The following is a 55,829-nucleotide window of genomic DNA, read 5'->3' on the forward strand; positions in this document are numbered from 1 at the left end:
ACTCCTGCCCTTGAGCGAGCCCAGCACTTCGTACAGTTCGCCCCGCTCAAGGTGCGGGAGCGCCAGCCAGGTTGGCAACCAGGCGAGGCCAAAGCCCGCGATGGCCGCCTGGGTGATGGCGTGCAGATCGTCGAGCTGCAGGCGCCCCGTCGGCCGCACCGATTGCCACTGGCCATCCAGCTGCCATTGCCACGCCAGCACCCGCCCCTGCCGCAGATAGGCGATGCCTTCGTGCTCGGCCAGATCCGCCAGCGTCATCGGTTCGCCCCGCTCGGCCAGATAGCTGGGCGCGGCGCAGAGCGTCATGCCGTGCTCGCCGAGCCGGCGCGCCGCCAGATCCAGGCTGTCAGGCGGCTCCCCGTTGCGGATCACCAGATCGAGCCCCTCCTCCACCAGATCCACCTTGCGATCGCTGAACGACAGCGACAGCGCCAGCCCGGGATGGGCCTGTGCCAGCTCGAGCAGCAGGGGCGCCACGCACAGCTGGCCGAACAGCACCGGCATGGAGACCTTGAGGCTGCCGTTGAGGGTGAGCTTGTTGCTGGCCAGCGCCGCCTCACCAAGGCGCACCTCCTCCAATGCCCGCAGGCAGTGGCGATGGAACAGCGCCCCCTCCTCGGTCAGGCTCTGGCTGCGGGTGGTGCGGTGAAACAGCTGGACGCCGAGACGCTGCTCGAGCCGGGCAATCCCCTTGCCCACCGCCGAGCGGGTAAGGTGGAGCCGCTCGGCGGCCTGGGCGAAACTGCCCGCCTCCACCACGCTGGCGAACAGATCGAGGCCATTGAGGCTGTTTGCCATCTATTGCATACCTTTGGGAACCAATATGGCGAAATAGTATCAGCACTGCGGAAAAAAATGACTGATAAGCTCCCTCCATCCCCACATTTGTCAGATGGAGTTCACCTCATGAGCCAGATCCTGCTGCTGCAATCCAGCCTCAACGGCCCCGCGTCCCGCACCAACCAGTTGATGGAGCACTTTCTGCAAGCGCGCCGGGAGCAGGGCCACCAGGACCAGGTGGTGGTACGCGACCTGCCGGCCCTCGCCCTGCCGCCACTGGACAGCGCACTGTTTCACGCCCTGCGGGGGGCCGAGCCGGCCAGCGAGGCCATCCGCCAAGGGGTGGCGCTGTCGGATCAACTGATTGCCGAACTCAAAGCCGCCGACCTGCTGCTGATCGGCGCCCCCATGTACAACCTCAACGTGCCGACTCCGCTCAAGAACTGGTTCGATCTGGTGGCGCGGGCCAGGATCACCTTTCGCTACACCGACAGCTACCCCATGGGGCTGGTGGAGGGGGTAAAAGCCCTGGTGTTCAGCAGCCGCGGCGGCGTGCATCAAGGCCAGACAACGGATGCGGTCACCCCCTACCTCGAGTCCGTGCTCGGCCTGATGGGCATCGCGCAGGTGGAGTTCGTCTACGCGGAGGGGATGGACCTGCGCCCCCACGGGGCGGAGCAGGGCATGCGCCAGGCCCATGAGCGGATCGCCACCCTCAGCCGGTGAGCCCCTCGCCCGCCTCTTGCCACCCCAACCGGCAGCTGCGCGGGAGACGCGCAAATAAAAAAGCCCCGTCACGGGGCTTTTAGCATGCCGGCCAACCTCACGTTTTGCCCGGGAGATCCCGCCAGAGCGCCAGAATGAGCAGCGCCAGCAGGGCGAAAGGTGGGGCCAGGCTGAGCAGCATGCACAGCACGGTGATCAGCGCCGGATGCTTGCTCTTGCGGCGGGCCAGTCGCCAGGCCACGACGCCGACGATGATCATCAGCAACAGGATGAACTGCCCCATCAGGGTGGCGTTGATATTCATATGCATGAAAGCTCCTTTTTCATGGCAAAGGCTCACTCTAGCGCCGCTGTGGCCCCAGGCAACTCCCAATCCGGTGAGGGCGTTCTCACTTGATAGGCTCTCCCTATCCAATCATTAGATGAGAATAGTTTTCATTTGATGGGGTTTCGGGGGATACTCTGCTCATCACCAGAGGGAACCGCCATCATGAAAAAGACCATCAGCTTTGCCGTTTTGCACTTCACCGTGGCCTTCACCGTGGCTTACCTGCTGACCGGTGAACTGCTCACCGCCAGCCTGATCGCCCTGATCGAACCCGCCGTCAACACGGTCGCCTTCTACTTCCACGATCTCGGCTGGCACAAGCTCAAGCCCCACCACAGCCTGCAGGCCAAGACCAGCAGCTTCGCCCTGGTGCACTTCTCGGTGGCCTTCGGCGTCGCCTACCTGCTGAGCGGCGAGCTGCTCACCGGTGGCGTGATGGCGATGATCGAGCCTGCCATCAACACCGTGGTGTTCTTCTTCCACGAGCGGCTGTGGCGCGCCCGTCAGTCGCTGGCACTGGCCTGAGGGAGGGGCTACGGCCCCTCCCCACACCTGAACAAGCTTCTCTCCCCCGGCAAGGGCACTACTCCCTGCCGTACTGACCAATTTGTTGATCCCGCCCCAACATTTATCACCCCGCCCTTCCCCTGCGCCTCTCTCTCGCTACCATACCCGAATGGCAATCAAAGCCTCGTCGGAGTCATCCATGAGCCCTCTCCGCCATTCCCGTTGGTTACAAAGCAGCAGACTGGAAGCTGAAATTCAGGGGCGGTAGCCATGCCATCGGCTTGCCAACCCCTGCCGATCACAGCAAGGAGTCGGCCAGCAACTCATCCACAACATGCAAAGCAAGGTGGTGTATGGAAACACAAACATTGCATCGCGGTCGGCTGATCGACCATCTCCAGCTGGTGGTGAAAGACCTGGCCGCCAGCCAGCGCTTTTATACGGCCGCACTGGCCGCACTCGACATTCCCATAGGCGGCACCGGTGAGGGCTACTTCTGGGCAGACGAACTGTTTGTCACCGCCATCGACAGCCCGGCGGCGCTGGGGACATTGACCGGCCGCCATCACCTTGCCTTTCAGGCGCAAGACAGAGCCATGGTGGATCGCTTCTATCAGGCAGCGCTGGCCAATGGGGGCCAGGACAACGGCGCCCCCGGTGAGCGCAATTATCACCCCGGCTATTACGCCACCTTTGTGCTCGATCCGGACGGAAATAATATTGAAGCGGTATATCACGGCGAGGCAACGCGTAGTGCGGAGTCGGTGGTTATTAGGTTTTAGCAATAAGGCTGAACACCCGTGACTTGGACGCCTATCGTAGGGCAGCAAGTGAGTACGTCCTGTTCGAAAGGGTCAGTGCCTTAATATTCGCCTAATTACAATTAACAATTTAGATACCCACTGAGTTATTTAAGAAATATAAGAGTTAATTGTTATGTGTGGATGTCTCCATGATGTACATTTTTACATGAAGGAATTTTGCAATGATAATTACTTGGGCCGATTACAAAAAGTGGGTCGCTGATTTAGTCAAAAACAACCATACCTATTTTTTCAGAGGGCAACAGGATCTTACTTGGAAATTAGAGACGACTTTTCAGCGATATGCAGCAAAAAATGGAATTACCTGGAGAGACTATTTCGATAAAATATTGCCTGATGTTGACTATAGCTCTGCTGCATTTGGATATAGGATCGATAACCATAATAATGAAAGAGATCTTGGTGGTTTTCTTGCCAAGTTGCAACATCATGGGTTTCCAACCCCCTTGCTAGATTGGACAATGTCCCCATATATAGCTGCATATTTTGCTCTTAAAGATATTGACCCTCGCAAGGTGGATGCGAATGGAAATGTAAAAATATATATTTTCGATTTCCAGTTATGGCGAACTTCTTACATGCAAGTATCTTTTTTAAAAGCTGAAAATTATCCCTTCCTTTCCGAATTTAAGCCTGCTTATGTAGATAATCAACGTCTAGTGTCACAAATGGCTGTCACTACAGTAACTAACGTTCCAGATGTAGAGTTATATCTAGATAACATTAAGAACACAACAGGAAAAACATTCCTTTATTATGCATTATTACCTATCAAAGAGCGTAGGGTCATAATGAATGAATTAAATCTTATGGGTATAAATTCAGCTACTATGTTTCCTGACTTTGATGGTATGTGCATGTCATTAAAAGAGAAACACTTCAACAATATAGACCCCATAACTAACTTCACCCCAAATATTGCGCCGCCGCCACCGCCAACACTCTCAGGAACTATGCGGCTTGGCTAAATGCCTAACATAGTCTCGTAACTTGTAACAATTAGTTCATAAGTTTGAATAGTGAAGCGTATTCTGACAATCGCGAATAACCCGACCACAAAAATTCTGGGACACCCACCATCTCGATAGCAGACTTGCCTGACAGGGTGGGTGTCCTCTGTCAGCCGTCCCCCGTCAATTCCTACCAATCCAACTCACCCCTCCCCGGTGTGGATGCATTCCCCCCTGCCACTGGCCTATAGTGAGCCCCTACTCGAACAACCTTTGCGAGCAGCACCATGTATATCGGCGAATTTGCCAAGCTGGCGGGCACCACTCCCAAGGCGATCCGCCTCTACGAACAGATGGGGCTGCTGCCCGAGCCCAGGCGGCGCGGCAGTTATCGCGTCTACCGGGCCGAGGATCTGGAGTGGGTCGGCTTTATCCGCGAGGCCCAGCGGCTTGGCTGCAGGCTCGGGGATCTGGTTCCCCTGCTCGCGGGCGTCACCAGCCTCGACCACTTCCCCTGGCAGAAGGTGGAGCAGCTCATCGCGGACAAGCTGGCGCAGATCGAAGCGGAGGTCGCCAAGCTGCAACGCCAGCATCAAGGGCTGAGCCAGTGCGCCATGCTGCTGGCGCAGCACCCCTGCCGCTATGGCGCTCCGGTCCGGCACGACCCCGACGAGCAGGGTCATCCCGCAGCAACGGATCGGGGGCACAAGGTGGCTTGACTCTGTCCCATGGGACAAGGGGTGTAATGGGGGCTCACTTCAAGGAGCCATACCATGACCCCCAACCTGCTTGTTCTCAACGGCAATCCCAAACCCGACAGTTTCTGCCATGCCCTGGCCCGCGAGTATGCTCGCAGCGCCGAGGAGGCTGGCGCAGAGGTCACTCTGCTGCACGTGGGCGAGCTGGCTTTCGAGCCGGACTTGCGCCATGGCTATGACCTTATGCCACCGCTGGAGCCGGATCTGCTGGCGTTGCAGCAGAGCCTGACTGCCGCTCATCATCTGGTGATAGTCTCCCCCCTTTGGTGGGGTGGCATGCCGGCCCGTCTCAAGGGCCTGCTGGATCGCACCCTGCTCTCCGGCTTCGCCTTTCAATATGTCAAGGGCAAGGCCCAGCCACTGCGCCTGCTCGCAGGCAAAACGGCGCGGCTGCTGCTCACCATGGACAGCCCAGTCTGGTACTACCGCTGGTGGCTGGGGGATCCTGCCTCCCGCATCCTCGACAAGCAGGTACTGGGGTTGTGCGGCATCCGGCTGACCCACCGCCAGCATCTGGGGCCCATGCATACAGCCAACAATCAGGACAGGGCCCGCTGGCTGACTCGCACCGGTGCGACGGCCCGCGCCGATGTACACCGGCTAAATCGTCATCCATAAAAAAGCCCCGCGATGCGGGGCTTTTTGTTATGTAAACCATCCAACTCAGTTGACCGTAACCGGCTGACCCAGCGCATCCGGCGGGGTCTGGAACTCGCGCTCGGCGTCGTCGAAGCGCTCCAGCATGGCCTTGGAGGGGGCCTTGTCCAGCAGGCTGAACACGACAATGGCGAGTCCGGAGAAGAGGAAGCCCGGGATGATTTCATAGAGCCCCAGCCAGCCGAACTGCTTCCAGACGATAACGGTCAGGGCACCCACCAGCATGCCCGCCAGGGCGCCGTTGCGGGTTATCCGCGACCAGAGCACGGAGAGCAGTACCACGGGGCCGAAGGCGGCGCCAAAGCCGGCCCAGGCGTAGCTCACCAGCCCCAGCACCCGGTTCTCCGGGTTCATGGCAACGGCGATGGCGATGAGCGCGATCACCAGCACCATGGCACGACCGACCCACACCAGCTCCTGCTGGGAGGCGTTCTTGCGCAGGAACGGCTTGTAGAGATCCTCGGTGATGGCGCTGGAGCAGACCAGCAGCTGGCAACTAAGGGTACTCATCACGGCCGCCAGGATGGCGGAGAGCAGCACGCCGGCAATCCAGGGGTTGAACAGGATCTTGGAGAGCTCGATGAAGACCCGCTCCGGGTTGCCGGTGACGCCGGCCGCCTGTTCGGTGAAGGTGGAGAAGTAGGCCAGGCCGAAGAAGCCGATGGCCACGGCACCGCCGAGGCACAGCACCATCCAGGTCATGCTGATGCGGCGGGCATTGGCCATGGAGTGATGGGAATCCGCCGCCATGAAGCGCGCCAGGATGTGGGGCTGACCGAAGTAGCCCAGGCCCCAGGCCATCAGCGAGATGATGGCGATGAAGTCCAGGTTCTTGAACATGTCGAGGTTGCTGGCGTTCTGCGCCGCCACCTGCACCATGGCGGTGTCGATGCCGCCCACCGCGATGATGACGAACACCGGGGTGAGGATCAGGGCGAAGATCATCAGGGTGGCCTGCACCGTATCGGTCCAGCTCACCGCGAGGAAGCCGCCGAAGAAGGTGTAGGTGATGGTGGCCGCGGCACCGACCCAGAGGGCGGTGTCATAGCTCATACCGAAGGTGCTCTCGAACAGGCGGGCACCGGCCACCACGCCGGAGGCACAGTAGATGGTGAAGAACAGCAGGATCACCAGGGCAGAGAGGATGCGCAACACCCGGCTCTTGTCCTCGAAGCGGTAGGTGAAGTAGTCCGGCAGGGTCAGGGCGTTGCGGTTCTTCTCGGTATGCACCCGCAGCCGGCCGGCGACCCAGCGCCAGTTGAGATAGGCGCCCAGGGTGAGGCCGATGGCGATCCAGCTCTCCGAGATGCCGCCGATGAAGACGGCGCCCGGCAAGCCCATCAGGAGCCAGCCGCTCATGTCGGAGGCACCGGCGGAGAGGGCGGTCACCCAGCTCCCCATCCGGCGGCCGCCGAGAATGTAGTCGTCAAAGTTGCGGGTGGCGCGATAGGCGATAAAGCCGATCAGGACCATCCCGAGGATGTACACCAGAAAGGTGATGAGCATGGGTGTGCTGGCTGTCATTCAAAACTCCGTTATGTGACGTGTGTACCCGTTCTGACGACGGGCTCTTCCTTAAAAAAACCGCCCTAGCTTAATCAGCAGATCCCATGACCTCAACCTTTTTTAACAAACAGAAAACACAACATAAACGTTTCATCTTTAACCAACAGACCAGCTTTGCCCCGTTCCGCCAGATTTTATCCTGACGCAGCAACTGCTTATCCACCGGGCACGATCCGCGGCACAACCCCGCCACGGCCGCAAAAAAAAAGCCCCGACCAGAGGTCGGGGCCATCTCGGCAAGCACCAATCAGCGATTGATCGCGATCGGCATGCCGCTGCGCTGCTCCAGTGCCTGCTTGACCAGCTGGGAGTCGCTGTCGGCGTGGGCGATGAAGCGGGTCACCGCCGGGGTCATCGGCAGCGGCGCAGGCAGGCTGGAGTTGAACTCCTCCTGATTGCGGGAGAGCGGCTGATGCACTTCCAGGTAGCGGCGGCCATCCGGCTCGACACTGGCCTTGATCGGCTGGTTGACGAACTGGACGCGGGTACCGACCGGCACCTTCTTGAACAGGTACTCGATGTCATCGTTGCGCAGGCGCACGCAGCCGTGGCTCACCCGCAGGCCGATGCCGAACTGGGCGTTGGTGCCGTGGATGGCGTACATCTTGCCGATGTAGAGCGCGAACAGCCCCATGGGGTTGTCCGGGCCGGCCGGCCATACTGCCGGCAGGCTTTCGCCACGGGCGGCATATTCGGCATGCATCTTGGCGGTCGGGGTCCAGGTCGGGCCCGCCTTCTTGCGCTGCACGCTGGTCACCCAGTTTTCCGGGGTGTCGGTGCCGAGCTGGCCGATGCCGATGGGCAGCACTTCCACCACCTTCTTGCCTTTCGGGTAGTAGTAGAGGCGCATCTCGGCCACGTTCAGCACGATGCCTTCACGGGGCGCATCCGGCAGGATCAGCTGGTGCGGCACGATCAGCTTCTCGCCGGTCTGCAGCAGCAGGGGATCCGCCTTGGGGTTGGCCTCCAGCATGTTGGTCAGCCCCAGCTGGAATTTGGCGGCGGCGGCCTCCAGCGGCTGGCCGTTTTCTTCGGCCGGGACCACGTATTCCAGATTTTCACCCACCAGGCGGCTGTTGGCCGCAGGCAGGGCGTATTCAACAGCGAGCGCAGGCGCGGCGCCCAAGAGGAGGCTGCAGCACAGCGCGGCCGCAGTAGTGTGGAGGAGCTTCATAACTTTCCTGTAATGGATGACGTGGTTCAAGACTCTGGGCTGACCCGGGAGCGGCGGGCGATCCGGGGGGCGAAGAGAAGGCCGCCATTTTTCTCCTCTGCCGGGCAAATTTCAACTGACAAGTGGCGGCGGGTCGGCGATTAATATCGCTTTTTTTATCCGCCGCCAGCCCCTGCCTATCGGTGGTTTACCCCTTTTGCCAGACGCGCATATCGTAACCTGTGGGAGATTGGTGCAACCGCAGATGAAATTGCTCAATGATGGCAAAGATGTGGTCGAAAATGTCGGCCTGGATCCCTTCGTAATCGGCCCAGGCGGTGGTCGCCGTGAAGCAGTAGATCTCCAGCGGCAGGCCGTCCGAAGTCGGTGCCAGCTGGCGCACCATCAGGGTCATGTCCTTGCGAATGCCGGGGTGGGCGCGCAGGTAGGCGTCCAGATAGGCGCGCAGGGTGCCGAGGTTGGTGAGGTGGCGGCCGTTGATGGGGCAGCTGATGGCGTCGCTCAACTGCTGGTTGTAGGCGCTCAGCTCCTGCTCCTTGCGGCTCAGATAGGGCGCCAACAGCTGGGCCTGCTTGAGCTGCAGCTGCTCGTCCGCCGTTAGGAAGCGCACGCTGGTCATGTCGATGTTGACGCTGCGCTTGATGCGCCGACCGCCCGACTCCGTCATCCCCTGCCAGTTCTTGAAGGAGTCGGAGATGAGGGCATAGGTGGGGATGGTGGTGATGGTCTTGTCCCAGTTCGACACCTTGACCGTGGTGAGGCCGATGTCGGTCACCTCGCCGTCGGCGCCGTACTTGTCCATCTGCAGCCAGTCACCGACGCTCAGCATCCTGTTGGCGGAGAGCTGGATGCCGGCCACCAGTCCGAGGATGGGGTCCTTGAACACCAACATCAGCACTGCGGTCATAGCACCCAGACCGCTGAACAGGAACAGCGGCGACTTGCCGAGCAGCAGGGCGATCATCAGGATGCCCACCAGGATGCTGCCCACCAGCTTCACCCCCTGGAAGATACCGCGCAGGGGCAGATCCCGCCCGAGCCGGGTATAGCGGCTCACCGACAGCATGCAGTCGAGCAGGGCAAACAGGGAGAGCAGCAGGAACAGCAGGATCCAGAGCTGGGCCACCATCTCGATCAGTTGCAGGCTGTCGGAGTTGCGCGGCAGCCAGATCTCGGCCTGACCGAGCAGCACGGCCCCCTGCAGCACGAAGGCGAGCCGGTAGAACAATCGCTGCTGCAGCTGGGGCGGCAGCCACACCTGCTTGGTCTTGCCGAGCCCCCCCACCAGCCGTACCAGCAGCACCCGGTGCAGCAGCATGTGCAGCAGCAGCGAGGTGAGCACGATAAAGCCGAGGGCGATCACCAGCCCCATCATGCCGGTTACCTCCAGCCCGAGCCCGGCCAGCCAGCGAAAAAACATCTCCTTCATCCCATCCTCCTGTGCGTGAAACTGCGGTCAGGGTACGTATCTGCCACCCCATGTCAAATGACAGCCGGCGCCACGGCCGCCACAAACGACAACGCCCGGCAGGGGCCGGGCGTTGTCTGGGAGCGAGGGGGCGTTAGCCGACCAGGCTCAGGGCATCGCGGGCGATGACCAGCTCTTCGTTGGTGGGCATCACCAGCGCCAGGCGGCTGCCTTCGGCCGTGATGGGGCCTTCACCGCCCAGTACCGCGGCGTTGTTGGCTTCCTTGTCGATCTTGAAGCCGAACAGGGCCAGACGGGCCAGCACCATCTCGCGCACCATGGCGGCGTTTTCACCGATACCGCCGGTGAACACCAGGGCGTCCAGACGACCGTCCATGGCGGCAGCGTAGGCGCCGACATACTTGGCCACCCGGTAGGTGAACACGTCCAGCGCGCGCTTGGCACCGGCGTCGGTGGCGTAGTTGGTGGTGACGTAGCGGCAGTCGCTGCTCGCCTCGGTCATGCCCAGCAGGCCGGACTCGCGGGTCAGGGTGTGGTTGATCTGCTCCACGCTGTAACCGAGCTGGTCGTGCATGAAGAAGACCACGGCGGGGTCGATGTCGCCAGAGCGGGTGCCCATCGCCAGCCCTTCCAGCGGGGTCAGGCCCATGGAGGTGTCGACGGATTCGCCGCCACGGATGGCGCAGACGGAGGCGCCGTTACCCAGGTGGCAGTTGATGATGTTGAGCTCTGCCAGCGGCTTGCCCAGCGCCTTGGCGGTCTCTTCTGCAATGAAGCGGTGGGAGGTGCCGTGAGCGCCGTAACGACGGATGCCGTTCTCTTTGTAGAGCTTGTAGGGCAGCGCGTAAAGGTAGGCTTCCTGTGGCAGGGTCTGGTGGAAGGCGGTGTCGAACACGGCCACGTTCTTCTCTGCCAGCGCCGGGAACACCTTGAGCGCGGCGCGGATGCCGATCAGGTGCGCCGGGTTGTGCAGGGGGGCGAACGGAATGGCGGCTTCGATGCCGGCAATCACGCCGTCATCGATGCGAACGGAGCGGGAGAACTGCTCGCCACCGTGCACGATGCGATGGCCGATGGCCACCAGCTGCTCGGCCAGGGTCGGATCCTGCGGCAGGATGTGACCCACGATGTGGTCGAGGGCCTCCTGATGCGCAGCGCCCGCGCCCAGCATGGCTTCACCCTTGACCCCGTGGAGTTTCCATTTGATACGTGCATCATCCAGATTGAAGCATTCGGCCAGGCCGGACAGCATGTCCTCACCTGTTTCGGCGTCCATTACGGCAAATTTTAGGGAAGAGCTACCGCAGTTAAGGATCAATACCAACTTGCTCATGTTCTACATCTTCCTGTGCTTCGGCTTTATGCCGACAGTGTCGTGTCATCCAGAGTGGATGGGATTCCCCTGCCGGGGGCTTATGGTCGCAGGAAAGTGCGCCCAATTTTTCAATATGTTAAGTGCAAATCCGGATGATTCCGGGCACTCGTCTCAGCCAGGCTGCGCCAGCGGTTACAGGCCGGCCAGCAGATCCCGGTGCACCTTGACCACCAGCTTCTTCACCTGAGCCGGCTGGTTGGGGGTACAGAGGGGGCGATGCAGTTCTCCCGGCCAGAAGATGGCGAAGTCGCCGGGCTGCAACGCCAGATAACTGGTCTGTTCGTCCTCGACGAACCAGAGGTCGGGATGGGGATGATCGGCGCCTTCGGCAACATAGCCATGGGGCCCGACCCCGATCCACTCTTCACCACGCAGCAGCAGCTGGATATCCAGGTACTGCTGATGGAACTCGCCACGGCGATCCGCGGCCGGCTCGGTGAGCTCCTCGCTCACCAGGCAGAACAGCTTGAGACCGTCGATCTCCTGCTTGCCGAGCGGCGCCTGCAGCCACTGTTCGACGCTTTGCACCACCTCGACCATGATGCGGTCCAGCGGGGCGGGCAGCGGCGTGCGCTGCAGGGTGTTCAGACTGCCGGTGATCATGGCGCTTCCTTAGGTGTATTCAGGCGACATCTTAGCCGCAAAATGAAAAAGGACCCTGTTGAGGTCCTTGTGTCACACCGCCTGCAATCCGTGCAGACAGAGATAGAGCATTTGCTCGTATCAAGCGGGATGAGTGCACTGTTACACACTCATCTGCGGCTTGCCAAGAGGCGCAAGCGCGTTCGCCCAGTGATCGTACCAGCTGAAACAATATTATTCACTACTCCAGCACCGTCGACTTTGACCAGACGCAAAAACGGGAGCATCTGCTCCCGTTTTTTTCGCATCACCTGGTGGTAACCGGTGCCATTCAAGCCTTGCCGGCGTTCTCCACCGGCTTGGCGTACATGGCGCGCCAGATGGCCTTGTGCTCTTCCGGCACCTCCGACTGACGGCTCAGGAAGGCAGCCTGCTCGATGGTGTTGGCCTTGCCTGCCACATCTGCAGCCAGGTAGTTGCCCGGGAAGAGACGGTAGTTGCCCCAGATCGCCTTGTCGATGAGCGCGGCCAGTTCATCCGGATCGCTGAAGCCCTCGGTGATGGGGGCGCCGAAGGAGACATGTACACGCCCCTTCTGGCCGACGATGCCGGCGACAATGCTCTCGATGTCCTCGAACTCGCCCTTCTCGTAGCTGCCGTTGACCGACTTCTCGTACAGCTCGCGCGCCTTGGCCTTGTCGGTGGGATCCAGCTCGTAGCTGATGCTGACCGGCACGATATTGAGGCTGCGCATGTAGTCGACGAACTCGATCTTCTGCTTCTTGCCATCCACGTAGAACATCTTGAGGATGGCCGGATCTGTCTTGTCATCGCCGTTCTTGGCGCGCCCTTCCTTCTGGGCGATCCAGATGGAGTGGCCTTCGTGCACCGACTGGCCGATGTAGGCCGACAACTCGCCGAGCGCCTTCATCATCTCCCGCGGCCCCTTGGCGGAGCGCTTGACGATGAAGCTCTTGTTGAGCTTCATCAGCTCGGTGGCGCAGGGTTTGCGCAGCAGGTTGTCGCCGATGGCAATGCGCACGGTATCGAACCCGTGGGTGTGCAGCCCCCAGTTGACGAACGCCGGATCCATGGCGATGTCCCTGTGGTTGGAGACGAACAGGTAGCCCTGCTCCTTCTTCAGATGCTCGAGCCCGGAGAAGGTCACCCCCTGGGTGGAGGTGGCGATCATCCGGCTCATGTAACGGGTCACCCCCATCTGCACCTGATGGATGGTGGTCACCTTGGACCACTTGTAGCGCAGGAACTGGCGGATCAACGGGCGGATGGCCCAGCCCAGCCAGCTCATCAGGGAGCCGAAACGATACTTGGCGATGGCGCCGACAAATTCATCATCCCGGATCAGCCGTTCGATGGCTGCCGGCACTTCCTCATCGCGGTAGGGGCGAATGTCCGCGAATCTATCTACTTCAGTCACAGTGTCAGCCTTGCAGGTAAGGAGTCGCGGCCAGCGCGCGCTGGCCGGAAAATTCAGGGCGCAATTTTACACGCTTTTATGCCGAGGGGTATGTGGCGTGCGTAGATAGTGAGATCTGACCAGTGAAATGAACAAATGGCCCCGTTCGGGCCATTCTTTTTTACTCTTCCACCGTGAACGAGAGCATCATGCCGGTATCTTCGTGCTCCAGCAGATGACAGTGGGCCATGTAGGCCCGCTCCTTGGGCGCCTCGTGATCGAAGCGCACCAGCACCTCGCTGCGCCCGCCCTCCACCTTGACGATGTCCTTCCAGCCGGCGCGATGCGGGGCCACCGGCTGGCCGTTCTCGCTCAGGATCCGGAAGCGGGTGCCGTGAATATGGAAGGGGTGCAGCATCATGTCCCCCTCCCCCGAGATGATCCAGCGCTCGGTACGGCCGCGCTTGACCGCAAACTGCGGGTCGTTCATGGCGAAGGGCTGGCCGTTGATGCGGTTGCCGCCGTGCAGATCCAGCGGCTTGGCACTGCCCTTGTCCTCCTGCATCCCCGCCATGGTGTCGTGCTGCATCTCGCCCGCTGGCATGGCCATCTCGCCATGATCCATCCCCGCCATCCCGTCGCCTTGCCCGTCCATCTTCATCCCGGCCATGGCGCCCGTATCGCCGTGGGCCATGCTCATGCCCGCCATGGCGCCGTGGCCGTAGCGGCTCATCAGCGCCTGCATCCCCTGCCGATCCAGTTCGGGATCCATCGACAGGGTCAGGGTGCGACTCTGCAAGCCTTGGGTGGCCGGCAGCGCCGGCAGCCGGGCCAGGCTGTCCGGCAGACGCCCCTTGCCCTCAATGAGGGAGGGCCGGATCCGCAGCAGCGGCAGGGCCGCATCGAACGGCGCCAGGGTCATCCCCATCTGGCGTACCGGCAGGGTGAGCAGGTCGAACGCCTTGCCATTGCGGGCATCCACCATCACCTCGAAGCGCTCCCCCGGCAGCAGCGCCAGCTTGCTCAGCGCCACCGGCTCCGCCAGCAGGCCGCCATCGCTGCCAATCACATACAAGGGGCGGCCGTCACTGGTCGCCAGCGTGAGGGAGCGGGCATTGCAGCCGTTGAGCAGCCGCAACCGCAGCCAGCCACGGGGAGCGTCGTGGGTCGGATAGACGGCGCCGTTGGTCAGCATCAGATCGCCGAACCAGCCGACCGCGGCGCTCATCACGTCCAGCTGGTAGTCCACCTGACCCCGCCCATCGAGCCGCTTGTCCTGCAGCACCAGCGGAATGTCGTCCACCCCCCAGCGCTGGGGCAGCGGCAGCCGCAGGCTCTCCTCGTCGTCGAGAATGAAGAGCCCGGCCAGCCCCATGGCCACCTGATGGCCGGTCTGCCCGTGAGTGTGGGGGTGATACCAGCAGGTGGCCGCCGGCTGCTCGATGCGAAACGCCACCTGCCACTCTTTGCCGGAAGGGATGCTGGCCTGCGGGCCGCCATCGGCGGTGCCGGGCACCTCCAGCCCGTGCCAGTGCACAGTGGTGGTCTCCGCCAGCTGGTTGGCGACCCGGACTCGCACCGCCTGCCCCTGGCGGGCACGCAAAGTGGGGCCGAGCAGGTTGCCGTTGTAGCCCCAGCTATGGGTCGGCTGGCGTCGCCACAGCATCTGGCCCGGCTGGGCTCTGAGCTGAAACACGCCGCTGGCGTCCGCCTCCAGCAGCGCGGGAATCGGCAGAGCTGGGCGCTCGGCGGCAACCGCACGGCCCCACCAGGGCAGGGCGCCGGCGATACCGACGGCGGTGGAGAATTTGAGAAAATCGCGACGCTGCATGAGTCGTTCCTCGTTGGCCAAAGCGGACCTTCAGCCTAAGCAGCAACCCTGCGGCAAGGTCAAGCCCTGCCGAGCCGGCGGCCGGACAATTTCTGGCCTATCCGCTTGCCAGCAGGCCCCTGTCGTCAAGCCAGCGCCAGAGTGACTGCCGCCTCGGCGTGAATGGCGGTGGTGTCGTAGAGCGGCACCGCGGCCTCAGCCTCCCCCACCAGCAGGGCTATCTCGGTGCAGCCGAGGATCACCGCCTGGGCTCCCGCGTCGGCCAGCGCGCTGATGATGGCCAGATACTCGGCCCGCGATGCATCGCGAATGTCGCCGAGGCACAGCTCGTCATAGATGATACGGTGCACCCGCTCCCGCTGAGCCGTATCAGGCACCAGCACCTCCAGCCCGAACTTGTCCTGCAAGCGCCCCTTGTAGAAATCCTGCTCCATGGTGAAACGGGTGCCGAGCAGGCCGACCCTTTGGATCCCGTCCGCTTGCAGCTGACGCGCGGTGGCATCGGCGATATGGAGCAGCGGGATGTCGATGGCGGCCTCGATCTCGGGCGCCACCTTGTGCATGGTGTTGGTACCGATCAGCAGAAAATCGGCGCCGCCGGCCTGGATGGCCTGCGCCTCAGCCGCCAGCAGACGAGCGGTGGCGGGCCAGTCGCCGATATGCTGCAGCCGCTCTATCTCGGCAAAGTCGACGCTGCTCAGCAGCACCCGCGCCGAGTGCAGGCCGCCGAGCCGCTCGCGCACGCCCCGGTTGAGCGCCTGATAGTAGCTGACGGTGGACTCCCAGCTCATGCCACCCAGCAGACCGATACATTTCATGGGACCTCCTTGTGTAAGCCGATCGTGTGAATCGATCGTGCAAACCGAGCAGAGGGCGGCGCGCGTCATCGCACCGCCCCGTGAATAAAAAAGGCCCCGCAGGGCCAACAAGACAGCCGGTAAAGGCCCGGGCGCAGGCCCGGACTAAATCCAGATCATCAGCACGCAGGCCGCCGTGGCAACCCCCATGCCGAGATTGAAACGACGCCAGCCTCTGGCGGTGCGGATGAGGCGGCGCACCTGGGCACCGAACAGCACCCAGAAGGCCCCGGTATAGAGGCCGGTAATAAAGAAGATGGCGAGCACCCAGATGGCGGAGGGCCAGTAGGCCTCCCCCGCCAGGGTGAAGCCGCTGATGGCGGAGAGCGCCATCATCCACGCCTTGGGGTTGAGCAGCTGCAGCATGGCCCCCTGATGGGCCGGGATCAGCGGCCGGTTGCCCTCGGCCGGGCCGCTGGCGGTCGCCACCTTCCAGGCCAACCAGAGCAGGTAGGCCGAGCCGATAAGCTTGAGCCCGTCATGCAGCAGCGGCAGCTGCTCGAACATCACCCCCAGCCCCAGCGCCGTGGCCAGGATCATCAGATTGATCCCCCCTACTACCCCCACCAGCAGGGGCACGCTGCGGCGAAAGCCCTGGGCCGCACCGGCGCTGGTGAGCAGCATGTTGTTGGGGCCCGGCGTGCCACAGGTGATGAGGGCAAAGCCCGCCAGGGGAAGCAACCAGTTCAGATCCATCTCAACCTCTTGATGATGCAGGGCGCCGACTCGGCGACAAGCCTTCTAATATGCAGAGCCGGTGCCCGTCAGACAAGGCCGCAGATGCACTTTCTTCGCATCTTTATGCGGCCCCTGGCAGCACTCAGTACCAGAGCATCACCACGCAGAGCGCGGTCAGCGCCCCTAGGCTGCCGTTGAGCCGGCGCCAGCCTCTGTCAGAGTTGATCCAGCGGCTGAGCTGATGACCGAACAGCACCCAGGCAAAGCAGACTGGCAATCCCGCCATGGGGAAGACGGCCATGATGCCCCACAGACTCGGCCAGTAAGCACTGCCCGGCAGACTGAACAGACTGATGGCGGAGATCCCCATCATCCAGGCCTTGGGGTTGAGAAACTGGAAGCCCAGCCCCTCCAGCAGGGTCAGCGGGCGTGAACGTCGTTCCGGATCACCGGGGGCACCGGCCACCGCAATGCGCCATGCCAGCCACAACAAATAGAGGCTGCCCAGCACCTGCAGGCTCAGCTTGAGCAGCGGCCAGCGCTCGAACAGGGGGTAGAGCCCCAGCGCCAGCACCAGTTGCAGGACGGGTTGTCCCACCACAACACCGATCAGATGGGGCAGGGTGCGACGCACCCCGAAGTTGGCGCCGGAGGCGGTCAGCATGAGGTTGTTGGGGCCCGGCGTGCCACAGGTGAGCAACGCAAAGCCAAACAGGGTGGCATACCATTCGATCGTCATCTTTGTACTCCTGAACTGCACACATTGTATCGATACAATGCGCCGCTTTTGGTTGTTATCGGGTTCAAAATCACGCTATATTGCCGATACATTTCGATCAATGGATTTATTGTCACCATGACAATCTGGACCCCGAACCTCACCCCCTTCGCCGGCCCCCTCTACCTCAAACTGGTGAAGGCCATCGAGCAGGCCATTCAGGACGGCTCCCTGCCGCCCGAGACCCGGCTGCCCACCCACAGGGCGCTGGCGGACAGGCTGGGGGTTACCGTCGGCACCGTCACCCGCGCCTATGGCGAGGCGGAGCGGCGCGGGCTGCTGGCCGCCCGGGTGGGGCACGGCACCTGGGTCAAGGGGGAGCATGAGGATCCGGCCAACGCCTGGGTGATCCGCAAGGAGGAGGGACACCGCATCGAGTTGTGGCAGAACCTGCCGGTGCAGCTGGATCGGGCCGCCATCATCCGCCCCATGCTGGCGGAAGTGGCGGACGGAGATCTCAACGCTCTGCTCGGTTATGACAAGGAGGCGGGCCAGCCGAGCCAGCGCCAGCTCTTTATCGACTGGCTGGCCGAGCAGGGAGTGGCGGGCAGCGAGGAGTATCTGCTGTTCAGCCACGGCGCCCAGCACGGCATCATGCTCTCCCTGCTGGCCACCGGCTGCGTGGGGGAGACCCTGTTCTGCGAAGGGCTCAGCTACCCCGGCATGCTGGGCAACGCCCGTCAGCTGAAGAATCAGGTGGTGGGGCTGGCGATGGACGCAGAGGGGCTGCTGCCCGACGCGCTGGAGGCGGCCTGCCGCACCCGCCGCGCCAAGCTGCTCTACCTCACCCCCACCCTGCAAAATCCCACCACCGCCACCATGAGCCTGGCGCGGCGCGAGGCCATCGTCGCCATCGCCCGTCGCCACGACCTGCTGATCATCGAGGATGACGTCAACGGCCTGCTGCCCCAGCAACCGGTGACACCGCTGGTCAATCTGGCGCCGGAGCGCGTCATCTATCTGGGCAGCCTGGCCAAGATCGCCTGTGGCGGCCTGCGGGTCGGCTTCGTGCTGACCCCGCCGGCCCTGCGCGGCGCCTTCGCCCAGGCGATGCGACTGTCGAGCTGGATGGTGAGCCCGCTGCTCATCGAGCTGGCCTGCAAGCTGGTGAGCCAGCGCCAGATCATGCCATTGGTCGAACAGCAGCGGCAGATCCTGGCACGTCGCGGCGAGCTGCTGCGCCACCTGTTGCCGGGGGCCTGCTGGCAGGCCGGCTCCATGCACGCCTGGCTGCCGCTGCCGGAACCCTGGCGCAGCCAGGAGTTTGCCGAGGCCGCCAACGCCCTTGACGTCGGCGTGGCGAGCGGGGAACACTTCGCCGCCGGCCAGTTCGCCGCGCCGCAGGGCGTGCGGCTGAGCCTGAGCCAGCCGGCCACCGACGCCCGCGTCGCCGAGGGGCTGGAGCGGCTCGCCGGTCTGCTGCGCGCCGCGCCGCCCACCAATACCCTGCTATAGTCAGCCCCGGCCCAGCCCATCCGTGCGCTCAAAGGAGAGCCCATGTACCCGACCCGCGCCCCCTTGTTGCTCCTCACCCTGCTGCTGGGGGGCTGCGCCTCCCCCGCTCATCAACAGCTGGGGGCCGCGCTGAGCGGGCTGGAGGGGGAGTTGCAACGGCTGGAAGAGGAGCTGGCGGCCATGAACGGCCTGCACTATCAGAAGGCGATCGATGCCCCCCTCAGCCTGCGCCGCCGGCTGAGCGCCCCCGTCCCCACCGCGGAAGGGTTGCTACCGAGCCGCAGCACGCTGACAGACGGCCCCCTGCTGCGCTACGACTATCGGCTGCCGACCGGCATGGCCAGCCTGCCACTCGCCGAGCCCTGTCTGCGCTACGAATTCGAGCTGCGCCACCTGGGCCGCCTCGGCCAACTCGCCCTGCACTGGCAGGGGGCGGCGGGTTCGGGGGAGCAACTGATCCAGCAGCGCGACTGCCCCTTCTCGGCCAAAGGGCCCGGTCTGCAGTAGGCCCGCCGCCGGCCGACCTGCCCCTATGGTCAGTTGAAAGGGACGTAGGCATCTTGTAGCGTGCCAGCATCCCGACTCCTGCTGGAAGCGCCCATGAAATTGACTCCCCTGTGGCTGGCCCTGTACAGCCTGCCCGCCCTGGCCTGCGGCCCGGATGGCTGCGAGACGCCGCTCACCCTGCAACTGACCGCCGCCCAGTGCCATCTGAACGGGCTGCCGTTCCTCTCCCCCGACAACGACACCCGCACCAACCTGGCGCTGCTGCTGGCCGATGAGCAGGCCTTCTCGCTGCCCAAGGCGCCGCTGCCGCTGCCCTTCGCCATCGAGGATCTGCTCAACCCGGCCCTGCTCAACCCGACCCAAGCCGAGCCGGCCCCCGCCGGACCGGATCCCCTGCTGGCGTTGGCCGCCGGTCTCGGCATCGAGCAGAGCACTACCCAGGCCGCCCTGGAGCGGGCCGCCGGCTGGAGCGAGGGGCGCTGCATCAGCAACAATCCGGTCGCCGCCGAAGCCTTCCTGCAGGCGCTGGTCGACACCCCGGCGCTGGGCGCCGACGAGCGCAGCCAGCTGGCCCGCCAGCGGCTGGCCATGCTGGGCCAGTGCGCCCAGCAAGCCGAAACGGCCACAGCGCCGGAGGACAAGGCCGCGCCGCTGTCGGCCGCCGGCCAGGGCTTTGCCGACTATCTGGCCGCCAGCCGACTCTTCTATCAGGGGGAGTTCGCCCAGGCCGATGCGCTGTTTGCTGCTCTCGCCGGGCAGGATCAGCCCTGGCTGAAAGAGACGGCGGATTACATGCGGATCCGGGTCGCCCTCAACCAGTCCCAGCAAAGCGCCTTCGATGACTGGGGCACCCTGGATCGCAACCAGATTGACCAGGCCGCCGTGCAGCGCGCCGAGCAGTTCATCGCCGACTATCGCAGCCGCTACCCAGAGGGGCGCTATCTCGACTCCGCCAGCGGGCTGCTGCGCCGGCTCGCCTGGTTCAAGGGGGACGAGGCGGCGCTGGCCGGCCTGTTCCAGCAGGCGAGCCGCCAGCCGGGCAACCCGGAGCTGCTCAACGAAATAGACCTCAAGCTGCTGATGCAGCCCGGCTTCACCGGCTCAGCCGCCATGCCGCAGCTGACCCTGGTGCAGGATCTGCGCCGGCTGCGGCTGCACGAGAGCTGGGACGAGTGGCAGCCGCTGCAAAGCAGCGAGCTCGCGCAGCAGAGCGCCCAGTTTGCTGGCAACCCGGCCTGGCTCGCCTATTTGCAACAGGCCGAGCGCTACTATCTGGCCAAGGATTATGCCGCCGTCATCGCCGCCGCTCCTGCCCTCGACAAGGGACCACTCGACAACCTGGCCTTCAGCCAGCAGGTGCTCAAGGGCATGGCGCTGGCGGCCAGTCAGGCGCTGCCCGAGGCGGAGCAGCAATGGCGCGCCCTGCTCGCCAGCCAGCCCACCCCCTTGCAGGATCAGCTGCTGCAGCTGGCACTGGCCATGACCCTGGAGCGGGCCGGCCGGCTGGAGCAGGTGTTCGCCAAGGAGAGCCCCATCCAGAGCGATCACTACCGCATTCCGCTGCTGGAGTACGTGGCACCGGCCCCGCTGCTGCGCCGCATGGTGCAGAATGAGCAGGCCTCCGAGCCCCTGCGCCAGCGTGCCGGCCACACCCTGCGCTACAAGCAGCTGACCCACGGCGACTACCGGGGCTTCCTGCAGGATCTGGCGCTGGCTCCGCTGGCCGCGCCGTTCGACTGGCAAGGAAGCCAGGAGTATCAGTGTCCGGCGCTCACGGCGGTGGTCACCACCCTGGCGGACAACCCCAAATCCCCCAAGGCGCTCAACTGCCTCGGCGAGTTTTTCCTGAGCCAGGGGCTGGACTGGGATCCGATCCTGCAGCGGCCGGGGGCCGACACCCTGGCGGGCAGCCGGGATCTGTTTGCCGGCCAGCAGCGCAGCCGGCTCGACTGGTATCAACAGGTGATCGCCAACCCCAAGGCCGCCAAGGAGGAGAAGGCCTACGCCCTCTACCGCGCCATCAACTGTTACGCCCCGAGCGGCAACAACAGCTGCGGCAGCCAAGAGATCCCCCTCAGCCAGCGCAAGGGCTGGTTCAACACCCTCAAACGCCAGTACGGAACGAGCCAGTGGGCCAAGCAGCTCAAATATTACTGGTGATGCTGGCGCTGCTGAGCGCCGAGGCCAGCGCCGCCGTCGAGGCGAGCCACTACCGCCAGTTCTGGCTGTGGGCCGGGGTCAGGCCCCAGCCGGTGCTGCAGCAGGCCGAGCGGCTCTATCTGCATCAGGGGGAGATAGGCCCACTCGATGCGCGCCAGCCCATGCGTTTTCAGGGGCAAGGCATAGCGCCGAGCAAGCTGCCGGTAAAGGAGCTCTGGCTCGCCTATCGGGTGGAGCGGCTCGACTGGGATGAGGCCCTTATCAAGAACCTGACTAACCAGCTGGCGGCCTGGCAGCGCAAGGACAATGGGGTGCACGGCGTCCAGATCGATTTTGATGCCCGCACCCACCGGCTGGCGGACTATGGCGACTTCCTGCGCCAGCTCCGCCGCCAGCTGCCCGCCGACTGCGCCATCAGCATCACCGGCCTGCTGGACTGGACCCGCACTGGCGACGTCGCCACCCTCAACGCCCTCGCCGGCGTGGTCGACGAGCTGGTGGTGCAGACCTATCGCGGCCGCCGCACCGAGCCGGGCTACGCCCGCTACCTGCAGGCACTGACGCGGCTGACCCTGCCCTTCAAGGTGGGGCTGGTGCAAGGAGGCGAGTGGGATCAAACTTGGGAAAGCAGGCTGGCCGACTCGGCGGCCTATGGCGGCGCGGTGGTGTTTCTCATCAACCCGCCAGGTGCCTGACGCCGGGGAGGAATTGACCGCCCGCAGGCTGGCGCCAAGAGTGATAGCTCTCTTTGACTCCGGCAACATGCCATACTTGTCCGTACCCTGAACCAGCCAAGGAGCGCCAAGGATGCAGATCCTCCTGATCGAAGATGATGCCATGCTCAGCACGGCCCTCTCCCGAGGGCTGAATGAGCAAGGGATCACCCCCGCCCAGCTGACCCACTGCAAGGAGCTGGCGACCCTGCCCACCCTGCTGCGCCAGCAGTCGTTCGATGTGGTCATCTGCCGCCAGTACCACCATCAGGCCCGTGAGGGGGTGCGCTTGCTGCAGGAGGCCCACTATCTGGGTCTGCTCGAACCGGGCTGCGTGCTGCTGTTGCTGGACGAGGATCACGATCAGCTGCAGTTTCCCCCTTCCGACCTCTACTTTCCGCTGTTGCTGCCCATGCCGTTTACCGCCGATCAGCTCACCGCCAGTCTGCGCGAACTGGTGCAGCTGACCGGGCTGACCCGCACCCTGCCCGCCCCGATGAAGCTCAGGGAGTGGCAGGTCAGCTGCGCCCTGTGCGAGGACCTGCTCTACCAACAGCAGAAGTACCGGGAGCTGGGGCCGCTGCTGGACAGGATCAAGGGCTACATGCTGCTGCAGCAGCAGGATCACTTTCACGCCGCCCAGCACTACGCGGTCTGCACCACGGAACACGATGCCTGGTGGCCGCGCAAGGGGTTGATCCATGCCCTGCTGGGGCTGAACAAGCTGGAGAGTGCCCGCAAGGATCTGGCCCGCAACCGGGAACGGCTGCCTGCCCCCCTGCAACTGGAGCTGGCGCTGGCCTGTCTGCTGCACGAGCGGCAATGGGAAGGGGCCTGGGACGTGCTCACCCTGCTGCTGCAAAAGCAGGCCTGGCAACCGGAGTGGCGCCAGGCGGCCATTCTGCTGGCGCTGCTGCTCAAGGACGAGGGCAAGGCGCTGGAGCAGGCCAACGCCCTCAGCCTGCGCTTCTTCGCCGATCACAAGTTCCGGGTATCCATCGAGAACTTCATCCTCAATGCCAGCCTGGCGGTGCTCTGGCACTACCCGAGCGCCGCCCGGATCAGTGCCTTGCAGCAGGAGTATCGCTACCTCAGCCAGGCGGTGACCCTGCGGGCCCACGAGGATGCCTTGCTGCAGGCCCTGATGCTGAGCCTGGACTACCGCTTCGACGAGGCTCTGTTGCTGCTCGCCAAGCACCCGCCGGAGAGCGCGCGGGACAACCACCTCAACCAGCTGCTCGGCTTTGCCGTCAGCCAGTTCTGCGGCCTGCCCCACCACGCCCAGCGCTACCTGAGCCAGCTCAGCCAGTATCAGGCCAGGGTCGCCCCGGCCCCGCTGGTGCAGCAGCTGTTCAAGCAGGTCATCGGCGATTTCATGAAACAGCTGGAGCGGCGCGAGCTGCGGCTGACCTACCTGCGCCAGGAACGGCAGCGGGCCAGCGCGGCGGGCCAGCACCAGCTGGCCGTGCAGTATGCGCTGACCTTGCAGGAGGAGTTCCCCGCCCTGCCCGGCGATGCCTGGCAACTGCTGGAGCTGCTGCAACTGTGCTGGCCGGCCGGCATGGCCGCCCCCAGGGTGGCCCTGCTGGTGGATCGGCTGGAGCGACGCCTCAACCACAGCGCCTCCTTCATGGAGCACCACGCCGAGGAGTACCGCAAGACCCTGTTGCAGATCCGCTCCCACCTCAATCCCCGTCTGCCCGCCACACCGCCCAACTAGGCTGGTCAGCCGGGCCGAGGTTACAGCAGCCCGCGCACCAGGATCCCGGCGATCAGCAGCGGCGCCACCAGCCGCCAGCACCAGAGCAGGCAGCCGCGCAGCAGCGGTGACAGACCGGCAGGCAGCACGGACTCACCTAGTCGCCAGCCCAGCAGCAGGGTCAGCACCAGACCGAACAGCGGCATCATCAGGTTGGAGGTGAGGTAGTCCAGCAGATCGAAGATGGTCTTGCCGAACAGGGTCAGCTCGCTCCAGGGGCCGAACGACAGGCTCACCGGAATGCCGGACGCCATGATCAGCAGGGTCAGCACCCGGCAGGCGCCGCGCCGCGACCAACCCCACTCCTCGGTGGTGAAGCGCACCAGGTGCTCCAGCATGGAGATGGAGGAGGAGAGTGCCGCCACCAAGAGCAGCAGGAAGAACACCACCGCCAGCCCCTGGCCGAACGGCAGATGGTTGAACACCGCCGGCATGGTCATAAAGGTGAGCCCTGGGCCGGCGGTGGGATCGATGCCGGTGGAGGCCAGCACCGGGAAGATCATCAACCCCGCCAGCACCGAGATGAGGCTCGCCAGGGTCACGACCCAGACGCCGGAGCGCAGCACGCCCTCGCTGCTCGGCAGGTAAGCACCATAGGTGGTGTGCACGCCAAGCCCGATGGAAAGGGAGAAGAAGGCCAGCCCCAGCGCGTCCAGCACGCCCTGGCCGGTCAGCATGGAGAAGTCCGGCAGCAGGAACTGGCGCACCCCGGCCATGGCGCCGGGCATGGAGAGACCAGTCACCACCAGCAGCATCATCATCACGAACAGGGCTGGCATCATCCAGCGCAGTGCCCGCTCCACCCCCTTCTGCAGGCCCCCCTGTACGAACCACCAGGTGAGGCCGGCAAACACCAGATGGGTCAGCACCGGCCACCAGGGGTGGCTGACATAGCCGTTGAACAAGGCGGTCAGCGCCGCGCCCTCGCTCAGGTTGAGCTGCCCGCTCACCGCCAGCGCCGCGTAACCCACGGTCCAGCCGCCCACCACGCTGTAGAAGCTGTAGATGAAGAAGCCGCACAGGATCCCCATGTACCCCATCCAGCGCCAGTTCGGCCCCACCAGCTTGTGGAAGGCACCGAGCACCCCGCGCTGGCTGCGGCTGCCGAGCAGGGTCTCACCCACCAGCACGGCCACCCCCAGGGTGAAGCTGAACAGCAGAAACATCAGCAGGAAGGCGCCGCCGCCGTTGGTGGCAGTCACATAGGGAAACTTCCAGATGGCGCCAAGGCCGATCGCCGAACCGGCGGCTGCCAGCACATGACCGATACGAGAAGACCACTGAACCTGGCTCATACAACCTCCGGGCAAGACAACATTCGATACTCCATGGGTAGCCGCACGATGCGGGGCAACAAAAAAGGCCGCCTGGTGGCGACCTTTGCAATGAACATTCAGACAAACTGCGCGTGCAAGGTCACCTCTCTTGCGAGCTAAAAAATCGACCGAACAGGGCAACGCGACGTGACATGAATAATCTGATCTGAATGCTGAAAAGGGATCACAGCCTAAACCATGGAAAGAAAAATTGACACAACATGAACAAACTTTTTTTCATGTGGCCAAAAAAAGTTTGTTTTCACCCGGCCGGCGCCAAAAATCAGCGCCGCAGCCTCCCCGCCCACTGCCTTGAACGATAATAGTCTTAGCTTGGGCGGGTTCGAGCTAACCGGATGGGACCGACCTGCCCTGCCACTCCCTTGCGCAACATGGATGTACCGACGTGACGCACCTGACCGGATACTGGATGAAATGGCTGCTCCCCTGGCTACTGTTGCCCGGCCTGGCGCAGGCCATACAACCCCCGCTGACCCTGCTCAGCCACGAGCTACCCCCCTTTACCCACACCAGCGACGGCAAGCTTGGCGGGCTGGCGGTGCAACTGGTGCAGGAGGCCCAGCAGGAGATGGGGGTCGACTACCCCATCAAGATCTACCCCCTCAAGCGGGCGCTGGCGCTGACCCGGGTCGAGCCCGGCTTCGCCCTGTTCGTCATTCTGCGCACGCCCCAGCGGGAGCCTCAGTTCAAGTGGGTAGGGCCGCTGTTTCTGAACCGGGTGGTGATCTACCAGACCAGGGGCAGCCAGCCGCTGACCGATCTGGCCCAGCTGCGCCAGCTGGCGCGGGTCGGCGTGCTGCTCGGCAATGCCGATGACGAGCTGCTCACCCGCGAGGGCTACACCAACCTGGTGCGCTGCCAGACCATAGAAGACGCCATCGAACGACTGATGCTCGGCAAGATAGACGCCTTCCCCATGGGGGAGCAGATCATGCCGGCCATCCTGGCCAAGATGAAGTTCTCCCCCCGCAGCGTGGTGAACTCCGGGCTGCTGCTGCAGGAGAGCTGGCTCTACATCGTCTTCTCGAAGAGCGAGGATGACGCCGTGATCGCCCGCTGGCAGGCGGCCATCGACAAGGTCAGGGACCGTCACCAGCAGGCGCAGCAGCCCACCCGCCAACCCTGATCACACCAGCCCGCGCACCAGGATGCCGCCGATCAGCAGCGGTGCCAGCCAGCGCCAGCAGCCCATCACCAGAGTACGCCAGTGCAGCGCCAGCCCGGCGGGCAGCGCCTGGCGTCCCAGTTTCCAACCCAGCAGCAGGGTGAGCGCCAAGCCGAACATGGGCATCATCAGGTTGGAGGTGACGAAATCGAGCAGCTCGAAGATGTTCTTGCCAAACAGGGTCACCTGGGCCCAGGGCCCGAACGACAGGCTGACCGGAATCCCCCCCGCCATCACCAGCGCGGTGATGAGGCCGCAGGCGGCCCGCCGTGACCAGCCCAGGCCTTCGCTGACGAAGCACTGCAGGTGCTCCAGCAGCGAGATGGCCGACGACAGCGCCGCCACCACCAGCAAGGCGAAGAACACCACCGCCAGCCCCTGGCCGAACGGCAACTGCTGGAACACCGCCGGCATGGTCATGAAGGTGAGACCCGGGCCGGAGGCGGGATCGATGCCGGTCGCCGCCAGCACCGGGAAGATCATCAAGCCCGCCAGCACGGCGATGAGGCTTGCCAACAGCACCACCCAGAGGCTGGAGCGGCCGACCCCGTCACTGGAGGGCAGGTAGGCGCCATAGGTGGTGTGAATGCCAAGGCCGATGGAGAGGGAGAAGAAGGCCAGCCCCATGGCGTCGAGCACGCCGGACATGCCGAGCTTGCTGAAATCCGGCATCAGGAAGTGGCGCACCCCGGCCATGGCGTTGGGCAGGGTGAGGCCGAAGGCCACCAGCATCAGGATCATGATGAACAGGGCCGGCATCATCCAGCGTAGGGTGCGCTCCACCCCCTTCTGCACGCCTCCCTGCACGAACCACCAGGTGAGCCCGGCAAACAGCAGATGGGTCAGCACCGGCCAGAGCGGATCCCCCACATAGTCGTTGAAACGGGCGGTGAGGGCCGCGCCGTCACCGTGCTGCAGACTGCCCGCCAGCGCCATGCCGGTGTAGCCCAGGGTCCAGCCACCCACCACGCTGTAGAAGCTGTAGATGAGCAGACTGCTGAGCAGCCCCATGGCGCCGACCCAGCGCCAGCGCTTGCCCATCAGTGCACCGAAGGCCCCTACCACCCCGCGCCGGCTCAGGCTGCCGAGCAAGGTCTCCCCCATCAGCACCGCCACCCCCAGGGTGAAGCTGAACAGCAGAAACACCAGCAGGAAGGCGCCACCGCCGTTGGCGGCCGTCACATAGGGGAACTTCCAGATAGCGCCGAGACCGACTGCGGAACCGGCGGCGGCCAGGATATAACCGAGCCGGGATGACCATTGGGACTGCTTCATAAGAACTCCAACCGTGGGGCCCGCCACAAGGGGCCCAGAATGACGCTCAGAGTACGGGGGGGGCTGCGCAATCACAACGCCGCCTATCTGGATAAAACGCGCATTATTGGCATCATTACCTAATTAAATTCTATTTAACGCGCAATCCTGCCAACAAATAAAAACCGGAGCAATTTTGCTCCGGTTTTACAGGATGGTGAACCCGCTTTGGGGACTAGATCACCCCCAGCTCCCGCAGCCGCTCCATCAGGTAGCTGTAGGCGGTGTGACGCTCGGAGAGCACCACGTCCGGGCGCGGATGGAGGAACAGCGGCAGGGAGATGCGCGACTTGCTGGCGCTGCCGCCGGTCGGGTTGATGACCCTGTGGGTGGTGGAGGGGTAGTAGCCGTGGGAGGCCTCCTGCAGCATGTCACCGATGTTGATGATGAGGGTGCCAAAATCGCACGGCACGTCCATCCACTCGCCATCGGAACCCTTCACCTGCAGGCCCGGCTCGTTGGCGGCGGGCAGTATGGTCAGCAGGTTGATGTCTTCATGGGCGGCGGCGCGGATGGCACCCGGCTCCTCGGTGCCGTCGAACGGCGGATAGTGCAGCACCCGCAGCAGGGTCTTCTGGCTCTCTTCGATCATGGAGGAGAGCGGGCAGCTGTAGTGGGCGGCGATGTCGCTCGGGGTGTACTGCTCGACCCAGCCCAGCAGCTCGGCCGCCAGGTTGTTGGCGAGCCGGTAGTACTCCATCGCCTGCTCTTTCAGCTCGACCGGCATCTGGCCCCAGGGGTAGAGGTGGAAGTACTCCTTGATGTCCTTCTGGCTGTGGCCCTTGGCCACCTCGGACACCGACGGCGGGAAGTAGCCGTCCTGGGTCTCGCGATTGAACAGGAAGTCCTGCTTCTGCTCACTCATGAAGAAGCGATACCAGTTGTCATAGATGGACTGCACCAGCTCTTTCGGGATGGGGTGATTGGTCAGTACCCCGAAGCCGGTGGTCCGCAGGGATTCGGTGAAGCGCTGCGCCGCATCGGGCGAGCGGTAATCGACGGTCAGGACTTTCATTGTTTTTGTTACGCGCCAGTTAAAAGATGGCGCAGTTTACCCCGTGACCGGCAACAAGGAAAGGGCGCGGGCCGCCACGCCGCCAGCCCGCGCAAATAGTGACAAACCGCTCAGAAAACGGCGCCGGCCAGCACCGTTTTTCATCCCTTGTCCTGCCCCGGCATCCTCTCTAGAATGCCCCCATCATCCCTCTCGGAGCCCGTCGTCCATGTCCCCCAAGATCCTGTTGCTGACCCTGCCTTTTCTGCTCGCCGGTTGCAGCTCGCTGTCGGAAGAAGAGTGCCGCACCATGAGCTGGTACAACCTGGGTTATCAGGACGGCGAGCAGGGCAAGACCCGGGCCGCCACCCGCGACTACGTCTCGACCTGCGGCGAATACGGCCTCACGGTGGACGAGGCGGAGTGGAAACGGGGTTATGCCAAGGGGCTGGAGCTCTACTGCATTCCGGAGCTCGCCTACAGCAAGGGCAAGTCCGGCGCCGAGTATCAGGGCGTCTGTCCCAACGATGCCAGCTTCCTGACCCAGTACGATCGCGGCCGCCAGGAGTACCTGGTGGAGAAACAGCTCAGCGACCTCAAGAGCGACATGGAGCGGACCGAGCGCGACATCGAGACGCTGGAGCGCCAGATCCGCAACGAGAACGACAGCAAGCAGCGCGACTACTACCGCGCCCAGCGCGAGCGCGCCATCCGTCACTACGAGGGGCTGCGCCGTGACTACAACCGGATCCGTTTCCCGGATCGGGTGATCCAGTTCTCCTTCGGGAACTGACAAACAAAAAAGGGGCCGACATGGCCCCTTTCTGTTGCTGTTTCTGCCCCTCAGGCGGGCAGGATCCAGCGCTGCAGCGCCAGCGCGATGCCATCTTCGTTGTGATCGGCGGTGACCCGATCCGCCAGCGCCTGGATCTGTGACGCCGCGTTGCCCATGGCCACCGCCAGCCCCACCTGCTCGAACATGCTGATGTCGTTGTTGTTGTCGCCAAACGCCACCACGTTCTCCATCGCAATCCCCTCGCTCGCCGCCCACTGGGCCAGCCGGTTGCCCTTGCTGCAGCCGGGTTGCACCAGTTCCACCGCATAGGGCGCCGCCCAGTCGCGGGTAAAGGGCAGTTGCTCCACCACCTCAGCCATGAAGTGATGGAGCAGGGCGGGATCCTGGTTGAACAGCTCCAGCTTCCAGACCGGCCGGCTGAGCCAGCTCGCCAGATCCTCCGCCGGCAGCAGGGAGATCTTGAGATGATCCGGCTGGCTCGCCGACCAGTGACGCATCCTGGTCACATGCTCCTCGCAGCCGAGGTAGCCGATCCCCTCGTCGAGATGGAACAGCGCCCCCATCTGGTGCGCCTGCACCTCCGCCAGCAGCCGGCTGAGGGGAGCCACCGCCAGCGGATCCCCGGCCTGGATCTTCTCCTGCACCGGATCATAGAGGTAGGCACCGTTGCTGCAGATGATGGGGGTGTCGAGGGCCAGCTCGTGATGGAAAGGCCGGGCCGTCATGAAGTGACGCCCCGTCACCAGCAGCACCTTGATGCCGTGGGCGCGGGCCTGGGCCAGCGCGGCCCGGGTGGCGGACGAGATCTTGTGATCCCGGGTCAGCAAGGTACCGTCCATGTCCAACGCAATGGCCTGAAAACGACTCATATCACCTCCAAAATGTCGAAACGAATGAATGCAGCGCCATACCAACCCGATTTCAACGCCATGGCCTGATAACGATTCACGCCATCGCCAAAGGCTGAGCATAACGGGGAGCTATGGGCGATCGGGCAAACGAAGCAAAGAGCCATACCGTCCCAGAGTCGGCGCCACGATGCAAGTCCGGCCCGCCATCCCGTCGCCGAACTGTGATCCCGTCAGCCGGCTTCTATCTGGACGTCGAGCCGCTGCCGCCGATCCGCCGCCCGGCGCAGCCCATAAAAGCCGATGGCACAGAGCAGGCTGCACAGCGCAGCCAGATAGAAGGGCCACTCGGTGCCCGCCAGCAGCACCAGACTGCCGACCACCACCGCCAGGATCTCGCTGCCCACCGCCAGCCCGCGATAGAGCCCCATCGCCTGCCCCTGCTGCTCGGCATGGCTGCGATTGGAGACCGCCACCGAGGTCGCCAGCTCCCCCAGGCTCATGCCGATGCCGGTGGGGATAAAGGTGAGTGCCAGCCCCCACCAGTGGCCTGGCAGCACGAACATCAGCATGCCCGCCGCCATCACCAGATGACCGGCCACCCCCAGACTGCTGCCGCGCCAATGGCGAGCCAGGCGGGAGCCCAGCCAGGACCCCAGGATCATGGGCACGCTCACCATTACGGCGGCCTGCGCCAGCTGCACCGGATCCCAGGCCAGCCTCTCCACCAACCAGACGTTGAAGTAGGTGAAGTAGAGCTGCACCGCGCCGTAGCTGAGCAGGGTCAGCACGAAATAGGGCAGCAGCGCCGGTTGCAGCAGCAGCGGGCGGGAAGAGAGGGCCGGTGCCGGCTGCTCACTGCGGGCCGCCGCCGGCCGATTGGGCAGCAGCCAGAACACCAGCAGCAGGTTGACCAGGGTCATGGCCACCGCCAGCCAGGCCGCCAGGCTGTAATCGCCGGACACCACGGCGGCATAACCGCCGATCATGGGGCCCACCACCCAGCCCAGGTTCATGCCGATGTTGATCCAGGCGAAGCTGCGCGCCTTGGTTTTGGCGGTGCTCATGTCGGCCGCCATGGCCTGCACGATGGCGATGTCACCGTTGAAGAAGCCCTCCACCACCCGGCTCAGCAACAGCAGCGGCAAGGATCGCCAGGCGATCCCCAGCGCCATCAGGGCATAGCCCACCAGCACGCCCACCAGACAGAGGGTCAGCACCGGCTTGCGGCCATGGCGATCGGAGAACTTGCCGAGCCAGGGAGCCCCTACCAGTTGAAACAGCGGATAGAGCCCCATGATGACCCCCAGCCACACCTTGCGGCTCCAGTCCGACGCTTCCGGTGTCAGCATGCCCTGAGCCGGATCCAGCAACAGCGGTGCCAGCACCGGGGATGGCAGGCTGAAGCCCGCCACCGCCAGCGTCACCGTCATCACCAATACCCACAGGCTGGCCTGCCCCTTGATCCCTTCCATGTTTGCCCCATTAAATAAAGTTATTGGTTTATTTATGTTGGCAATCAAACCAGATTAAGTAAAGCGAATTGTTGATTTAAAAAATCCCCCTCCCCATAATGCTCTTATCCATGTCAGAACCGCGGCCACACCTGCCGACGATGAGAGCCTTGCCATGAATGCCAGCACCGACAAGATACTGTTTCTGCTCAAGAGCCACGGGCCACAGAGCGCCGCCGAGCTGGGAGAGCAGTTGCAGATGACCTCCATGGGGGCTCGCCAGCACCTGATGACGCTGGAGGCCGACGGCTGGGTGAGCTTCAAGGACGAGGCCCGCGGGCGCGGTCGACCGGTACGGTTGTGGCACCTCACCGAACAGGCCTGGCAACGCTTCCCTGACAGCCACAGCGAACTGACGCTGCAGCTTATCGACAACATCCAGCAGCTGTTTGGCGAAGTGGGCATGGAGCGGCTGATCGCCCAGCGGGAGCAGCAGCAGCTGGCCCGCTATCAGGCCGAGCTGACCCAGCCCGCGCTGGCCGACAGGCTGGCGGCACTTACGGCGCAGCGCACGCGAGAGGGCTATATGGCGGATGTTCGCCAGGAGGAGGATGGCAGCTGGCTGCTGTGGGAGAGCCACTGCCCCATCTGCGCGGCGGCGCGGGCCTGTCGGGGTTTCTGTCGCAGCGAACTGGAGATGTTTCGCCGCTTGCTGGCACCGGCCGGGGTGGAGCGGGAGCAGTATCTGCTGGAGGGGGATCACCGCTGTCTCTATCGCATCAGGCCACAGCCTTGATCCGCAAACGCCAGAAACAACAAAGCAGGCGCCGGGATGCCTGCTTTGTTGCCTTCGGGGAGGGGATGCTCTCGTTCCAGCCCGTCGTTGCCCGATAAGGTGAGACGGCTGATGGGGTTGTTGACCCGGTAAGGTCCTTCACCACAGAGACCGGGTTGGGTTTCTGTCTTGCCACCGGAAGATGTAACCATGGTATCCCTGCCGGCCCAGTGAGTGGTTGCGAAGTAGCATGTATTTTCAGTTGTTTTTGCAATAGTTCACCCTTAATCTAGGAAAAGTGAATTAGTAATTGCAACGAGGAACGGAGAATGCTGAAACTTGATCGCATAGACAGGCATATTCTGGAGTTGATGCAGGAGAATGGCCGCATCAGCAACCTGGAGCTGGCCGAGCTGGTCGGGCTCTCCCCCTCCCCCTGCTCCCGCCGGGTCAAGGCGCTGGAGGATGCCGGTCTCATCGACACCCACGTCACCCTGCTCAACGCCCGCCAACTGGGGCTGACCCTCACCGCCTACATTCACATCTCCATGGACCGGCACACCCCGGAGCGGTTCGAAAATTTTGACCGCGCCATCAGTGAGCTGCCCGAAGTGCTCGAGTGTGACCTCATCACCGGCAACGATGCCGACTACCAGCTCAAGGTGGTGGTGCGGGACATGGAACACTACCAGCACTTCCTGCTGGACAAGCTGACCCACATCCCGGGGGTGACCGGGGTGCGCTCCAGCTTCGTGCTGCGCCGGATCAAGCACAAGACGGCGCTGCCGCTCAACCATCTGGGCTGACCGCCGGCCCTGATCGGCAGGCCAGACCGGATAAAAGAAGAGGAGGCCAGTGGCCTCCTCTTCTTTATATCTGCAGTCAGCGACCTGTACTCAGACCGCTACCTGGCTGACATCCTGCACCTGCAACAGCCAGCCGGCCTGCTCCTGCTGGGGCTCGCCGCTGACCCGCAGCCGCTCGCCGGTCGGCACCCACTGCCCCTGGGGCAGGGAGACCAGCAGGCTCTCGCTGCCGTTGTCGAACAGCCAGCGATCTTCACCCAGCGACTCGATCAGATAACCTTCCATCTCCACTCTGGACTCGGCTTGCCAGGATGGCGCAACGGAATCACGGCTCTCGATGAAATCCCCCTGAACACCAAAACTGGCCAGCCCCCACAGAATGGAGAGCCCAACCAACGATGATTGCATCTCGTCTCTCCTCTTTTGGAACTGTAGGGCCAGTATGGGAAGAGAAAACTGAGCGCACCATGAACAAGATGGCAAAGTGCCGACGGGATCGCGAAAAAAACCGGCCACTCGGCCGGTTGTGTCATTTTATGGCGCCTGGATCACACTATTTGGCGGCTTCCTCTGCCATCCGTGCGGCTCTTGGCTTATTCGTCCACATGGCAACACCGCGATGATCCGCGCAGATCCCCTCCTCCACCACGGCCCGCACCCGGGTACCGTCCTTGCAGATAGCCTGCCAGGCATCGGCATCGTCGATGGCCATCGAAGGGGCATGGGAACCAGAACTGCAGGCGGTCAGCAACAGGGCAAACAGGGGTAACAGGATTTTCATCGGGTGATCCTCAGGCTGGATGGATGGGCCGCACTCAGCGCCCCAGTTGCGCCGAGATGCGATCGCAGAGCTGCTTGAGCTGGGCCAGTTCAGCATCGGCCAGATCCACCTGATTACGCAAGTTGTCCGCCAGACAACACTCCCTCACCTCCTGCTGCAGCTGACGCCCCGCCTCGGTCAGGCCGATGCATTTTTGCCGCTCATCCTCGCTGGAGACGGTGCGGGTCAACCAGCCCTTGCTCTCCAGCCGCTTGACAATGGGGGTCAGAGTGCCCGCATCCAGCCCGGTCTCCTGACCTATCTCCTTGAGGCTGACCTCGTCCCGCGCCCACAGCGACAACATCACCAGATACTGGGTGTAGGTGAGATCCAGCTTGTCCAGCAGCGGCCGATAGGCCCGCATCACCGCATTGGAGGCGCTGTAGAGGGCAAAACAGACCTGCTTTTTCAATTCACTCATGGGGCACCTCGCTGACGACTGGGGCCAGTATACCCCAGGAAAATCGGGGGTCGAATAATTTGCACACAAAATAGTTGTCAGCCCGTATTTTCGGGATTAGTCTGGATTTACTTTGCACACAAACAAAATCAGAGGCCCCGACATGAAGACGCTCTATCGCACTCAAGCCATCGCCCAGGCCGGCCGCAACGGTGAGGTTCACACCCTGGACAACAGCCTGCAGCTGGCACTGGCCCTGCCGACCGCCCTCGGCGGCAATGGCAAGGGCAACAACCCAGAACAGCTGCTGGCCGCCGGTTACGCCGCCTGCTTCTCCAATGCGCTGATCCACGTGGCCCACAAACTCGGCGCCCCTATCTCCAGTGCTCCCGTCACCGCCGAGGTCGAGTTGCTGGCGCTGGACGATGGCCGCTTCAACTTCGCCATCACGCTGGACGTCGCGCTCGCCACGACCCAACCTGAACAGGCGGCGCAGGCCGAGCAGATAGTGCGGCTGGCCCACCAGACCTGCCCCTTCTCCAACGCCATGCGGGGCAATGTGGTCACCCGGCTGCTGCTCAACGGCGCCCCGCTGGATGAGACGGCGTGAACCCGTTCAGCCTCAACCCCTTGGAAATAGCCATGCTGGCGACTCGCAGGTTGCCAACCCCCCTCACACTGGAGAAAAAACCATGAATCAGTCCAGCCATCAGATCCAGCTGCTGCGTCGCCCGGTCGGCCTGCCCAGCCTGGCCGATTTCACCCTGACCGAGGTGGCTCTGCCCGAGCTGCAAGAAGGAGAGGTGCGGGTCGCCAACCAGTGGCTGTCGGTGGATCCCTACATGCGCGGTCGCATGAGCGAAGCCAAGAGCTATGTGCCCCCCTTCCCCCTCAACGGCCCCCTCGATGGCGGCGCCATCGGCGTGGTGGAAGCCTCCCGTCACCCGGACTTCGCGGTGGGTGATCGGGTGAGCAGCATGCTGGGGTGGCGCGATCGCTTCGTCGCCAACGGTGCCCAGCTGACCAGACTGCCCGACACCCGCTTGCCGCCCCAGCTCTTTCTCGGCGCCCTCGGCATGCCGGGCATGACCGCCTGGACCGGGCTTAACCGCATCGCCAAACTGCAGGCCGGTGAAACCGTGCTGGTGTCGGCCGCCTCCGGCGCCGTCGGCTCCATGGTGGTGCAGCTTGCCAAACGGGCAGGGGCCCGCGTCATCGGCTCCACCGGGTCGGCCGACAAGGTGGCCTACCTCAAGAGCCTGGGGGCCGACGAGGTGATCAACTACCGTGAGATTCCGGATCTCGATGCCGAGCTGGCCCGGCTGGCGCCGGAGGGGATCCACGTCTACTTCGAGAACGTGGGGGGCGCCATGCTGGACGCCGCCCTCAACCACATGGTGGTGCACGGCCGCATTGTGATGTGTGGCCTCATCGAGCAGTACAACGGCCAGAGCGAGGCGAGCGGCCCGCGCAACCTCTCCCAGGTGATCCGCAAACGCCTCACCATGCAGGGGCTGATCGTGTTCGATCACTGGCAGCACTACGGCGAGTTTCTGGCCGAGGTGACCCCGGCCTTCGACGCCGGCACCCTGCAGGCCGAAGAGACCGTCTATCAGGGGCTCGCCAGCATGCCGCAGGCCTTCATCGGGCTGTTCGAGGGGCGCAACACCGGCAAGATGCTGGTCAAGCTGGCGTGATCCGCAGCACTGGCGCCTGACGCCGCAGACTGCTTGCATGACGGGCCCATCCGCCCTAAGGTGGGCCCGTTTTTTATGGTGCAATCCGCCGTTTCAGCGGCCAGCTCATCCCTGCAAGGAGCCCTGCTTATGTCTACTCCCTATCCCCACGTCGGCGGTCGATGACAGAGTGATCCTGACCAACCCATTACCCCCTCAGCAAGGAGCCCTTCTTATGTCTACTCCCTATCCCCGCGTCGGTGTCGGCGTGATCCTCACCAACCGCCAGGGCCAGGTGCTGCTTGGCAAGCGCAAGGGCAGCCACGCCCCCTACTGGTCCATTGCCGGCGGCCATCTGGAGCTGGGGGAGACGTTCGAATCGGCAGCGATCCGGGAGGTGGCCGAGGAGACCGGTTTTCAGATCAGCAACCCCAGCGTCATCGCCGTCACCAACAACCTGGAGACCTGGCGTGAAAGCGGCCTGCACTATGTTTCGGTCACCCTGCTGGCCGAGGTAGAGGGAGAGCCCCAGTTGCTGGAGCCGGAGAAGTGCGAAGGCTGGGTCTGGTGCGACCCGCGCAATCTGCCAGAGCCCCACTTCGATGCCAGCCGCCAATCGATAGCCTGCTGGCTTGCTGGCCGTTGCTATCTGCCACAACCAGGCCAGCCGACGGAGTGATCATTGCCTGCCGGCTAACAAGGCGCGGCAACCTGCCAGCAGCCCCCTGATTTGTCATAAAAAAGTCACCGCTTTGTCATATCATCGGGGCGATGATGACAACGAGGGAGTGAGGACGTGGGGCAGGTGTTTATTCAGTTTTTATGGTTGGGCTGTGTCAGCTTCGGCGGACCCGCCGCCCATATCGGCTACTTCCAGCGCACCTTCGTCGAGCGGCTGGGCTGGCTGACCCAGGCCGAATTTGCCCAGTCGCTGGCCCTCTGTCAGCTGCTGCCGGGCCCCGCCTCCAGCCAGCTCGGCTTTGCCATCGGCCGCCAGCGGGCCGGGCTCGGTGGGGCGCTGGCCGCCTTCGCCGGTTTCACCCTCCCCTCCTTCCTGCTGTTGCTGGCCGCCGCCATCGGTCTGGGCCAGCTCGGCAACAACGTCTGGCTCGATGCCGCCCTGCACGGTCTCAAGCTGCTGGCGCTGGTGGTGGTCGCCGATGCGGTGATCACCATGAGCCGCCAGTTCTGCAAGACGACGCGCAATCAGGGGATCATGGTCGCCACCGCGGCCGCCCTCTGGTGGCAACCCGGCCTGCTCACCCAGCTCGTCATGCTGGCGGGCGCCGCCCTGCTCTGTGCCCGCGTCGGCGCGCCGCAAACACCGGGCCCACAGTCCTCACCGGCTCAGTCCATGCCTGTGCATCAACCCCACTGGCCCACCCTGCTACTATTTGCCCTGCTGTTTGTCGGCCTGCCACTGCTGGGGGGCCCCGTCGGCCAGCTGGTCACCGACTTCTACCGGGCCGGCAGCCTGGTGTTTGGCGGCGGTCACGTGGTGCTGCCCCTGCTAGCCGAGAGCGTGGGCCACAGCCTCAGCGAGCAGCAGTTTCTGACCGGCTACAGCCTGGCCCAGCTGGTGCCCGGCCCCATGTTTACCCTGGCGACCTATCTCGGCGCCCAGTTGCTGCCGGCCACCCCGGTGGGCGGCGCCCTGCTGGCGACGCTGGCGCTGTTTCTGCCCGGCTTTCTGCTGCTGTGGGCCATGGGCCCCTGCTGGCAGAGCTGGCTGGCCCGCCCTCGCCTCGCCGGCGCCGTCGCCGGCATCAACGCCGCCGTGGTGGGTCTGCTGCTGGCGGCGCTCTATCAGCCGGTCTGGCAGAGCGCCGTGCAGGTCCCCACCGATCTGGCGCTGGCCGCCATCGGCTTCTACCTGCTGCGGGTACTCAAGCTGCCCATTCTGGCGCTGGCCACCCTACTGGTGGTAGCCACCCTGCTGCTGGCCTGATCGACCCAGGCAGCGGCCACAAAGAAACGGCCCCCTGCCAAGGCAGGGGGCCGTTTTTGCATGGATGCCGGGCGCCAGACTCAGGGCTCGGGATCGAAATCCAGACTTAGGCTGTTGACGCAGTAGCGCTGACCGGTTTCGGTCGGCCCGTCCGGGAAGACGTGGCCAAGGTGGGAGCCGCACTGGCTGCAGGTGATCTCCACCCGCTTCATACCGTGGCTGCCATCCTCGGTGTAGGTCACGGTCCCCTCGATGGCCCGATCGAACGAGGGCCAGCCGCAGCCCGAGTCAAACTTGGCATCCGAGTGGAACAGCACCTGCTTGCAGCAGACGCACAGGTAGTCGCCGCTCTTGCGGTTGTGGAGCAGGGCGCCGCTGTAGGGACGCTCCGTGCCCTTCTCCCAGCAGACGTGATACTGCTCGGCGCTCAACTGCCGGCGCCACTGCTCGGGGTTGGGGGTGTTGCCGCTCATACTGACTCCTTGCCGTGAATATCGGTGCCCAGCATACCCAGTCAGGGCGCCGCGCTCTACCCCGCCAGCGGGAACTGTGATCCGCTTGGCAACACGACGGCAACATCCGGGGTGGCGACCACCCCCTCCTCGGCCAGCGCCACCGCACTCAGGGCGACCCGCTCCAGCAGCTTGAGGGAGTGGGCCCGGCCCACCGCCACCTGCCGCTTGATGTCGTCGGGCAGGAACGGCAGCCCGTCGTTGGTGGCGGTGTCGATGGTCTGGATCCACTCCAGCCCCTCACCCGGCGGCGGCAGACGGAACTGGATGTCGTAGTCGCTGGCGTTGAACAGCACGTACCAGCGCTCCCCGCCGCAGCCGATCATGCCGATGTCCATGGCGAACGCCTGTCCCATGGGGGCATGCCAGTCCTGATCGGTGAGCTGATGGCCGTCCGGGTGATACCAGTTGACCTGGTGGCAGCTGCTGGGGGCGCCGTTCCAGCTGTCGTCGCTCAGTTGCAGGTTGGAAAAAACGGTGGACTCCGCCCGCAGCGCCAGCATCTGCTGGGTGAAGGCGAGCAGCCGCTCATCCTCCGGCCGCCACTGCCAGTTGACCCAGCTGATCTGGTTGTCCTGGCAGTAGGCATTGTTGTTGCCGAGCTGGCTGCGGCCCATCTCGTCGCCGGCGAGGAAGTGCGGGGTGCCTTGCGACAGCAGCAGGGTGGCGATCAGGTTGCGCTTCTGCTGCTGGCGCAGGTTGTTGACCCGCGGATCCAGGGTCGGCCCTTCCACCCCGTGGTTGTTGGAGAGGTTGTTGCCGTGGCCGTCCCGGTTGTCCTCACCGTTGGCCTGGTTGTGGCGCTGGTTGTAGGAGACCAGATCCTCCAGGGTGAAGCCGTCGTGATAGCAGAGGTAGTTGACGCTGGTATGGGGAGAGCGCCAGTTCTTCGGGAACAGATCCCTTGAGCCGACCAGCCGGGTGGCAAAGTCCCCCATCTTGCCCGCATCGCCGCGCCAGAAGGCGCGCACCGTGTCGCGGTAGCGGTCGTTGATCTCCAGCCACTGGCTCGGGAACTGGCCGAGCCGATAGCCGAAGGGGCCGATATCCCAGGGCTCGGCGATGAGCTTGACCCGTGCCAGTACGGGGTCCGCCATCATGGCCTTGAAGAAGGCCCCCATGGGGTCGAACTCGCCCGCTTCGCGCGCCAGGGTAACCGCCAGATCGAAGCGAAAGCCGTCCACCTGCATCTCGGTGACCCAGTAGCGCAAGGCGTCGAGCACCAGCCGCAGGCTGTTGGGGTGATCCAGATTGACGCTGTTGCCGCAGCCGGTGACGTTGGCGTGGCGAGTGTAGTCGGGGCCGTGGGCGCCCGCCTCGAAGGCGTAGTAACCGGCGTTGTCAAAGCCCTTGAAGGAGAGTATGGGGCCGTCGAAGCCCGACTCTGCGGTGTGGTTGTAGACCACATCCAGGATCACCTCGAGTCCGGCCTTGTGCAGCTCGCGCACCATGGTCTTGAACTCGGTCACCGCCTCCTGCGCCGCATAGCGCGGCTCGGGGGCGAAGAAGGCGATGGGGTTGTAACCCCAGTAGTTGGTGAGCCCCAGCTGCTCGAGCCTGGGCTCGGACATGAAGGCCGCCACCGGCATCAGCTGCACCGCGCTAACGCCGAGGGACTTGAGATGTTCGATGATGAGCGGGTGGCAGATGCCCAGATAGGTGCCGCGCAGCTCGCTCGGCACCCCCTGATGCTGGCGGGTGAAGCCCTTGACGTGGGTTTCATAGATGACGGTGCGGGCCGGCTCGATGGCGGGCTTGCCCACTCCCTGCCAGTCGAAGGCATCGTCCACCACCACGGATTTGGCCACCATGGCCGCACTGTCCCCCTGATAGAGGGCATCATCCCAGTGGGTCGGGCGACTGAGCGCCTTGGCGTAGGGGTCGATCAGCAGCTTGTCCGGGTCGAACAGCATCCCCTCCTGCGACGTGCCGTGCACCCGGTAGCCGTAGCGCTGACCGGCCTTGACGCCGCGCACATGGCCGAAGCGGTACTGACCGCGCCGGCCGGGCAGCTCGAGGCGAGCCAGCTCCCGCTCCTGCTCATCGAACAGGCAGAGCTCCACCTTGTCCGATTGCGGCGCCCAGACGCAAAAGTGACAACCCGTCTCGTCGAGCAGGGCCCCCAGCGGATGGTCCTGCCCCTTTTCCATTACGAACATCAAGACTCCTGTTTGATGAACAAGGTCGCCAGTGGCGGCAGATCCAGCACTATGCTGTGCGCCATTCCCTGCCAGGGGGTCGGCCCGGCGACGAAAACCAGACCCACATCATAGTTGCTGCCCCAGTAATGCTCGCTGTCGGTGTTGAGCACCACCCGGTAGTGACCGGCCGCCGGTACCCCGAGCCGGTAGGCAAGCCGCGGCACCGGCGTGAAGTTGCAGGCCACCACCAGCGGGTTGGCCCCCTGCTTGTCGGCCCGCAGCCAGGCAAAGATGCTGTTGTCGGCGTCGTTGTGATCCAGCCAGCGGAAGCCATTTTGCTCATAATCCGCCTGATACAAGGCAGGTTCATGACGGTAGAGATGGTTGAGATCGTGGATCAGCCGCTGCTGGCCGCCGTGCTTGGGATACTGCAGCAGGTGCCAGGGCAGCTGGGCATCGTGATTCCACTCGTTGCTCTGGGCGATCTCGGTGCCCATGAAGTTGAGCTTCTTGCCGGGATGGGCATACATGAAGCCCATGTAGGCGCGCAGGTTGGCCGCCTGCTGCCACTCGTCCCCCGGCATCTTGTAGAGCATGGAGTGCTTGCCATGCACCACCTCGTCGTGGGAGAGCGACAGAATGAAGTTCTCGTCATAGTGGTACACCATGGAGAAGGTCATGTCGTTGTGGTGGTAGCGACGGTGAATGGGCTCTTTCTGCATGTAAGTGAGGGTGTCGTGCATCCAGCCCATATTCCACTTGAAGCCAAAGCCCAGGCCGCCCAGGAAGGTGGGACGGGAGACCCCGGCGAAGGCGGTGGACTCCTCGGCGATGGTCATGGCGTGGGGGTACTTGCCGTACACCTCTTCGTTGGTCCACTTCAACAGGCTGATCGCCTCGTAGTTGTGGTTGCCACCGTCGACGTTCGGCACCCACTCGCCGGCGTTGCGGGAATAATCCAGATAGAGCATGGAGGCGACCGCATCCACCCGCAGGCCGTCAACGTGGAACTTGTCGAGCCAGAACAGGGCGCTGGCCACCAGGAACTGACGCACCGTATTGCGACCGAAGTCGTAGATGTAGGAGTTCCAGTCCGGGTGCCAGCCACGGCGCGGATCCTCGTACTCGTAGAGCGGGGTGCCGTCGAAGCGGGCCAGCCCGTGGGCATCGGACGGGAAGTGGGCCGGCACCCAATCCAGGATGACGCCGATGCCGGCCTGGTGGCACTGATCCACGAAGTATTTGAAATCATCAGCCGTGCCGTAGCGGCTGGTGGGCGAGAACATGCCCACCGGCTGGTAGCCCCAGGAGCCACTGAACGGGTGCTCGGAGACCGGCAGCAGCTCGATGTGGGTATACTCCATCCCCTTGACGTAATCGACCAGCTCCACCGCCAGCTCGCGCCAGCTCAGGCTGTCGCCGTTGGGGTGGCGCTTCCAGGAGCCGACATGCAGCTCGTAGATGGAGAGCGGCTGCTCGCGCTTGTCGTTGAGCTGGCTCTCGCGCCAGGCGGCATCCTGCCACTGGTACTGGTCGTGGTCATAGACCACGGAGGCGAACGAGGGGTACTGCTCGCAGTAGAAACCAACCGGGTCGCTCTTGTGCGGCAGCCGGTTGCCCGCCGGATCTTTGAGTTCAAACTTGTAGCGATCCCCGGCCTTGAGGCCCGGTACGAACAGCACCCAGTGACCGCACTGGCTGCGCTGCATCGGGTGGCGGCGGCCATCCCAGAAGTTGAAATCGCCGATGAGGCTCACCGCGGTGGCGCTCGGTGCATAGACCGCAAAACGCACCCCTTCCACTTGCTGGTTCAGATGCTCCACGGTACGCAGCTGGGCACCGAGCGTATGGTAGAGGTTTTCCGGCTGGTAGGTGAGTTCCGCCAACCCGGCCCAGCCCGCATCCTGGAACTGGTAGGGGTCGATGACCTCGACGCTGACATCTGGGTAGTCGGCAAGCAACTGGTAGGGGAAGGGATTTTTACGGCGGGTGAAAACAGTTTCAAAGAGGCCCGAATCATCGGTGGGCGCCAGGGTGGCAACAATCTTGCCCGACTTGAGATCCTTGACCCGTACGGCCTGGGCATCGGGTAACCAGATGGTCAGCTTGAGGCCGGGCCCATCCGGATTGGCCTGCAGGCCTAAGTGGGAAAAGGGATCGGAACAGCGGGCTGCAACCAAACGTTCAACGAGCATCGAGATTTCCTTTCATAGCTGAGCATCCGCTCCGGCCTGGACCGAAGCGGATGTAAGTGAGTCACGTTTTGTCGGCAGTGGCTCAACGACTGGCCTCGTCACGGGCCTGGCTCATCTTGCCTGCCAGCGCCTTGAGCGCCTCATTGGCAAAAATATCCTCCAGATCGGTAGACAGCTTGCGGCGCCAGTTCGGGTACTCGTAACTGGTGCCCGGCACGTTGACCGGCTTGTCCATCTCCAGCCAATCCTCCAGCTGGGTGCTGAACAGGGCGCAGCTGCCGCGAGACATGTGCAGTTGCAGACCGTGGTTGAGCTCGGTGTTCATGCCAACCCAGTTCACGTCGTGGCTGATGTTGCCGGAGATCACCCCGTGGCCGTGCAGGCTGTCGAGGATGCGCTGCTTGGCCTGGTGGCGATCAGCATACAGGGTCTTGAGTACGTCTTCATCCGGATACAAGCCCAGTTCGCGTCCCAGCGCCAGATCGTCGCAATGCCAGAAGCCCTTGAGGGTCGGCATGTCGTGGGTGGTCAGCGCCGACATCGCCTGCTCGGCGTAGTGAGCCGGAGAGATGAAGCCGCCATCGCCCTTGGAGCGCTCGAAGAAGAACACCTTGTAGGAGTGGACGCCGTTCTCTTTCAGGGTCACGTCGATCCCCTCCGGCACGGTACCCAGATCCTCGCCGATCAGCAGACACTGGTTGCGGTGGGACTCGAGGGCCAGGATGCCGAGCAGGTCGTTGACCGGGTAATAGATGTAGGCGCCTTTGGCGGCCGACTCTCCGGGCGGCACCCACCACAAGCGCAGCAAGGCCATCACGTGATCGATGCGCAGCGCGCCGCAGGAGCGCATGTTGGCACGGAACAGATCCACCATTGGCTGGTAGGCCGCCTCGAACAGCTGATTCGGGTTCATGGGAGGCAGGCCCCAATTCTGGCCAAGCGGGCCCAGAATATCGGGTGGTGCACCGACCGAGGCCTTCGGGCAGTAGAGATCCCGGTTGGCCCAGATCTCGGTGGAGCCTTCGGAGACGCCCACCGCCAGATCGCGGTAGATCCCCATCACCATGCCGGCCGCCTTGGCACGGGCGTCGGCCCGGGCCAGCTGCTCGTCGGCCAGGAACTGCAGATAGAGATAGAAATTCACATCCTGGCGGTGCTCGGCCATCCAGGCCGCCACTTCGGGATTGTGGTAGTCACGGAACGGCTCCGGCCACACCGGCCAGCCCCAGGCATTCTCGCCTTTGGCATAGAAGTGGGCTTGCAGGGCATCGAAGGCGGCCTGTTGCTGCAGGCTGTCACCGCCGGCGGCAACGAATGCATCGAAGGCGGCCTGACGCTCGGCGCTCAGGCTGGCCTGGTCGAACACCTGACGCAGCATACCGAGTTTGGTCTCGATGACGCCGGTGTAATCCACGTTGCCCTTGGCGCGCAGCTCACTCAAGTGCTGCTGGAAGGCGGGGTTCACCACCTCGGCCTTGAGCCGGGCATTGGCCAGAAATTCGGGCACGGCTTCCACATCGATGTAGGCCACGTTGAGCCAGCGCCGAGACGAGGGACTGTAGGGGCTGGCGCTCTCCGGGTTGGCCGGATAGAGGGCATGAATCGGGTTGAGACCGACGAAGTGAGCGCCCCAGGCGGCCATCTTCTCGACCAGCTGGCCAAGATCGCTGAAATCGCCGATGCCCCAGTTGTGGCGGCTGCGCAGGCAGTAGAGCTGCACACTCGGACCCCACACCTTGCGGCCATTGGCGATGGGAGGCTGCTTGTAGCACGCCTTGGGCGCGACGATGAGGCGCATGCTGGCGAGCGGCTCGTCGTTGCCCTCCTCCAGCAGGATCAGATCGTGATAACCCAGCTCGGGCTGCACAGCCAGGGCCACGCGATAGGCCTGGCACTCCATCTCTTCGAATTCGGCCACACCGACCAGCTCGCCGTCGATGGGGGTAAGCTGACCGGACAACAGGCCGCCCTGCTCCAGCTTGAGCTGCCAGCTGAGAGCGTCGTTGACGAATTCGATGGGCAGACGGACTTCGAGGGTAATGGGCTCGCCGCTGCGGACCACCATCACGGGATCCAGCGCACGCAGCCAGTGCTGACGGTGCTCCTGCTCAAGCTGCTCGGTCAGGGCGGCCTCGTCATCGACGCGGTAACCCATGGCGCCCAGCATGGCGGCCTTGCTCTCTTCGGATACCTGAGCCGGGTGGCCCCAGGCATCAACATACTCGCTGGCGATACCTTTGGCGGCAGCCAGCTGTTCAATCAGGGTGGTCATAGTTTGAGAATTCCCGCTGTGGATTCTATCTATACTATTTTGATTAATTTTTATGGGTGGTACTTGAACAGTGGCTCTATGGGCCATGCTAAACCGCGCACATTTTTACACATCTGCCTGGCTGGTTGTGTGACCGAGCAGGCACTATTGTTGATAACCGCACCGCCAAGAGATAGATAGTTATTTCGACAAAAGCTGGTAGTCAGTTACATAAACAGAAAATAAATTTCACAGTTTTTCATGATATAGCGCAATTTCAGACAGATTGTTGGTTGACTCACGGGGGAGTTCTAGTAAATTTACAAACGGAATTTTCTTTGACTACTGAACAGTTAGGTAACCAATTATGACTATCAAAGTAGGTATTAACGGTTTTGGCCGCATCGGCCGTTTCGTCTTCCGTCTGGCCGCTGAGCGTTCTGACATCGAAGTGGTTGGTATCAACGATCTGATCGACGTTGACTACATGGCCTACATGCTGAAGTACGACTCCACTCACGGCCGCTTCAAGGGCACCGTTGAAGTCAAAGACGGCAACCTGGTTGTCAACGGCAAAACCGTACGTGTTACCGCTGAGCGTGACCCGGCCAACCTGAAATGGGGCGAAATCGGTGTTGACGTTGTTGCCGAAGCTACCGGTCTGTTCCTGACCGACGAGACTGCTCGCAAGCACATCGCTGCCGGCGCCAAGAAAGTCGTTCTGACCGGTCCGTCCAAAGACGCTACCCCGATGTTCGTAATGGGTGTTAACGACGCTACCTATGCTGGCCAGGACATCGTTTCCAACGCTTCCTGCACCACCAACTGCCTGGCCCCGATCGCCAAGGTTCTGAACGATACCTTCGGTATCGAGTCCGGCCTGATGACCACTGTTCACGCTACCACTGCTACCCAGAAGACCGTTGATGGTCCGTCTGCCAAAGACTGGCGCGGTGGCCGCGGTGCGGCTCAGAACATCATCCCGTCCTCTACCGGTGCTGCCAAGGCTGTTGGCGTAGTTATCCCGGAACTGAAAGGCCTGCTGACCGGTATGGCTTTCCGCGTTCCGACTCCGGACGTGTCTGTTGTTGACCTGACCGTCAACCTGAAGAAAGCTGCCACCTACGCAGAAATCTGCGAAGCGATGAAAGCTGCTTCCGAAGGCGCCATGAAGGGCGTTCTGGGCTACACCGAAGACGAAGTGGTTTCTACCGACTTCCTGGGTGAGCGTCAGACCTCCGTATTCGACGCCAAGGCTGGTATCCAGCTGAACGACAAATTCGTTAAAGTTGTATCCTGGTACGACAACGAAATGGGCTACTCCAGCAAAGTTCTGGACCTGATCGCTCACATCTCCAAGTAATTTGGGATACGCAATCAAGTAGCTTGAAAAAGGCGGCCATGGGCCGCCTTTTTGTATTCTGGACCGGGATTTTTCCAACCCTCTCTTCTGAATGTGCGCGAGCACAGGAGTCCTCATGCAACCGACACGCTCTCTGACTGCCCACTGTACCCTCAGCCACCACCCGGCTGGCCAACCCCTGCTGACCGTCGACAATGGCTACGCCAAGGCAGAAATCAGCCTGTTTGGCGCCCACGTGCTGAGCTACCAGCGTCACGATGAACCCGCCTCCATCTGGCTCAGCGACAAGGCGGTGCTGGATGGCAGCAAACCCATTCGCGGTGGCATTCCCCTCTGCTGGCCCTGGTTTGGCCCGGCCCCTGCCCGCGTCGGCAGTGGCAAGCCCTCCCACGGCTTTGCCCGCACCAGCCTGTGGACGCTGGACGGTGTCTCCGATCACGGTGACGGTACGCTCGTCCACCTGTCTCTGCGTGACAACGAGGCAACCCGTCAGCTCTGGCCTCATGCCTTCGAGCTGGAGCTGGATGTGCTGGTCGGCAAGGAGCTGGCCCTAGTACTGACCACCCGCAACACCGGCAAAGCGCCGCTCGTCTACAGCGGAGCCCTGCACACCTACCTGCAGATAAGTTCACCGGAGTCAGTGAGCGTCAGCGGCCTTGGCGAGCCCTATGCTGACAAACTGACCGGCCAGAATGGCCAGCAGCAGGGCCCTCTGACCCTGAACGGCCCGCTGGATCGGGTCTATTGGCAGCCTGCGGCCCACGTCAGCATCCAGGATGGCGAACGCGAGACCCGGGTGGTCAGCGGCAACCACGACAGCGTGGTGGTCTGGACCCCCTGGCTGGAAGGCGCCCGCGCCATGGCCGACATGAGCGATGATGGTTATCGCACCATGCTCTGCGTCGAAGCGGCCATCGCCAGCGAGGCAAGCGTGACCGTCGCACCGGATGAAGAGCACAGCTTCTCCACCGTGATCATCTGAGCTGGATGAGGTGCAGATAAATAAAGAGAGCTCCCGCGGGAGCCCTCTTTGCATCTCTTTGTCTTGGTAATCAGGCATTGCCCTGGGTCTTGAGCCTGAGCTCGGCGGCGAAGTTGAGCATGCGGTCGAGCGGGATCAAGGCCTTCACCCGCAATTCCTCGTCCACCAGGATCTCGTGACGCTCGGCGCCATCGGTGAGGGCCTCCTTGATGGCCACCAGGCCGTTCATCGCCATCCAGGGGCAGTGGGCACAACTGCGGCAGGTCGCACCATCGCCACCGGTCGGCGCCTCCACCATCTCTTTCTCCGGGCAGGCCTGCTGCATCTTGTAGAAGATGCCGCGATCGGTCGCCACGATCAGCTTCTGTTGGGGCAGCTCCTTGGCCGCCTTGATCAGCTGGCTGGTGGAACCCACCGCATCGGCCAGTTCGATCACCGAGGCTGGGGACTCCGGGTGGACCAGCACGGCGGCATCCGGATTCTGCTCCTTCAGCTCACGCAGGGCACGGGCCTTGAACTCGTCGTGGACGATGCAGTGGCCCTGCCAGCGCAACATCTCGGCGCCAGTCTTCTTCTCGATGTAGGCACCGAGGTGACGGTCCGGACCCCAGATGATCTTGTGACCCTGGCTGTCCAGATGTTCGACGATCTCCAGCGCGATGCTGGAGGTGACCACCCAGTCCGCCCGCGCCTTCACCGCCGCCGAAGTATTGGCATAGACCACCACGATATGGTCGGGATGGGCGTCGCAGAAGGCGGAGAACTGCTCGATGGGGCAACCCAGATCAAGCGAGCATTCGGCCTCCAGCGTCGGCATCAGGACTCGCTTGTGGGGGCTCAGGATCTTGGAGGTCTCGCCCATGAAGCGCACCCCGGCGACGATCAGGGTCTGCGCCTCGTGATCACGGCCAAAGCGGGCCATCTCGAGGGAGTCGCCGACGAAACCACCGGTCTCCTCCGCCAGCGCCTGGATCTCGGGATCCGTGTAGTAGTGGGCGACCAGCACCGCCTTGCGCTCCTTGAGCAGTGCCTTGATGTCTGCGATCAGGGTCGTCTTCTGCTCGGCGCTCAGGGGAAGGGGCTTGGCCGGAAACGGATAGTCCATCTCGACTACCGGCGGGACATTGTTCAGTGCATTGCTCATTGCGACTGTTCCATCAACGCTTGGAAAGGCAAAAATTATAACCAGAAGCCGCGCACAAACCCATCAACAAATCCGGTGCTGCGCAAGTGTCCGAATATACTCAAGTAATTCGTTGTCATTCTTGCCAAAGGAGTTGTCGAATGAAACAACGTTCCCTCAAAACCAAGCTGCTATTGCTCACCATGGGGCTGTTTCTCGCTAGCGGCCTCGCCATGACTCTGATGCAGTCCTCCTCGCTGAACACCCTGCGCAGCAACATCGTCAGCCAGACCCGCCAGGCGCTGGAGCAGGAAGTCTCCCGTACCCTGCAGTTCCAGGCCGAACGCTATGCGGTGCAGATCGCCGACCTGTTGCAGCAGTCCTATCAGGTGCCGCTGGGCATGGCGGCCCAGCTGGAGGGCAGCATGGCGCAGCCGGACAGGCTGCTGAGCCGTCCCCAGGTCGAGACGCTGCTCCACAGCCGACTGCAGCAAGCGGGCGGCATCAGCTCCATCTATGCCCAGTTTGAACCCGACGGGTACGATGGTCAGGATGCCAGCTGGCAGGCCGGCGTCTCCCACTCCGTCGCCGGCAAGGGCAGCCTGGAGATTTATTTCACCCGCGACCAGGGCGGCCAGATCAGCCAGCAGCCGGTAGATGCCGCCACCAGTGCCGCCAAATACGACACCTCGGTCAACGAGTTCGGCATCCGCAACAGCGAATGGTACCTGTGCGGCCGCGACACCCTGCGCCCCTGTCTGATGGAGCCCTACCTCTACGAGATAAGCCCAGGCAACAAGATGCTGATGACCAGCCTGACGGTGCCCGTTCTGAAAGCCGGCAAGTTTGTCGGCATCACCGGCGTCGACATGAACCTGCCCATCTTCCAGCAACTGGCCGAGAACCTCGGCAAGAGCCTGTATGACAACCAGGCCGAGGTCACTCTGGTCAGCAAGATGGGCCTCATCGTCGGCAGCAACCGTCACGCCGACAAGCTGGGGCGGCCGCTGACGGAAGCCGGCCTCACCGCCCCCACCGGCCAGGAGCAGGACACCGAGACCGACTTCATCCTGCAACAACCGGTCAGGATCGACGCCGCCGACACCCAGTGGTGGTTGATGCTCAAGGTGCCCAAGGCGCTGGCACTCAGCCAGGCCAACACCATCAGCAACCAGCTTGGCGACTTGCTGCAGGCCACCCAGCAGCAACAGCTGATCGCCATCGTCGTCATCACTCTGCTGGCGCTGGCGCTGCTGATCTGGTTCATCCAGACCATCACGGCCCCCCTCTCCCTCATCAGCCGCCATGTGTCCCACCTCTCCAGCAACGAGGGGGACCTGACCCAGCAGATGAGGATAGACACCCACCAGGAGCTGATCGAGCTGGGCGGCCACCTCAACGCCTTCCTCGGCAAGTTGCGCGGCATGGTGCAGGGCAGCAAGCAGATCGGCCAGCAGGTGCACCAGCAGGCCCAGGGCATGAAGCAGACGGCCGACACCATGCGCAGCAGTCTGGACGAGCAGAGCCTGGAGCTGGAAAGCGTGGTCAGTGCCATGCATCAGATGAGCACCACGGCGGTCAGCGTGGCGGGCTATGCCGAGCAGGCAGCCCAGGAGTCGGAGACGGCCACCCATCACATCAGCACGGCCCAGCAGACCCTGAGCCGGGCCCGCACCGAGATCCACACCCTGGTTGAAGACATGCACCTCGCCGACAAGGCTGTCGCCCAGGTGGCCCAGCGCAGCACCAACATCAGCCGCATTCTCGACGTGATCAGGGCCATCGCCGAGCAGACCAACCTGCTGGCGCTCAATGCGGCCATCGAGGCGGCGCGGGCCGGCGACATGGGGCGCGGCTTTGCCGTGGTGGCGGACGAAGTGCGGGCGCTGGCCAACAAGACCCGGGAGTCCACCGACGAGATAGGTCAGCTCATCGGCAGCCTGCAGACCGAGGTCAACAGCAGCCAGCAATTGATGAGTACCGGCATCACTCGTTCGGCCAGCACGGTGGAAGGGACGGAGCAGGCCTTTGAGGCCCTCAATCAGGTGGTCACCCAGATCCAGCAGATCCACGATCACATCAGCCAGGTGGCCACGGCGGCCGAGCAGCAGAGCGCCGTCAGCGACACCATCAACCAGAATCTGATGCGGATCGGCGACGCCGCCACCACCCTGGGGCAGGAGGCCAACGCCAGCCATCACCTGAGCGAGCAGCTGGAGCAGGCTGCCACGGCACTGGCCACCCAGCTCGAGCGGCTGAGAACCTGATGCCGAACGGCCATAAAAAAAGCCCGCATTGCTGCGGGCTTTTTCAATCTGGTGGTCGTTACTGGGATCGAACCAGTGACCCCCTCCTTGTAAGGGAGGTGCTCTCCCAGCTGAGCTAAACGACCTGGGATTCTTGAAATGATGGTGGGTCGTGCTGGATTCGAACCAGCGACCAATTGATTAAAAGTCAACTGCTCTACCGACTGAGCTAACGACCCATCTAAATCATTTTTTACAAACTTGGTGGTCGTTACTGGGATCGAACCAGTGACCCCCTCCTTGTAAGGGAGGTGCTCTCCCAGCTGAGCTAAACGACCTGGGATTCTTGAAATGATGGTGGGTCGTGCTGGATTCGAACCAGCGACCAATTGATTAAAAGTCAACTGCTCTACCGACTGAGCTAACGACCCATCTAAATCATTTTTTACAAACTTGGTGGTCGTTACTGGGATCGAACCAGTGACCCCCTCCTTGTAAGGGAGGTGCTCTCCCAGCTGAGCTAAACGACCTGGGATTCTTGAAATGATGGTGGGTCGTGCTGGATTCGAACCAGCGACCAATTGATTAAAAGTCAACTGCTCTACCGACTGAGCTAACGACCCATCTAAATCATTTTTTACAAACTTGGTGGTCGTTACTGGGATCGAACCAGTGACCCCCTCCTTGTAAGGGAGGTGCTCTCCCAGCTGAGCTAAACGACCTGGGATTCTTGAAATGATGGTGGGTCGTGCTGGATTCGAACCAGCGACCAATTGATTAAAAGTCAACTGCTCTACCGACTGAGCTAACGACCCATCTAAATCATTTTTTACAAACTTGGTGGTCGTTACTGGGATCGAACCAGTGACCCCCTCCTTGTAAGGGAGGTGCTCTCCCAGCTGAGCTAAACGACCTGGGATTCTGAAATGATGGTGGGTCGTGCTGGATTCGAACCAGCGACCAATTGATTAAAAGTCAACTGCTCTACCGACTGAGCTAACGACCCATCTAAATCATTTTTTACAAACTTGGTGGTCGTTACTGGGATCGAACCAGTGACCCCCTCCTTGTAAGGGAGGTGCTCTCCCAGCTGAGCTAAACGACCTGGGAATTCTTGTGGCCAGATTGGTGGGTCGTGTAGGGATCGAACCTACGACCAATTGATTAAGAGTCAACTGCTCTACCGACTGAGCTAACGACCCACACCGACTTGCCTGGCACACTGCTTGCCTTGGCAAACAGTTTAAAACTGGTGGTCGCTACTGGGATCGAACCAGTGACCCCCTCCTTGTAAGGGAGGTGCTCTCCCAGCTGAGCTAAGCGACCTGGGAATGCTGTCTCCACCTGGTGGAGAGAATGGTGGGTCGTGCTGGATTCGAACCAGCGACCAATTGATTAAAAGTCAACTGCTCTACCGACTGAGCTAACGACCCTCACCACGACCAGGACCGACTGCAATACTGCACCGGCTCTGACGGCGGCCTATATTACGGATTTATCATCCTGGCGCAATAGAAAAATCTTAAATTCAATCTGTTTGTTCATTGCGCATACAAAGCGGGGCTGTATTTACAAGACTGTTACGAAAACAGTGACATGCAGCAATGTTACAGCTTGCTCAAACTCTGCTTGGCCAGTTGGGCCGGCGAGGTGTTCGGGTAACCCTTGATCACCTGCTCATAGAAGTTCTTCGCTTCCGCCTTCTTGCCATCAAGCTGTGCCAGCATGCCCAGCTTCAACAGCGCATCGGCTCGCTTGGGTGACTTGCTGAACTTGGTTGCCACCGTGGTGAACTGGGCAGCAGCGCCGGTCCGGTCACCCTTGTTGAACAACAGCTGACCCAGCCAGTAATGGGCATTGGGGACATAGCTCGAGCTTGGATACTGTTTGATGAACCCTTCAAAGGCGGGGATGGCCTTGTCGTAGTTCTTCTCCTTGAGCACCATGTTCACGGCCGCATCGTAGGCCTGGTTCTCATTCAGGTTGGTCGAGTAGTTGGCCGCAGCAGCCGGTGTCGCGCTCGCAGCGGCGGCTGCCGGGGCTGCTGGCGTAGCAGCAGGCTGGCTGTTGGCCACCTTGTCGAGCTCCTGATAGAGCTGACGCTGACGCTCTTGCGACTGTTCCATCTGGTAGGTCTGCTGTTCCAGCTGACCGCGCAGCTCGGAGACCTCTCCCTGCAGGGAGTCGACCTGCTGCTGCAATTCGGCTTGCAGCCGCAGACGGGCATTGAGGGTGCGCTCCAGCAGGGCAACCCTGTCTTCCAGGCTGCCGGTGGGCACGATGGCGCCGTTGTTGCCGCTAAGGACAACTCCACCACCCGAGTCACTGCTCAGATCGCTGACGGGAGCCGCCGCCTGCGCATTCAGAGCAACCAATACGGCCAGCGCAACAACAGCTTGCTTGTACACAGATTTCATTCGGATCAAACCTTAGCGTTTAGGGCAAATAAAACGGCCAGCGCCATCGTCGCTCGCTTATGCAGATTTCATTCGGATCAAACCTTGGCGTTTAGTGCAAATAAAACGGCCATCGAAATGGCCGCTTGCATATAAACGAACTTTGTTCGGTTTAAACCTTAGTAAACCAGAACCGCACGGCGGTTTTTGGCAAAGGCATCCTCGGTGTGGGACATGTCCAGCGGCTTCTCTTCGCCATAGCTGACGATGGAGAGCTGCTCGGCCTGCACACCCAGGGTTTGCAGATACTTGGCAACGGCCTTGGCACGACGCTCGCCCAGGGCGATGTTGTACTCCGGAGTACCGCGCTCGTCGGCATGACCTTCGATCAGGACTTTCACGCTCGGGCGCTCGCGCAGGTAGCTGGCGTGGGCATCCAGCAGATCAGCGTACTGACCCTGGATATCGTAACCGTCGAACGGGAAGTAGATCACGTTGTCACGTTGCAGCGCTTCGAACTTCTGACGCATCTGCTCTTCCGGGGACAACATGCCGTTGGCGCCGCCGGTTTGTACACCGCCCATGCCGTCGGTCATACCTGACTCAGCGCCAGCGGCGTCAGAATCAGAAGAAGAGCTACAAGCGGCCAGGGTGAACAGTGGCAGTGCGATGGCCAAACCCTTGAGCAGTTTATTGAGTTGCATGCTATTTCCTTAAACCTTTATAACAAAACAAAAAACAATTGGATTTTTATCAATTCAAGAAGGGCGACCAAGCTGGTGCACGAATTTCACCGCTACTGGTCGGAAGCACAGCCTTGAAGCGACCATCAGTCGACACCAACGCGAGACTCTTACGACCCTGATAGATGGTGGCATAAATGATCATGCTGCCATTGGGAGCCACACTTGGCGACTCATCCAGCGCACTCTGGGTAAGGACCAGCAGGGTATTGTTTTCCATGTCCTGGCGGGCAATACGGTACTGCCCCTGAACACGAGTCACCATCACCATGATTTTGCCATCAGGAGTGATGGATGCGCCCTGGTTGGATTCACCTTCCCAAGTCATCCGGCGAGTCATACCAGTCGCCAAATTTACGCTATAAATCTGGGGTTTGCCACCACGTTCAGAGGTGAACAACAAATTTTGCCCGTCCGGCATCCAGGAGGGTTCGGTGTCGATCACCCGGCTGGTTGTGACGCGGGTCAGCTGCTTGCTAGCGACATCAACCACATAGAGGTTCGGTGAACCATCCTTGGAGAGAACGATAGCCAGACGACGACCATCCGGAGACCACTCAGGCGCACCGTTGATCCCGCGGAAACTGGTGATCAGGCTGCGCTGCTGGGTGTAGATATCCTGCACGTAGATCTCGGACTTCTGGTTCTCGAAACTCACGTAGGCCAGCTTGCTGCCATCCGGCGACCAGGCCGGGGACATCAGCGGCTCGCGGGAGCGCAGCAGGGTCTTCTCGTTGTAGCCGTCGTAGTCGGCGATGCGCAGCTGATACGGGAACTGGGTGCCCTGCTGGACGGAGACATAGGCCAGGCGGGTCAGGAAGGCCCCACGCTCGCCGGTCAGACGCTCATAGACGATGTCGGAGATGCGGTGAGCAAACTGACGCATCTGGGCACCCGGGATGGTCGCCATGCGGCTGTCCAGGATGTAGCCGTTGCTCTCGCCGCCTTGCGCCTTGGCCAGCTGGCCCTTCAGCACGTCGACCAGTTCGAAGTTGATCTTGTAGGTACCGTCACCGACAGCGGCAATGGAACCGACCACCACGGCCTCGACCCCTTGCGAAGCCCAGGGTGCGAAGTTGATTTCACCGCTGGTGCTCGGCGTCTGCGGCATCTGGCCACGAGCCAGCGGCTTGAACTTGCCGCTGCGCATCAGGTCGTTGGAGACCACTTCCGCGATGTCCTGCGGCAGCTGGCCATTGCCTTCCCACTTGAAGGGGGCGACCGCAATGGGTCGGGCACTGTCGATACCGCCAGTGATGACGATGTCCAAGGCCGCCTGGGCGCTCTGGCCCAGCAACAAACAGCCAACCAAAGCAAAAAACACTTTTCTTATCATGGCTTAAATACTCGGTTCCAAAAAAATGAGAGATTAACTTCCTTTCTCGGCAAGATGCTGCCAACCACGCTACACGATTTACCTTACCCAGGCCTTAGATGCTCGGTTCCAACTTGAGGTTGAACTCCTTCAACATCTCGAACGCCGCAGGATCTTTCGGCACCGGCAGTTGGTTGGCCTTCAATACGGCCGCCTTGCCGGAACGACATACCGCCGGGTCACCCTGGCCGTTATCTACCGAGATGACAAAGCCAGTGCTCGCAAGACGTACGCCGATAGTACATGTTTTGCCCCGCATGGTGGGATCCAAAATCATATATCGCTCAACAGTCGCCTTGATGAGTGCCGCGTATTTGTCGACCTCGCCCTGCGCTGCAGCAGATGCCGCCTGACTGCG

General features: G+C 62.6%; 51 protein-coding genes and 14 tRNA genes (2 of these 65 cut by a window edge). 22 read left to right on the forward strand and 43 right to left on the reverse strand.

The features are described 5' to 3' along the window. Window positions 1-798: the 5' portion of a LysR family transcriptional regulator gene (locus R2E40_RS18745; RefSeq protein ID WP_318164115.1), read on the reverse strand. It extends 132 nt beyond the left edge of the window; 798 of the gene's 930 nt are visible here — the first part of the coding sequence; its start codon is at window positions 796-798; its stop codon lies off the left edge, out of view. Window positions 799-906: 108 nt separating this feature from the next. On the opposite strand from R2E40_RS18745, the gene R2E40_RS18750 reads away from it, so the two are divergent. Continuing rightward, window positions 907-1,506 carry an FMN-dependent NADH-azoreductase gene (locus tag R2E40_RS18750; RefSeq protein WP_318164116.1) on the forward strand — a complete coding sequence of 200 codons (600 nt, stop codon included), beginning with the start codon at window positions 907-909 and terminating at the stop codon, window positions 1,504-1,506. Between the two features lie 97 nt (window positions 1,507-1,603). Here the strand turns inward: R2E40_RS18750 and R2E40_RS18755 are convergent, their stop codons facing one another. Beyond that, window positions 1,604-1,810, reverse strand: a complete 207-nt coding sequence (locus R2E40_RS18755; RefSeq protein ID WP_207137518.1) for a hypothetical protein — start codon at window positions 1,808-1,810, stop codon at window positions 1,604-1,606. 186 nt (window positions 1,811-1,996) lie between these two features. Between R2E40_RS18755 and R2E40_RS18760 the strand changes: the two genes are divergently transcribed. The 5 genes from R2E40_RS18760 (at window position 1,997) to R2E40_RS18780 (ending at window position 5,491) form a co-directional block, all read left to right on the forward strand. After that, window positions 1,997-2,359 carry a DUF2061 domain-containing protein gene (locus R2E40_RS18760; RefSeq protein WP_005304770.1) on the forward strand — a complete coding sequence of 121 codons (363 nt, stop codon included), beginning with the start codon at window positions 1,997-1,999 and terminating at the stop codon, window positions 2,357-2,359. Between the two features lie 335 nt (window positions 2,360-2,694). Further along, window positions 2,695-3,123 carry a VOC family protein gene (locus R2E40_RS18765; RefSeq protein WP_318164117.1) on the forward strand — a complete coding sequence of 143 codons (429 nt, stop codon included), beginning with the start codon at window positions 2,695-2,697 and terminating at the stop codon, window positions 3,121-3,123. A 203-nt stretch (window positions 3,124-3,326) separates the two neighbouring features. After that, window positions 3,327-4,133 carry an FRG domain-containing protein gene (locus tag R2E40_RS18770; protein ID WP_201996428.1) on the forward strand — a complete coding sequence of 269 codons (807 nt, stop codon included), beginning with the start codon at window positions 3,327-3,329 and terminating at the stop codon, window positions 4,131-4,133. Between the two features lie 269 nt (window positions 4,134-4,402). After that, window positions 4,403-4,834: a MerR family transcriptional regulator gene (locus R2E40_RS18775; RefSeq protein ID WP_318164118.1), complete on the forward strand. Its 432-nt coding sequence runs from the start codon at window positions 4,403-4,405 to the stop codon at window positions 4,832-4,834. Window positions 4,835-4,888: 54 nt separating this feature from the next. Next, window positions 4,889-5,491 carry an NAD(P)H-dependent oxidoreductase gene (locus R2E40_RS18780; protein ID WP_318164119.1) on the forward strand — a complete coding sequence of 201 codons (603 nt, stop codon included), beginning with the start codon at window positions 4,889-4,891 and terminating at the stop codon, window positions 5,489-5,491. Window positions 5,492-5,536: 45 nt separating this feature from the next. Here R2E40_RS18780 and putP read toward each other — a convergent pair whose 3' ends face one another. From putP to R2E40_RS18830, 10 genes are all read right to left on the reverse strand, one after another. Beyond that, window positions 5,537-7,054 (reverse strand): sodium/proline symporter PutP, encoded by a 1,518-nt coding sequence (putP, locus tag R2E40_RS18785; RefSeq protein ID WP_318164120.1) that lies wholly within the window; start codon window positions 7,052-7,054, stop codon window positions 5,537-5,539. A gap of 289 nt (window positions 7,055-7,343) precedes the next feature. Continuing rightward, complete coding sequence (locus R2E40_RS18790; protein ID WP_016351926.1) at window positions 7,344-8,270, reverse strand: L,D-transpeptidase family protein; 927 nt, start codon at window positions 8,268-8,270, stop codon at window positions 7,344-7,346. A gap of 187 nt (window positions 8,271-8,457) precedes the next feature. Next, a complete protein-coding gene (locus tag R2E40_RS18795; RefSeq protein ID WP_318164121.1) occupies window positions 8,458-9,699 on the reverse strand; it encodes a mechanosensitive ion channel family protein in 1,242 nt (413 codons plus the stop codon). 133 nt (window positions 9,700-9,832) lie between these two features. Next, a complete protein-coding gene (locus R2E40_RS18800; protein WP_011707328.1) occupies window positions 9,833-11,032 on the reverse strand; it encodes an acetate kinase in 1,200 nt (399 codons plus the stop codon). Window positions 11,033-11,206: 174 nt separating this feature from the next. Continuing rightward, window positions 11,207-11,677, reverse strand: coding sequence for a YhcH/YjgK/YiaL family protein (locus R2E40_RS18805; RefSeq protein WP_049048167.1), 471 nt, complete (start codon window positions 11,675-11,677; stop codon window positions 11,207-11,209). A 310-nt stretch (window positions 11,678-11,987) separates the two neighbouring features. Continuing rightward, on the reverse strand, window positions 11,988-13,094 hold the full coding sequence (locus R2E40_RS18810) for a 1-acyl-sn-glycerol-3-phosphate acyltransferase (RefSeq protein WP_060390729.1): 1,107 nt from the start codon (window positions 13,092-13,094) through the stop codon (window positions 11,988-11,990). Between the two features lie 160 nt (window positions 13,095-13,254). Then, window positions 13,255-14,904 (reverse strand): multicopper oxidase CueO, encoded by a 1,650-nt coding sequence (gene cueO, locus R2E40_RS18815; RefSeq protein WP_318164122.1) that lies wholly within the window; start codon window positions 14,902-14,904, stop codon window positions 13,255-13,257. Between the two features lie 125 nt (window positions 14,905-15,029). Then, entirely contained in the window at window positions 15,030-15,722 is a 693-nt protein-coding gene (locus R2E40_RS18820) for an aspartate/glutamate racemase family protein (RefSeq protein WP_318164123.1), read from the reverse strand. Between the two features lie 144 nt (window positions 15,723-15,866). Then, window positions 15,867-16,457 carry a LysE family translocator gene (locus tag R2E40_RS18825; RefSeq protein WP_016351931.1) on the reverse strand — a complete coding sequence of 197 codons (591 nt, stop codon included), beginning with the start codon at window positions 16,455-16,457 and terminating at the stop codon, window positions 15,867-15,869. A gap of 124 nt (window positions 16,458-16,581) precedes the next feature. After that, complete coding sequence (locus R2E40_RS18830) at window positions 16,582-17,178, reverse strand: LysE family translocator (protein ID WP_016351932.1); 597 nt, start codon at window positions 17,176-17,178, stop codon at window positions 16,582-16,584. A gap of 117 nt (window positions 17,179-17,295) precedes the next feature. Here R2E40_RS18830 and R2E40_RS18835 point away from each other — a divergent pair, with 117 nt between their 5' ends. The 5 genes from R2E40_RS18835 to R2E40_RS18855 all read left to right on the forward strand — a co-directional run bounded on the left by R2E40_RS18835 (window position 17,296) and on the right by R2E40_RS18855 (window position 23,772). Next, complete coding sequence (locus R2E40_RS18835; RefSeq protein ID WP_181014842.1) at window positions 17,296-18,672, forward strand: PLP-dependent aminotransferase family protein; 1,377 nt, start codon at window positions 17,296-17,298, stop codon at window positions 18,670-18,672. Window positions 18,673-18,714: 42 nt separating this feature from the next. After that, window positions 18,715-19,179, forward strand: coding sequence for a hypothetical protein (locus R2E40_RS18840; RefSeq protein ID WP_252376506.1), 465 nt, complete (start codon window positions 18,715-18,717; stop codon window positions 19,177-19,179). A gap of 93 nt (window positions 19,180-19,272) precedes the next feature. Beyond that, window positions 19,273-21,339 (forward strand): hypothetical protein, encoded by a 2,067-nt coding sequence (locus R2E40_RS18845; RefSeq protein ID WP_318164124.1) that lies wholly within the window; start codon window positions 19,273-19,275, stop codon window positions 21,337-21,339. Next, the gene (locus tag R2E40_RS18850) at window positions 21,309-22,034 is read left to right on the forward strand and encodes a DUF3142 domain-containing protein (protein ID WP_318164125.1); all 726 of its coding nucleotides are present in this window, start codon (window positions 21,309-21,311) and stop codon (window positions 22,032-22,034) included. Before R2E40_RS18845 ends, R2E40_RS18850 begins: the two co-directional genes overlap by 31 nt. A gap of 112 nt (window positions 22,035-22,146) precedes the next feature. Further along, window positions 22,147-23,772 carry a hypothetical protein gene (locus R2E40_RS18855; RefSeq protein ID WP_201904032.1) on the forward strand — a complete coding sequence of 542 codons (1,626 nt, stop codon included), beginning with the start codon at window positions 22,147-22,149 and terminating at the stop codon, window positions 23,770-23,772. A gap of 20 nt (window positions 23,773-23,792) precedes the next feature. Here R2E40_RS18855 and R2E40_RS18860 read toward each other — a convergent pair whose 3' ends face one another. Continuing rightward, complete coding sequence (locus R2E40_RS18860) at window positions 23,793-25,106, reverse strand: sodium-dependent transporter (RefSeq protein ID WP_017411099.1); 1,314 nt, start codon at window positions 25,104-25,106, stop codon at window positions 23,793-23,795. A gap of 451 nt (window positions 25,107-25,557) precedes the next feature. Between R2E40_RS18860 and R2E40_RS18865 the strand changes: the two genes are divergently transcribed. Then, entirely contained in the window at window positions 25,558-26,274 is a 717-nt protein-coding gene (locus tag R2E40_RS18865; protein WP_318164126.1) for a transporter substrate-binding domain-containing protein, read from the forward strand. Here the strand turns inward: R2E40_RS18865 and R2E40_RS18870 are convergent, their stop codons facing one another. Together R2E40_RS18870 and R2E40_RS18875 are read right to left on the reverse strand one after the other, a co-directional pair. Further along, window positions 26,275-27,588: a sodium-dependent transporter gene (locus tag R2E40_RS18870; RefSeq protein WP_029302210.1), complete on the reverse strand. Its 1,314-nt coding sequence runs from the start codon at window positions 27,586-27,588 to the stop codon at window positions 26,275-26,277. A gap of 214 nt (window positions 27,589-27,802) precedes the next feature. Next, window positions 27,803-28,642, reverse strand: a complete 840-nt coding sequence (locus R2E40_RS18875) for an isopenicillin N synthase family dioxygenase (protein WP_318164127.1) — start codon at window positions 28,640-28,642, stop codon at window positions 27,803-27,805. A 208-nt stretch (window positions 28,643-28,850) separates the two neighbouring features. Between R2E40_RS18875 and R2E40_RS18880 the strand changes: the two genes are divergently transcribed. Further along, window positions 28,851-29,414: a DUF2799 domain-containing protein gene (locus R2E40_RS18880; protein ID WP_318164128.1), complete on the forward strand. Its 564-nt coding sequence runs from the start codon at window positions 28,851-28,853 to the stop codon at window positions 29,412-29,414. Window positions 29,415-29,464: 50 nt separating this feature from the next. Here R2E40_RS18880 and R2E40_RS18885 read toward each other — a convergent pair whose 3' ends face one another. Then, complete coding sequence (locus R2E40_RS18885; RefSeq protein WP_318164129.1) at window positions 29,465-30,286, reverse strand: Cof-type HAD-IIB family hydrolase; 822 nt, start codon at window positions 30,284-30,286, stop codon at window positions 29,465-29,467. A 212-nt stretch (window positions 30,287-30,498) separates the two neighbouring features. Next, complete coding sequence (locus R2E40_RS18890; RefSeq protein WP_318164130.1) at window positions 30,499-31,740, reverse strand: MFS transporter; 1,242 nt, start codon at window positions 31,738-31,740, stop codon at window positions 30,499-30,501. 154 nt (window positions 31,741-31,894) lie between these two features. Between R2E40_RS18890 and R2E40_RS18895 the strand changes: the two genes are divergently transcribed. Both R2E40_RS18895 and R2E40_RS18900 read left to right on the forward strand, forming a co-directional pair. Continuing rightward, entirely contained in the window at window positions 31,895-32,515 is a 621-nt protein-coding gene (locus tag R2E40_RS18895) for a helix-turn-helix transcriptional regulator (protein ID WP_039214458.1), read from the forward strand. Window positions 32,516-32,823: 308 nt separating this feature from the next. Next, window positions 32,824-33,300 carry an Lrp/AsnC family transcriptional regulator gene (locus tag R2E40_RS18900; protein ID WP_005304871.1) on the forward strand — a complete coding sequence of 159 codons (477 nt, stop codon included), beginning with the start codon at window positions 32,824-32,826 and terminating at the stop codon, window positions 33,298-33,300. A 90-nt stretch (window positions 33,301-33,390) separates the two neighbouring features. Here R2E40_RS18900 and R2E40_RS18905 read toward each other — a convergent pair whose 3' ends face one another. The 3 genes from R2E40_RS18905 to R2E40_RS18915 form a co-directional block, all read right to left on the reverse strand. Continuing rightward, window positions 33,391-33,708 (reverse strand): hypothetical protein, encoded by a 318-nt coding sequence (locus R2E40_RS18905; RefSeq protein ID WP_005304873.1) that lies wholly within the window; start codon window positions 33,706-33,708, stop codon window positions 33,391-33,393. Between the two features lie 145 nt (window positions 33,709-33,853). Beyond that, entirely contained in the window at window positions 33,854-34,081 is a 228-nt protein-coding gene (locus tag R2E40_RS18910; protein WP_139393407.1) for a hypothetical protein, read from the reverse strand. Window positions 34,082-34,115: 34 nt separating this feature from the next. After that, complete coding sequence (locus R2E40_RS18915) at window positions 34,116-34,541, reverse strand: MarR family winged helix-turn-helix transcriptional regulator (RefSeq protein ID WP_016351946.1); 426 nt, start codon at window positions 34,539-34,541, stop codon at window positions 34,116-34,118. Window positions 34,542-34,683: 142 nt separating this feature from the next. Between R2E40_RS18915 and R2E40_RS18920 the strand changes: the two genes are divergently transcribed. The 4 genes from R2E40_RS18920 (at window position 34,684) to chrA (ending at window position 38,144) form a co-directional block, all read left to right on the forward strand. Next, the gene (locus R2E40_RS18920; RefSeq protein WP_318164131.1) at window positions 34,684-35,130 is read left to right on the forward strand and encodes an organic hydroperoxide resistance protein; all 447 of its coding nucleotides are present in this window, start codon (window positions 34,684-34,686) and stop codon (window positions 35,128-35,130) included. Window positions 35,131-35,212: 82 nt separating this feature from the next. Continuing rightward, window positions 35,213-36,217 (forward strand): NADP-dependent oxidoreductase, encoded by a 1,005-nt coding sequence (locus tag R2E40_RS18925; protein ID WP_318164132.1) that lies wholly within the window; start codon window positions 35,213-35,215, stop codon window positions 36,215-36,217. Window positions 36,218-36,431: 214 nt separating this feature from the next. Further along, entirely contained in the window at window positions 36,432-36,875 is a 444-nt protein-coding gene (locus R2E40_RS18930; protein WP_016351949.1) for a nucleotide triphosphate diphosphatase NUDT15, read from the forward strand. 117 nt (window positions 36,876-36,992) lie between these two features. Continuing rightward, window positions 36,993-38,144 (forward strand): chromate efflux transporter, encoded by a 1,152-nt coding sequence (gene chrA / locus R2E40_RS18935; RefSeq protein ID WP_318164133.1) that lies wholly within the window; start codon window positions 36,993-36,995, stop codon window positions 38,142-38,144. Window positions 38,145-38,224: 80 nt separating this feature from the next. On the opposite strand, the gene msrB is transcribed toward chrA, so the two are convergent. From msrB to malQ, 4 genes are all read right to left on the reverse strand, one after another. Continuing rightward, window positions 38,225-38,617 (reverse strand): peptide-methionine (R)-S-oxide reductase MsrB, encoded by a 393-nt coding sequence (gene msrB, locus R2E40_RS18940; protein WP_017411114.1) that lies wholly within the window; start codon window positions 38,615-38,617, stop codon window positions 38,225-38,227. A 56-nt stretch (window positions 38,618-38,673) separates the two neighbouring features. Beyond that, window positions 38,674-40,815 carry a glycogen debranching protein GlgX gene (glgX, locus tag R2E40_RS18945; RefSeq protein WP_318164134.1) on the reverse strand — a complete coding sequence of 714 codons (2,142 nt, stop codon included), beginning with the start codon at window positions 40,813-40,815 and terminating at the stop codon, window positions 38,674-38,676. Then, window positions 40,815-42,992: a 1,4-alpha-glucan branching protein GlgB gene (gene glgB, locus R2E40_RS18950; protein WP_318164135.1), complete on the reverse strand. Its 2,178-nt coding sequence runs from the start codon at window positions 42,990-42,992 to the stop codon at window positions 40,815-40,817. Before glgB ends, glgX begins: the two co-directional genes overlap by 1 nt. 82 nt (window positions 42,993-43,074) lie before the next feature. Then, window positions 43,075-45,264 carry a 4-alpha-glucanotransferase gene (malQ, locus tag R2E40_RS18955; RefSeq protein WP_318164136.1) on the reverse strand — a complete coding sequence of 730 codons (2,190 nt, stop codon included), beginning with the start codon at window positions 45,262-45,264 and terminating at the stop codon, window positions 43,075-43,077. A 346-nt stretch (window positions 45,265-45,610) separates the two neighbouring features. On the opposite strand from malQ, the gene gap reads away from it, so the two are divergent. Both gap and R2E40_RS18965 read left to right on the forward strand, forming a co-directional pair. After that, window positions 45,611-46,606, forward strand: coding sequence for a type I glyceraldehyde-3-phosphate dehydrogenase (gene gap / locus R2E40_RS18960; protein ID WP_011707358.1), 996 nt, complete (start codon window positions 45,611-45,613; stop codon window positions 46,604-46,606). Window positions 46,607-46,721: 115 nt separating this feature from the next. After that, entirely contained in the window at window positions 46,722-47,588 is an 867-nt protein-coding gene (locus R2E40_RS18965) for a D-hexose-6-phosphate mutarotase (RefSeq protein WP_318164137.1), read from the forward strand. 70 nt (window positions 47,589-47,658) lie between these two features. Here R2E40_RS18965 and nadA read toward each other — a convergent pair whose 3' ends face one another. Beyond that, entirely contained in the window at window positions 47,659-48,732 is a 1,074-nt protein-coding gene (gene nadA, locus R2E40_RS18970) for a quinolinate synthase NadA (RefSeq protein WP_318164138.1), read from the reverse strand. A 140-nt stretch (window positions 48,733-48,872) separates the two neighbouring features. On the opposite strand from nadA, the gene R2E40_RS18975 reads away from it, so the two are divergent. Continuing rightward, window positions 48,873-50,978, forward strand: coding sequence for a methyl-accepting chemotaxis protein (locus tag R2E40_RS18975; RefSeq protein ID WP_318164139.1), 2,106 nt, complete (start codon window positions 48,873-48,875; stop codon window positions 50,976-50,978). A gap of 49 nt (window positions 50,979-51,027) precedes the next feature. On the opposite strand, the gene R2E40_RS18980 is transcribed toward R2E40_RS18975, so the two are convergent. The 18 genes from R2E40_RS18980 to tolA all read right to left on the reverse strand — a co-directional run. Then, window positions 51,028-51,103 (reverse strand) — tRNA-Val (locus R2E40_RS18980). A 17-nt stretch (window positions 51,104-51,120) separates the two neighbouring features. Beyond that, a tRNA-Lys gene (locus tag R2E40_RS18985) sits at window positions 51,121-51,196 on the reverse strand. Window positions 51,197-51,219: 23 nt separating this feature from the next. Then, window positions 51,220-51,295: transfer RNA gene (locus tag R2E40_RS18990), tRNA-Val, on the reverse strand. A gap of 17 nt (window positions 51,296-51,312) precedes the next feature. After that, window positions 51,313-51,388, reverse strand: a tRNA-Lys gene (locus R2E40_RS18995). Between the two features lie 23 nt (window positions 51,389-51,411). Next, window positions 51,412-51,487 (reverse strand) — tRNA-Val (locus tag R2E40_RS19000). Between the two features lie 17 nt (window positions 51,488-51,504). Continuing rightward, window positions 51,505-51,580 (reverse strand) — tRNA-Lys (locus tag R2E40_RS19005). A gap of 23 nt (window positions 51,581-51,603) precedes the next feature. Beyond that, window positions 51,604-51,679 (reverse strand) — tRNA-Val (locus tag R2E40_RS19010). A 17-nt stretch (window positions 51,680-51,696) separates the two neighbouring features. Further along, a tRNA-Lys gene (locus R2E40_RS19015) sits at window positions 51,697-51,772 on the reverse strand. Between the two features lie 23 nt (window positions 51,773-51,795). After that, window positions 51,796-51,871 (reverse strand) — tRNA-Val (locus tag R2E40_RS19020). Between the two features lie 16 nt (window positions 51,872-51,887). Next, window positions 51,888-51,963, reverse strand: a tRNA-Lys gene (locus tag R2E40_RS19025). A gap of 23 nt (window positions 51,964-51,986) precedes the next feature. Further along, a tRNA-Val gene (locus R2E40_RS19030) sits at window positions 51,987-52,062 on the reverse strand. Between the two features lie 21 nt (window positions 52,063-52,083). Continuing rightward, window positions 52,084-52,159, reverse strand: a tRNA-Lys gene (locus tag R2E40_RS19035). 48 nt (window positions 52,160-52,207) lie between these two features. Continuing rightward, window positions 52,208-52,283, reverse strand: a tRNA-Val gene (locus R2E40_RS19040). Between the two features lie 31 nt (window positions 52,284-52,314). After that, window positions 52,315-52,390: transfer RNA gene (locus tag R2E40_RS19045), tRNA-Lys, on the reverse strand. 174 nt (window positions 52,391-52,564) lie between these two features. Next, the gene (ybgF, locus tag R2E40_RS19050; RefSeq protein ID WP_318164140.1) at window positions 52,565-53,374 is read right to left on the reverse strand and encodes a tol-pal system protein YbgF; all 810 of its coding nucleotides are present in this window, start codon (window positions 53,372-53,374) and stop codon (window positions 52,565-52,567) included. A 158-nt stretch (window positions 53,375-53,532) separates the two neighbouring features. Then, complete coding sequence (gene pal, locus R2E40_RS19055) at window positions 53,533-54,057, reverse strand: peptidoglycan-associated lipoprotein Pal (RefSeq protein ID WP_005304908.1); 525 nt, start codon at window positions 54,055-54,057, stop codon at window positions 53,533-53,535. Between the two features lie 49 nt (window positions 54,058-54,106). After that, window positions 54,107-55,432 carry a Tol-Pal system beta propeller repeat protein TolB gene (tolB, locus tag R2E40_RS19060; RefSeq protein ID WP_318164141.1) on the reverse strand — a complete coding sequence of 442 codons (1,326 nt, stop codon included), beginning with the start codon at window positions 55,430-55,432 and terminating at the stop codon, window positions 54,107-54,109. Window positions 55,433-55,526: 94 nt separating this feature from the next. Continuing rightward, window positions 55,527-55,829, reverse strand: partial view of a cell envelope integrity protein TolA gene (gene tolA, locus R2E40_RS19065; protein ID WP_011707364.1) — the final stretch only. 861 nt of this gene lie beyond the right edge of the window; the window shows 303 of its 1,164 coding nt (coding positions 862-1,164); its start codon lies off the right edge, out of view — the gene reads right to left on this strand; it ends in the stop codon at window positions 55,527-55,529.

Source organism: Aeromonas sp. CD (genome assembly GCF_033349375.1).
Classification (GTDB): Bacteria; Pseudomonadota; Gammaproteobacteria; order Enterobacterales; family Aeromonadaceae; genus Aeromonas; species Aeromonas hydrophila.

Coding starts and splice junctions, on each gene's coding strand:
- glgB (WP_318164135.1), bottom strand. CDS start 42,992: ATGCTCGTTGAACGTTTGGTTGCAGCCCGCTGTTCCGATCCCTTTTCC.
- R2E40_RS18910 (WP_139393407.1), bottom strand. CDS start 34,081: ATGAAAATCCTGTTACCCCTGTTTGCCCTGTTGCTGACCGCCTGCAGT.
- R2E40_RS18765 (WP_318164117.1), top strand. CDS start 2,695: ATGGAAACACAAACATTGCATCGCGGTCGGCTGATCGACCATCTCCAG.
- nadA (WP_318164138.1), bottom strand. CDS start 48,732: ATGAGCAATGCACTGAACAATGTCCCGCCGGTAGTCGAGATGGACTAT.
- R2E40_RS18875 (WP_318164127.1), bottom strand. CDS start 28,642: ATGAAAGTCCTGACCGTCGATTACCGCTCGCCCGATGCGGCGCAGCGC.
- R2E40_RS18825 (WP_016351931.1), bottom strand. CDS start 16,457: ATGGATCTGAACTGGTTGCTTCCCCTGGCGGGCTTTGCCCTCATCACC.
- R2E40_RS18880 (WP_318164128.1), top strand. CDS start 28,851: ATGTCCCCCAAGATCCTGTTGCTGACCCTGCCTTTTCTGCTCGCCGGT.
- ybgF (WP_318164140.1), bottom strand. CDS start 53,374: ATGAAATCTGTGTACAAGCAAGCTGTTGTTGCGCTGGCCGTATTGGTT.
- R2E40_RS18790 (WP_016351926.1), bottom strand. CDS start 8,270: ATGAAGCTCCTCCACACTACTGCGGCCGCGCTGTGCTGCAGCCTCCTC.
- R2E40_RS18855 (WP_201904032.1), top strand. CDS start 22,147: ATGCAGATCCTCCTGATCGAAGATGATGCCATGCTCAGCACGGCCCTC.
- pal (WP_005304908.1), bottom strand. CDS start 54,057: ATGCAACTCAATAAACTGCTCAAGGGTTTGGCCATCGCACTGCCACTG.
- tolB (WP_318164141.1), bottom strand. CDS start 55,432: ATGATAAGAAAAGTGTTTTTTGCTTTGGTTGGCTGTTTGTTGCTGGGC.
- R2E40_RS18905 (WP_005304873.1), bottom strand. CDS start 33,708: ATGCAATCATCGTTGGTTGGGCTCTCCATTCTGTGGGGGCTGGCCAGT.
- R2E40_RS18830 (WP_016351932.1), bottom strand. CDS start 17,178: ATGACGATCGAATGGTATGCCACCCTGTTTGGCTTTGCGTTGCTCACC.
- R2E40_RS18775 (WP_318164118.1), top strand. CDS start 4,403: ATGTATATCGGCGAATTTGCCAAGCTGGCGGGCACCACTCCCAAGGCG.
- malQ (WP_318164136.1), bottom strand. CDS start 45,264: ATGACCACCCTGATTGAACAGCTGGCTGCCGCCAAAGGTATCGCCAGC.
- R2E40_RS18895 (WP_039214458.1), top strand. CDS start 31,895: ATGAATGCCAGCACCGACAAGATACTGTTTCTGCTCAAGAGCCACGGG.
- putP (WP_318164120.1), bottom strand. CDS start 7,054: ATGACAGCCAGCACACCCATGCTCATCACCTTTCTGGTGTACATCCTC.
- R2E40_RS18900 (WP_005304871.1), top strand. CDS start 32,824: ATGCTGAAACTTGATCGCATAGACAGGCATATTCTGGAGTTGATGCAG.
- R2E40_RS18920 (WP_318164131.1), top strand. CDS start 34,684: ATGAAGACGCTCTATCGCACTCAAGCCATCGCCCAGGCCGGCCGCAAC.
- R2E40_RS18800 (WP_011707328.1), bottom strand. CDS start 11,032: ATGAGCAAGTTGGTATTGATCCTTAACTGCGGTAGCTCTTCCCTAAAA.
- R2E40_RS18805 (WP_049048167.1), bottom strand. CDS start 11,677: ATGATCACCGGCAGTCTGAACACCCTGCAGCGCACGCCGCTGCCCGCC.
- glgX (WP_318164134.1), bottom strand. CDS start 40,815: ATGTTCGTAATGGAAAAGGGGCAGGACCATCCGCTGGGGGCCCTGCTC.
- R2E40_RS18965 (WP_318164137.1), top strand. CDS start 46,722: ATGCAACCGACACGCTCTCTGACTGCCCACTGTACCCTCAGCCACCAC.
- msrB (WP_017411114.1), bottom strand. CDS start 38,617: ATGAGCGGCAACACCCCCAACCCCGAGCAGTGGCGCCGGCAGTTGAGC.
- R2E40_RS18750 (WP_318164116.1), top strand. CDS start 907: ATGAGCCAGATCCTGCTGCTGCAATCCAGCCTCAACGGCCCCGCGTCC.
- R2E40_RS18930 (WP_016351949.1), top strand. CDS start 36,432: ATGTCTACTCCCTATCCCCGCGTCGGTGTCGGCGTGATCCTCACCAAC.
- R2E40_RS18770 (WP_201996428.1), top strand. CDS start 3,327: ATGATAATTACTTGGGCCGATTACAAAAAGTGGGTCGCTGATTTAGTC.
- R2E40_RS18890 (WP_318164130.1), bottom strand. CDS start 31,740: ATGGAAGGGATCAAGGGGCAGGCCAGCCTGTGGGTATTGGTGATGACG.
- R2E40_RS18780 (WP_318164119.1), top strand. CDS start 4,889: ATGACCCCCAACCTGCTTGTTCTCAACGGCAATCCCAAACCCGACAGT.
- R2E40_RS18755 (WP_207137518.1), bottom strand. CDS start 1,810: ATGAATATCAACGCCACCCTGATGGGGCAGTTCATCCTGTTGCTGATG.
- R2E40_RS18840 (WP_252376506.1), top strand. CDS start 18,715: ATGTACCCGACCCGCGCCCCCTTGTTGCTCCTCACCCTGCTGCTGGGG.
- R2E40_RS18925 (WP_318164132.1), top strand. CDS start 35,213: ATGAATCAGTCCAGCCATCAGATCCAGCTGCTGCGTCGCCCGGTCGGC.
- R2E40_RS18885 (WP_318164129.1), bottom strand. CDS start 30,286: ATGAGTCGTTTTCAGGCCATTGCGTTGGACATGGACGGTACCTTGCTG.
- R2E40_RS18865 (WP_318164126.1), top strand. CDS start 25,558: ATGAAATGGCTGCTCCCCTGGCTACTGTTGCCCGGCCTGGCGCAGGCC.
- R2E40_RS18860 (WP_017411099.1), bottom strand. CDS start 25,106: ATGAGCCAGGTTCAGTGGTCTTCTCGTATCGGTCATGTGCTGGCAGCC.
- R2E40_RS18845 (WP_318164124.1), top strand. CDS start 19,273: ATGAAATTGACTCCCCTGTGGCTGGCCCTGTACAGCCTGCCCGCCCTG.
- gap (WP_011707358.1), top strand. CDS start 45,611: ATGACTATCAAAGTAGGTATTAACGGTTTTGGCCGCATCGGCCGTTTC.
- cueO (WP_318164122.1), bottom strand. CDS start 14,904: ATGCAGCGTCGCGATTTTCTCAAATTCTCCACCGCCGTCGGTATCGCC.
- R2E40_RS18975 (WP_318164139.1), top strand. CDS start 48,873: ATGAAACAACGTTCCCTCAAAACCAAGCTGCTATTGCTCACCATGGGG.
- R2E40_RS18795 (WP_318164121.1), bottom strand. CDS start 9,699: ATGAAGGAGATGTTTTTTCGCTGGCTGGCCGGGCTCGGGCTGGAGGTA.
- R2E40_RS18870 (WP_029302210.1), bottom strand. CDS start 27,588: ATGAAGCAGTCCCAATGGTCATCCCGGCTCGGTTATATCCTGGCCGCC.
- R2E40_RS18820 (WP_318164123.1), bottom strand. CDS start 15,722: ATGAAATGTATCGGTCTGCTGGGTGGCATGAGCTGGGAGTCCACCGTC.
- R2E40_RS18835 (WP_181014842.1), top strand. CDS start 17,296: ATGACAATCTGGACCCCGAACCTCACCCCCTTCGCCGGCCCCCTCTAC.
- R2E40_RS18915 (WP_016351946.1), bottom strand. CDS start 34,541: ATGAGTGAATTGAAAAAGCAGGTCTGTTTTGCCCTCTACAGCGCCTCC.
- R2E40_RS18760 (WP_005304770.1), top strand. CDS start 1,997: ATGAAAAAGACCATCAGCTTTGCCGTTTTGCACTTCACCGTGGCCTTC.